The sequence below is a fragment of the Flavobacterium sp. genome (genome assembly GCF_025352425.1).
GTDB lineage: Bacteria > Bacteroidota > Bacteroidia > Flavobacteriales > Flavobacteriaceae > Flavobacterium.
In genome coordinates this window covers 1-40,450 of sequence record NZ_JANXTI010000027.1, presented here as the reverse complement: position 1 = coordinate 40,450, position 40,450 = coordinate 1, and the positions used below count along the sequence as shown (strand labels likewise).

Genomic DNA, 40,450 nt, shown 5'->3' with positions numbered 1-40,450 from the left:
TTCTAAAACTCTTAAATAATTTTTAACTATATTTGACATGAATATTGGTTTGTTTTGCGACTTCAAGATACTGAATTTCAGTATCTTGACCAATATTTAATCAATTTATTTTTACTTTAAATAATTACACCCAACGGGTTAGAAAATTATATTTTTCATACACTTTATGGCCATTTGAGTTTAGAAAGTTTGAAAGACAAAAAAGTAGGCGATGTTATAAAGCAAGGACAACAAATTGCCAACTTAGGATTACCGCCTGTAAATGGTGATTATGCACCACATTTGCATTTCCAAATTATCATTGATATTGAAAATAATTTCGGAGACTATGCAGGGGTTTGTAGCCCCACTAAACTAGATTTTTATACTAAAAATTGTCCTGATCCAAATTTATTATTGAAAATATATTAGAACTCAATAATACTATAAAAAAATCCATTAAAGGTTTTTTTAATTACATTTGATTGATATTTAAATATATAGACTATGAAAAGTATCTCCAAAATTTTCAATATAGTAGGTTTTAATTTTTTGCTTTTGGCATCAACCCTACTTCATGCACAAAACAACACTACAGAATTTAAAGTTGACAGAGGTAATTTTACATTTGACGGAAATGACAGGCAAAATCCATGCATAACAACACAAGAATGTGCTGTCTTAAACAAAGAAGTGGACGATAATTTGAAAAGATTGACACTGGACAAAAAGACTAACAGAAACGTGCTTACTACCTCATTACTTTGGCCATTGAGACGGGCGACTGGTTTTACTCAATGTGAATATCATTTTATTGGTGCATATGTAGATCAAAATACGGCTACTACCACGATACAGGATTATGATTGTGGCAATAATACTTATGATGGTCATCACGGAACTGACATTGCCATATGGCCTTATAGTTTGTATAAAATGGACAGCAATCAAATTGAAGTCATAGCCGCTGCTGCAGGAACAATTATTCAAAAAGCGGATGGCAATTTCGATAGAAACTGTGGTTCAAATACATTGACAGCCAATTCAATTATCATTCAACACGCCGATGGCACTTATGCTTTGTATTGGCATATGAAAAATGGTTCTGTTACCACAAAAGCTGTTGGACAAACTGTCGTGGCAGGAGAAAAATTAGGAGTTGTTGGAAGTTCAGGCAGTTCTACTGGGCCGCACCTTCATTTTGAAGTTTGGTCAGGAAGCACAAATACAACTTATAAAGACCCGTTTTCTGGCGCTTGTAACGTTTTAAACGCCAATTCATGGTGGGCTTCTCAACGTCCACATACCGATCCGGCTATCATGAAAACTTCTGTTCATCCGACAGATATAACTTTAGCAACTTGTCCCAACAGTGATGTTCCAAACGAAAGCGATACTTTTGTTGTACCGTTTCAAGGTCCGGGATTGTCTCCGGGTTATGCAAAATTTTATGTTTTTTGGAGAGAACTACCAGTCAGTTCAGTTATAGCATCGCGAATTTTAAATCCTAATGGAACCACATTTAATAGCTGGAATTACACGGTTCCGACCTACAACAAAATAAGCTATTATGGTTTTTCAAAATTACTACCAACTATTGATGGTACATATACATTTGAAGCCAGTTATAATGGTGTTGCTTGTTCTAAAACTTTTACCATTACACATTCTTTGGGGATTTCAGATGTTTCTACTTCGGATTATTTCAGCGTGTTTCCCAATCCGACTAGCGAAAACCTTTTTATAACGGCTGATGTGATTGAGAATGGAAGTTATTCATTTACTTTGACAAATAGTATTGGTCAAATTATTAAAACTGAAAAAACCGATATTGAAAATAACAAATTTGAAAAAATCATCTCTATTGCGGATTTGTCCGATGGAATATATTTTTTAATAGTGGATAGTGCCAAATCAAAATTGGCTAAAAAGATTGTTAAACAGCATTAATTTTAAATAACAAAAATGAAGAAAATAATTTTAACCACTGCTTTTGCAGCTATGGTAACCCTATCCTGTCAAGACAAAACCAAAGAAAAATTGGATGAAGCCACAGATGCTGTTACAGAAGAAGTAACCACAACGATTGATTCAGCCAAAATGAAAATGGAAGCAAAACTGGATACAATGAAAGATAGGGCCAATTCAAGAATTGACAGTGTGAAACTAAAAAGCGCCGATAGATTGGAACAAGCTGCAAAAAAACTAAAACAAACTGTAAAAAAATAACAAAAAAGCCCTGAATAATCAGGGCTTTTTTTATAATTAATTTCTAATTTTCTGTTCCCATTTCCAGGCGGAAGCCAATCCTTCTTCTAAAGAAAGTTGTGCCTTCCAGCCTAAAACTTTATTCGCTTTATCTGTATTGGCATACGCGGAAACTACATCTCCGTCTCTTCTCTTAACAATTTTATATGGCAATTTTTTTCCTGATACTTTTTCAAAAGCATTGATTACTTCCAAAACAGAACTTCCTTTTCCTGTGCCCAAATTGAATGTTTCAACTTTGTCGCTATTTTGCTTATTCAATAATCGCTGTAATGCTATCACATGTGCTTTCGCCAAATCGACCACATGAATATAATCGCGAATACAAGTTCCGTCCGGCGTTGGATAATCGTTACCATTAACCGATAATTCTTTTCGCAAACCAAAAGCAGTTTGGGTAATATACGGCACTAAATTTTGTGGAACTCCAATGGGTAACTCCCCTATTTCTGCACTTGAATGAGCCCCAATTGGGTTAAAATAACGCAATAGAACCGAATTTAAATTGGTGACTTTAGCAACATCAATTATGATTTCCTCGCCTATTTGCTTGGTATTTCCGTAAGGGGAATTTGCCGGCTGCACGGAAGCATCTTCGGTAATCGGCATTACTTCGGCTTGACCGTAAACCGTACACGATGAACTAAAAATGAAATTAGACTTTGACAAATTTGCCATTTCCTGTAGAATATAAACTAACGAATTAATGTTATTTTCATAATACAGCAGAGGATTTTCAACACTTTCGCCAACTGCTTTTGAGGCAGCAAAATGAATTACGCCGACAACATCACCATACTTTTTAAAGAAATTTTGAACTGCGCATTTTTCTCTTAAATCAATGTTTTCAAAAATTGGTTTTTTGCCTGTGATTTTCTCAATTCCGTCAAGAACTTCAATTGAAGAATTGGAAAGATTATCAATCGCTATGACTTCAAAACCTTCATTTTGCAATTCAACAACCGTATGCGAACCAATAAATCCTAAACCACCAGTTACAAGTATTTTCATATTATTTCAAAAACTCTAAAACGCTATCCGTAATAAATTTTATTTGTTCGTTATCTAATTCGGTGTGCATTGGCAACGAAATTACTTCTTTAACCAATTGATTAGTCACCGGGAAATCTTCTTCCTTATATCTTGAGTCTAAATATGCTTTTTGTAAATGCAGCGGAATCGGGTAATAAATTGCACACGGAATTCCTTTAGCTAATAAATGCTCCATCAATGCATTTCTATCAGCATCGATAATTCTAAGTGTATATTGATGAAAAACGTGACAATCACAATTATCACATATCATAGGCGCTATGATGTTTTTGTGTCCTTCAAATGCAGCTGAATATTTTCTTGCAGCATTTTGTCTTGCTTGGTTATAACTATCCAACAATGGTAATTTTGCATTCAAAACAGCGGCCTGTACACTATCTAAACGCGAGTTTACGCCAACAACATCATGATGATAACGAACGTACATTCCGTGGTTTACGATTCCGCGGATCGTATGCGCTAAAGCATCATCATTAGTAAAAATTGCGCCACCATCACCATAACATCCTAAGTTTTTAGATGGGAAAAATGAGGTTGAAGCTACGTGTCCGATAGTTCCCGCTTTCTTTTTTGTTCCGTCAGTGAATTTACAATTTGCTCCAATAGCCTGGGCATTATCTTCAATTACATACAAATTATGTTCGTTGGCAATTTGCATAATCGCTTCCATGTTGGCAGCTCTTCCGAACAAATGAACCGGTACAATCGCTTTCGTTTTTGGGGTGATAGCTTTCTTTATTGCTTCAATGGAAATGTTCATGTTTACCGCATCAACATCAACCAAAACCGGCGTTAGTTGCAATAACGCAATTACTTCAACTGTTGCGGCAAATGTAAAATCGGCCGTAATAACCTCATCGCCGGGTTTTAAACCCAATGCCATCATTGCTATCTGCAAGGCATCCGTTCCATTTGCGCAAGGAATTACATGTTTTACATCCAAATATTCCTCAAGATTTTTTTGAAATTCGTGGACTTTGGGTCCGTTAATATACGTTGTTGTGTCTAAAACTTCCTGAATAGAAGCGTCAACAGTAGTTTTTATTTTTTCATATTGACTTTTTAAGTCAACCATTTGAATTTTCTTCATAATTCTCAAATTTGAGTTGCAAAAGTAAGAAATTCTGAAGTAGAATTTCATGTTCCGTAAAAGAAACGTACTTTAGCCCAACAAAATTTTGAAGATGCTTTTTCTATACAATATATTGATGCTTTTGGCTTCACAGGTCGTGAAATTGTTGGCACTTTTCAATCCAAAAATAAAGCTCTTCGTTGATGGAAGAAAGACTGTTTTTCAAACTTTATCCGGCAAAATAAGTCCTGAGGATAAAACGATTTGGTTTCACGCTGCATCTTTAGGCGAATTTGAGCAGGGCATACCTGTGATGGAAAAAATCAAGATTCAGTTTCCCAATAACAAAATTGTGGTAACGTTCTTTTCACCTTCGGGTTATGAAGTCCGCAAAAATAATTCTATAGCTGATGTTACTGTTTATTTACCTTTGGACACCAAAAATAATGCGAAGCAATTTTTAAAATTGATTCATCCTGATTTGGTTTTCTTTATTAAATATGAATATTGGCCAAACTATTTGAATGAATTGAAAAAAGAGAAAATTAAAACCTATTTGATTTCGGGAATTTTTAGGGAAAACCAGGCTTTTTTCAAATGGTATGGCAACTTTTACCGGAATGCTTTGAAAACATTTGATTATTTTTTTGTTCAGAATGAAAGTTCGAAATTGTTGTTGCAAAAGTTAGGTTTCAATAATGTAAAAATTTCCGGAGACACTCGTTTTGATCGCGTAGTTTCAATTTTGGAGCGCGATAATTCATTGGATTTCATCAAACAATTTAAAAACAATACGACCACTATCGTCGTTGGTAGTTCGTGGCCAAAAGACGAAAATTTGTTAGTGAATTACATCAACCAAACCAATGAGAATGTGAAATTCATCATTGCACCACACAATATCAAAGCCCAACAGATTCAGGAATTGAAAAATTCAATATCGAAGAAAACCATTTTGTTTTCCGAAAAAGAAAACGCTGATTTATCAGATTATGATATTTTAATTGTTGACACAATTGGCATTTTAACCAAAATTTACAGTTATGCGGATATTGCTTATGTTGGCGGCGGTTTTGGGAATCCCGGTGTTCATAATATCCTGGAACCGGCAACTTTTGGAATTCCGATAGTTGTAGGCCCAAATTTTTCTCATTTTGCCGAAGCTGTGGCTTTGGTTCATCAGGAAGGATGCATTTCTATTTCTAATCAAAGTGATTTGAATGACACTTTTTCCAATTTGATCTCCAACAAAGATATCCGTCACGAAAAAGGCCATATTTGCTCCACTTTTGTGCAAATGAATAAAGGAGCAACTGATGTTATTATGAAACAAATCAGTAACAATTAGCATAAAACAAACTTATCCCTCAAATTAGTATCATGAAAATTTTAAAATTTTTATTATTATTTGTTTTCGTTCAGGTTTCTGCCCAACAAGGTGGTATGTGGATTCCATCGCTGCTCAAAGGAATGAACGAAGACGAGATGAAAAGCCTTGGCATGAAAATCACCGCCGAGCAAATTTATTCCATCAATAAATCAAGTATAAAGGACGGCGTTCCGCAGTTTGATAAAAAATGTACTGCCGCTGTTATTTCTGACAAGGGTTTGATTTTAACCAATCACCATTGCGGATATGATGCGGTGCAGAATCATTCAACTGTTGAACACGACTATCTAGCGGATGGATTTTGGGCATACAAAATGGAGGACGAATTATTGAACAAAGGAATGGTTGTTTCTTTTGTGGTGCGAATTGAAGATGTCACAACAAAAGTGCTGGAGGGTGTTGATTCAATTGTTTCAGAATTTGATAAACAGAAAAAAATTAAAGAAAATATTGAAACGCTTACCAAAACATTACCAAAGGAAAACTGGGAAGAAAATGTGATTAAAACTTTTTACAACGGAAATCAGTACCTGCTTTTCGTAACGGAAACTTTTAAAGACATTCGATTGGTTGGCACACCTCCAAGTTCGATTGGAAAATTTGCTGATGTTACCGATAACTGGGTTTGGCCTAGACATACCGGCGATTTCTCGTTATTCAGAATTTATGCTGATAAAAATAATCGCCCGGCGGAATATTCGGCAGAAAATGTTCCGTACAAACCAAAATATTTTTTCCCAATTTCTATTAAAGGTCTAAAAGAAAATGACTTTACGATGGTTTTGGGCTATCCTGGATCAACTCAAGAATATTTGCCTTCCTACGCGGTGGAGCAGATTATGAATACTTCAGATCCTATCAAAATTGAACTCCGTGATATTACGTTGAAGGTCCAAAATGACTTTATGCGAAAAGATAATGCTATTAAAATCCAATATGCTGCAAAAAATGCCACCATAGCAAATGCATGGAAAAAATGGCAAGGTGAAATCAAAGGCTTGAAAAAAGCGAAAGCTCTCGGTGTCAAACAAAAATTTGAAAGACAATTTCAGGAAAAGGTTATAGCGACAGGTAAGCAATCGGAATATGGAAATTTGCTTTCTGGTTTCGAGAAAAATTATACTGAAATAAAAGACTATGCGTTAGCAAAAGACATGTTTGACGAAATTGTGATCCGTAATACAGAAATTCTTTCTGTTGGTTATAAATTATATCAATTAGAACAGATATATAATACTAAGGGAGAGCAAGCTTTTGACGATAGAAAAACAACCTTAATTAATAATTGGGGAGAATTTTATAGTGAGTTTAATCCAACAGTTGATCAAAAAGTTTTTAGCGAATTAATAAGTATCTATAGTAAAAAATACCCCAAACAGTTTTTACCAAGTTATTTTGAAAATATCAATGCGGAAAATTTAGCTAACAAAGTTTTTACAAAATCACAACTGGTAAGTTTCGATAAGGTCAAAGACCTATTAACAGGTGATACAAAAATTGTTTTGGAAAAATTAAATAATGACGAAGGATATAAAGTAGTAAAGGCAATTGCTGATGCACATTTAAAAAGTGTAATGCCAAAATATGACGAAATAAATTTAAAAAATACCGCTGCGCAAAGAACCTACATGAAAGCGATATTAGAATTATTTCCAAAAAATAGAAATTTCCCGGACGCGAACAGTACGCTTCGGGTGGCTTATGGGAAAATAAAAGGGTATAAACCTAATGATGCCGTTTATTATGAGCCTTTCTCTTATTTAGACGGCGTAATTGAAAAATATATTCCCGGCGATTATGAGTTTGACGCTCCGAAAAAACTTATTGATTTATACAATGCAAAAGAGTATGGTATTTATGGCGTAAACGGCAAAATGCCTTTAGATTTTATAGCAACAAACCACACCACTGGAGGAAATTCAGGAAGTCCTGCATTAGACTCTAAAGGAAACTTGATAGGTTTGAATTTTGACAGAGTTTGGGAGGGGACTATGAGTGATATTTATTATTCTCCAGAAATTTGTAGAAATATTATGGTAGACATTCGGTATGTTTTGTTCATCATTGATAAATTTGCCGGAGCTGATAATCTGATTAAAGAGTTAAAAATCCTCGATACAAATAATAAAAAGTAGTTATTTAACATTAATTTAAGTTTTTGGCACAATTATTGTTAAACAAAAACCGAAGTAAAATACAGGTTTTTTAAAAAAAATTAAAAATTTATTTTAACCTATTAAAAAATTTATATCTTTGCCTCGAATTAATAATTAACCTTTTATATTAAGTAAGATGAAAAAAGTATTTTTAAGTTTAGCTGTTATCGCTGCATTAACTGTAGTATCTTGTAAACAAGCTGATGCTAACGCTGAAGTTGCTGTTGACTCAACTACTGTTGAAACTGTTGACACTGCTGCTGCTGCTGCCATCGATACTGCTGCTGCTGCCCTTGATACTGCTGCTGCAAAAGTTGAAGAAGCTAAAGAAGCTGTAAAAAAATAATTAGAACCTAATTATTTTTAAAAACTTAAAGCCACGCAATAGCGTGGCTTTCTTATTTTATGTAGTTTCAAATTTATTTAGTAAACTATATAAACAAAAAAGCTTCAAACATAGTTTGAAGCTTTTTGTACTCAGAGCGGGACTTGAACCCGCACGAACATTGCTGTTCACTGGATTTTAAGTCCAGCGTGTCTACCAATTTCACCATCCGAGCAGAATAGTTTTTTGATGGTTTAATTTTTAGAAAAAATTAATTAAATAACTCACCATCCGAGCATTATACTTTATAACGATTTCGGTTTTTAAAAAACGACTCCATTGAAAGTTTGTTTTTTTGAGCGAAAAACGGGGCTCGAACCCGCGACCTCGACCTTGGCAAGGTCGCGCTCTACCAACTGAGCTATTTTCGCATTCACATTATTTATCAGAACGGCAATACTTATGCTGTATTGCGGATGCAAATGTAATATTTAAATTGAATATTACAAACGTTTTTTTTGAAAAAAATATTGTAAAACCCTAACCATTTGAAAGACCACAATATTAGCGTGTTTATTTTTTCTGCAACATTCTTTTTAGTTCATTTAACTTCATCAAAGCTTCGATTGGAGTAAAAGTATTGATGTCTAAATTGATTATATCCTCTCTTATTTCTTCCAATAGCGGATCGTCAAGATTAAAGATATTTAATTGCATTTCGTCTTTTGTTGATTTTATCCCGCTGAGAGATTCACTTGAATGGTTTTTTTCTAATTTCTTTAAAAGTTTCTGTGCTTTTTGAATCACTGTTTGAGGCATTCCGGCCATTTTCGCCACATGAATACCAAAACTGTGCGCGCTACCACCAGCTACTAGCTTTCTTATGAAAAGCACGGTATCCTTTAATTCTTTTACTGAAACATTATAATTCTTTATACGTGGTAATAATTCAGTCATTTCGTTCAATTCGTGATAATGTGTTGCAAACAAAGTTTTTGCTCTTGAAGGATTTTCATGTAGAAACTCTGCAATGGCCCAGGCTATGGAAATTCCGTCATAGGTGCTTGTACCGCGGCCTATTTCATCTAAGAGCACCAAACTTCTTTCCGAAATATTGTTCAAAATCGAGGCGGTTTCATTCATCTCTACCATAAAAGTAGATTCCCCCATCGAAATGTTATCGCTTGCTCCTACCCGTGTGAAAATTTTATCTACAATCCCCATTCTGACTTTTTCGGCCGGAACAAAACTTCCCATTTGTGCCAAAAGAACAATCAGTGCAGTCTGCCGCAAAATTGCGGACTTACCCGACATGTTTGGACCAGTAATCATTATGATTTGCTGCATTTCTCTATCCAGGAAAACATCATTGGGGACATAGGGAACTCCGACGGGTAATTGTTTTTCTATAACCGGATGACGACCGTTTGTAATTTCTAATTCAAATGTTTCATCAAGTATAGGGCACACATAATCATTTTCTATGGCCAGTTGAGCAAAAGAAATAAGGCAGTCCAACTGTCCAATTAAATTAGCATTCAACTGGACTTGCTTAATATAAGTTGCGATCCAACTCACTAATTGTTCGAAAAGTTGACTTTCTATTTGATGTATTTTTTCTTCCGCGCCAAGAATCTTGATTTCGTATTCTTTTAATTCTTCTGTAATATATCGTTCGGCATTAACCAAGGTTTGTTTCCTAATCCATTCAGTCGGGACTTTATCTTTATGCGTATTTCGAACTTCGATATAATAGCCAAAAACATTATTAAAGGAAATCTTCAATGAAGAAATTCCAGTTAGCTCAGATTCTCGCCTTTCAATTCCTTCTAAAAATTCTTTACCCGAAAAAGCAATGTTCCGTAATTCATCTAATTCGGTATGAACACCACTTGCAATAGCATTTCCTTTAGCAATTGCAACTGGCGCCTCCTGATTTAATGTCGATTTTATTTTTTCACGAAGCAAATCACACGCATGCAGACTATCACCAATAACACGAACTGCTTCTTGTTTACTTTCTAAAGCAATTTCTTTTATTGGAATAATCGCATCTAACGATTCCTTGAGATAAATAACTTCGCGTGGTGAAATTTTTCCTGTTGCCACCTTCGAAATCAAACGTTCTAAATCAGAGATCTGTTTGATTTGATACTGCATTTTTTGAAGAATTTCAAAATTAACCTTTAAATACGAAACTACTTCGTGGCGGCCTCTAATCTTATGAATATCCTTTAAAGGTAATGCCAGCCAACGTTTCAATAACCTTGAACCCATTGGCGAAAGCGTTTTGTCAATGACATCCAGAAGTGTAACGGCATTTTGAGAGTGACTATGATACAATTCTAAATTCCGAATGGTAAATCGATCCATCCAAACATAGGCATCTTCGGCAATTCTTTGAATATTGGTAATGTGTTGAACTTTATTGTGCTGTGTTTCTGATAAATAAAATAGAATCGCACCTGATGCAATAATTCCATCCTGAAGTTCTTCGATTCCATAGCCTTTTAAAGAATTCGTTTGAAAATGATTATTTAAGGTTTCTAAAGCGTAATCTTCTTTATAAACCCAATCTTCCAGATAAAAGACATTGAATCTTTCCCCAAATATTTCCTTGAATTGGTTTCGATTATTTTTTTGAATTAAAATTTCACTTGGACTAAAATTTTGCAACAGCTTATCAATATATTCTTCATTGCCCTGTGCTGTTAAAAATTCACCTGTAGAAACATCTAGAAACGAAATTCCTAACTGCCTTTTGCCAAAATAAACCGAAGCAAGGAAATTATTTGATTTTGATTGCAAAACCTCATCGTTCATCGAAACTCCGGGCGTAATTAATTCGGTTACGCCACGTTTGACAATGGTTTTAGTCAGTTTTGGATCTTCGAGTTGATCACAAATTGCCACTCTAAGTCCGGCTTTTACCAATTTAGGCAAATAAGTATTCAGAGAATGATGCGGAAAACCCGCTAAAGCGGTTTCAGTTTCTGAACCCGCCCCACGTTTGGTTAAAACAATTCCAAGTATTTTCGACGCCCGAATGGCATCTTCTCCAAAGGTTTCATAAAAATCCCCAACTCTAAACAACAAACACGCATCGGGATATTTTCTCTTTATCTCGTTGTATTGTTTCATTAAAGGAGTCTCCTTGGGCGAAGTTTCTTTGGTTGCCAATGGTTTTGGTTTAATTTTAGTGAAAGCGAATTTAAATATTTTAGAATGATTTATCCTTCCTAACAAAAATTAATTTAACCTTAAGACAAAAAAAAACGTAATAACTAAAATTTTAAATAGATTTGTCCCAAGAAACTTAAATACTATAAAAATGAAACGAATTATCTTATTAGCTGCAATTACTGTTTTTGGTGTTGCAACTAGCAACGCACAAACTGCTAAAAAACCTGCTAAAAAAGCTGATACTCCAGTTAAAGTTGAAACTCCAAAAGTTGACGGACCTGGAATGTTGTTCGAAAACGAAATTATTGATTACGGAACAATCCCTAAAAACGCTGATGGAAAAAGAGAATTTGTTTTTGTTAATAACGGAAACAAACCTTTAATCATTGAAAGCACACAAGGTTCTTGTGGTTGTACGGTACCGTCTAAACCAGAAGGAGCAATTGCCCCCGGCGCAAAAGGAGTTATTGGTGTAAAATACGCGACTGACAGAGAGGGTGCGTTTACAAAAACCGTAACTATCAAATCAAATGCTGCCGGTCAGGAAACTAAAGTAGTTACAATCAAAGGAACTGTTTTACCAGCTGCTCCGGCTGATGCTGCTGCTCCAACAAAAAGCTAAATTTTACTTAATTATAATTTAAGAAAGTCTCGTCTCGTTGTAAAAAACAAGACGGGATTTTTTTTATTTATCTTTACCAAAAAAATAATTGTTTGTTATTTTTGTGTTTAACTAATCTTTTAAAAATTTAAAAAATCATATTATGAAAAAAACATTATTAATTCTTTTGATTTTTTTTTCTCTTTATTCTAATTCTCAAACTACTATTTACAATACTGCTTTAAGTAAAGATAAGCTAGTTGTGAAATACAAATATTTGCAAAACACAAATAAGTTAATTATTAAAGAATCCAGCGAGAAAAAAATGAATTATGCCATTTTTAATAAAGCAACAATTTATGATAGTAATTCAAAGTCAAATGAATTAATAAACAAAGAAAATTTTCTTTATGTTTTCAATTCATTAAATGAAGAAAATTTTGGAACATTAATGCAAGACGGTATGTTCTCAACTCTGTCTCTTAATTTTTTTATTAAAAATAATAAAACTTCATTTCAAATGAAATCTAAGGATTTTGAAAGATATTCTTTCGATTATGAAAAGACCCCTTTAGAAATGAAACCAATAATTTATTTTGATCAAAATTATATTTATACCGTTAGCAATCAAAATGGAAGAACGTATGGTATTGAAATTACAAAAGATGAATTACAATTAGATAAATTTAACATTGGAAAACAAACTTCAAGTTCCATTTCTTTAAAAAAAATAGATACCGATAGATTAAAAAGTAAAGATCTAGCTGTGCCAAAAAAAATCGCTTTTCAATCTAGATACTATGACAATAATACCCTTGAAATTGTAACCAAAAGTATAAATAAAGATTATAAATCTTCCACATTATATAGAGACATTTATGATTTAGATGGTAAATTCATTAAAGAAATTAGCTATAATTATAATTCAATAAAAGGGTTTTTAGTGCCTACTTATAATAATTCTACATTTGAAAATATGGTAAATTCATATAGTCAAAGCCCAGGTTCTTATCGTGCCGCGATTGAATTAGATATAAATGATTACTATATAGACCCAAAAACAAATGAATTTTATATCTATGGAATTACAGCCGCAAAAGATTCAAATGGATTGTCCTATAAATCAGCTTTAGGGTTCTACATAAACAAGTATTCTGAAAAAGGAGAGAAAATATGGGAAAATTTTTATGATGTTTCTGATGAAAAAGGTTTTAATCAGAAGAATGACCAAAGACCACTAGAAACAAAAATAAATTTAAAACAATTTACTAATGAAAATCAACTTGTGCTCTCTATTATAGGACTAAAATCATATACAAATCATTATAATGATTTTTTTGTTGTTAATAAAGGTTCAGGGAAAATAGAAGATTCAAAATATGCAAACTCTGACTCCCAAACGTCTAAAGGAACTTTTTCTTATGGTGGAAAATATTCTCTTTTTGAAATTATTAAACTTGATAAAAATAAATTTTGCGATGAAAACACCATATTAACTACTACATTTAATTTAGATTTAAAAAATTATATAAATAAAATTGCGGCTAAAGATGATGTGTTTTTTAATTCAATACTTTCGTCAGAAGGAATTTGGTTAATGGAAACAGATAACAAAACTTATTATAAAGTTTCTTTTTTCAAATAAAATTTAATCAAATTAATGAGAAAATTAGAAAATAACGAACTCGAACGAAAAAGCATTTCAGATTTTAAAAATGCCGAAAAAACACCATTAATAATTGTCCTTGACGACACCCGAAGTCTTCATAATATTGGTTCCGTATTTCGAACTGCCGATGCATTCTTAATCGAGAAAATATATTTGTGTGGCATAACAGCAATTCCTCCTAACAAAGAGATTCATAAAACCGCGCTTGGTGCAACCGAAACCGTTACCTGGGAATATCAAAAAGATATTTTAGATGTAATTGATACGTTAAAAAAGGAAACTGTTTCCGTTTTTGCCATTGAACAAGTTGAAAATGCGATTTTTCTTCAGGATTTTAAAGTTGAAAAGAATAAAAAATACGCTTTAGTTTTTGGCAACGAAGTATATGGCGTGGCCCAAAAAGCAATCGAGCTTTGTGATGGGACAATTGAAATTCCGCAATTAGGAACAAAACATTCTTTAAACATTTCGGTAAGTGTCGGAATCGTTGTGTGGGATTTGTTTCAGAAAATGAACTATTAACCTGAAATCTTATTCTGAATTTCGTTTAAAATAAAAACGTAATCTTCCTGATTATTCTGGAAATCCCTATTGGTCACATCAATAATCAAAACATTTAAATCTGTTTGGGATTTGATATAATCCAAATAACCATTGTTGATTTTTTCAAGATATTCAGCCGGAATTTCCTGCTCATAACTTCTTCCTCTTTCTTTAATATTTTCCAAAAGCCGCTTGGTGCTTTGATACAGATAAATATACAAATCGGGCTTTGGCATTTCTTTGTAAATAATATCAAACATGGTTTTATACAAACGAAACTCGTCTTCGGCAAGCGTAACTTTGGCGAAAATCAGCGATTTGAAAATATGATAATCGGCAACGATGAAATCCTTAAACAAGTCAAATTGCGCCAAATCATCAGAAATCTGTTGGTATCTATCAGCTAAAAAAGACATCTCCAGCGGAAAAGCATAGCGGTTTTGGTCTTCGTAGAACTTTGGCAAAAACGGATTGTCTGCAAAACGTTCCAGGACGGATTTAGCATTAAAATCTTCGGCTAATTTGTTTGTCAACGTAGTTTTTCCGGCACCAATATTTCCCTCAATCGCGATGTAATTGAAATGATCGAGCTTTAAGTTAGCAATTGGAATTTCCAGATTTTGAACGATTTTGCAATTACTTTTATCCTCTGAAAGCACTAATAGTTCATGCAAATATTTCTGCAAAATAGGATGACGCCAGTCTAAATGTAAATCCTTCATCGGCAGCAACACAAACAAGCGGTTTTGCATTTCCGGATGTGGCACCTGCAGTTTTTCGGAAGCAATTATTTCTTCATCAAAAGTAATGACATCGATATCGATTATACGGGCTTGATAACCTTCAACATCTTCGCGAACTCTTCCTAAAGCTTCTTCGAGCAAAATACATTCTTCCAAAATTTGGTGTGCCGATTTATGCGTATTCATAATCACCGCACAATTGTAGAATTTTTCACTTTCAAAACCCCAGGACGGCGTTTCATAAAGCTTGGAAACTCTAATAATTGTTCCGATTTCTTTGTGTAAATTATCAATGCAGCGCTCTATGTTTTCGAGACGATTGCCCTGATTGCTTCCTAAAGATAAAATGACCTGATGCTGCTTTTTCATGGAAGCACAAATTAACTAAAACTATTTTAGAATTACCCGACTGTTAATAACAATTTCTCAACAATCACAGCGAATTGATATCTTAAAACTTCCATAAAGTATAACCGCTTTATGAGGAAAATGCTCTATTTTTGTTAAGTAAAGCGTTAACTAAATCTATCTTATCATGTTAAAGAATATCCTAAAAATAGTTGGAATTGTTTTGTTGCTGTTAGTGATTTCGGCATTTGCAATTCCTTATTTCTTTAAAGATCAAATCAAAGCCAGAATTTTGACTTCAATCAATGAAAAAGTCGATGCTAAAGTAGCTTTCGCTGATGCCGATTTGAGTTTGTTTAGAAATTTTCCCAACGCAAATGTTTCGATAGAAAAATTATCCATCATAAACAAAGCGCCATTTGAAGGCGATACTTTAGTGGCTTTTGACGAATTAAACCTGGAAATGTCTATCAAAGAATTATTTAATGATGACACTGAACCTATGAATATTGATGGGATTTCATCTAAAAATGGGTTGATAAATATCATCTTTAACAAAGACGGAATTGGCAATTATGACATTGCCTTGAAAGATGAAAACAAAGCGGACGATAAAAAAAGCAAACCGCTTTCGCTAAAAATAAAAGAATATTCTGTTACCAATTTCAAGTTCAAATATTATGATGAAAAATCAAAAATAAAAATGATTTTAGACAGCATCAATCATGAAGGAACTGGTGATTTTGCCGCTCAAAAATTGGATTTGGTAACCAAAACAACTGCGAAGATTTCACTCGATATGGACAAAGTGAATTACATGAAAAATGTTGCTGTTTCTCTCGATGCCATACTCGGAATTGATTTGGATAAAAGCAAATATACTTTTAAAGAAAACAAAGCCAAAATCAACGAATTACCTATAGAATTTGATGGTTTTATCCAATTAGTTGAAGCCGGACAACAATATGATTTGAAATTTAAAACACCAACTTCTTCTTTCAAAAACTTCCTGGGATTGATTCCTGCTCAGTATTCGAGCAATTTGAAAGATGTCAAAACCAGTGGCGACTTTACTGTTGCCGGTTTTGCTAAAGGTTTGTATTCGGATAAAACTGTTCCAAAATTCAATGTCGAAATTGCATCTGACAATGCGTCTTTTCAATATCCGAATTTACCTAAATCAGTTCGCAATATTATTATCGATACCAAAATAATTAACGAAACCGGTGTTATGAACGACACCTATGTAAATCTGGATAAATTATCCTTCCAAATAGATCAGGATGTTTTCAATGCAAAAGCCAATATTAAAAACGTTGCTACAAATCCGTTGGTAAATGCCGCGTTGAAAGGAACAATTAATTTGAGCAATCTTTCAAAAGCTTATCCAATTAAACTCGACAAACCTTTGACCGGAATTTTAAACGCAGATGTTACTACAGCATTTGATATGCAAGCTGTTGAAAAAAGCGATTATGCACGAATCAGAAACGCCGGAACAATGGATTTAACTGGTTTTAATTATACGGATGAAGATGGCAAAACCATGAAAATCAGCAAGGCTTTAGTGTCTTTTGATCCGAGCCGTGTGAATTTAAAACAATTTAATGCCACCACAGGCAATACGGATTTAGCAGTAACCGGCGTTTTGGAAAATTTCTATGGTTTTGTATTTAAGAATCAGGAACTAAAGGGAAATTTTAATTTGAATTCAAATCAATTAGCGGTAAGCGATTTTATGACTTCGGAAGCGGATGCCAAAAAGCAAACAAAAGCTAAGGAAGCGATGAAAATACCGGCATTTTTGAATTGTTCTTTGACCGCAAAAGCCAATACAGTTTTATATGATAATTTGGTTTTGAAAAACGTATCCGGAAAAATAATCATCAAAGACCAAAAAGTGACTTTGGAGAATGGGAAAACAGATATTTTCGGAGGTTCAATTGCTTTCAATGGTGACATTTCCACCAAAGAGAAAGTCTCTAAGTTCAATATGGATTTAGGTTTGAATGGAGTTGACATTGCACAAACGTTTACGCAATTGGAAATGATGAAAAAAATCGCACCTCTTGCCGGCGTCATTAACGGAAAACTAAATTCAAAAATAAAGCTTTTCGGAAACTTAAAGGACAAAGAAATGACCCCAAACCTGAGTAGCATCACGGGAGATTTACTAGGCCAATTACTTTCAACAACTGTAAATTCAAATAATTCCGCTTTGCTGACAAGGTTAAATGACAAATTAGGTTTTATTGATTTTAAAAAAATAGATTTAAATGACTTAAAAACCGCATTAACATTCAAAGACGGAAAAGTAAATGTGAGACCCTTTGACATTAAATATCAAGATATTAAAATAAGAGTCGCTGGTGCCCACGGTTTTGATCAAAACATGAGTTATAATTTAAAATTTGATGTTCCGGCAAAATATTTGGGAAAAGAAATCAATAATTTAATTGGAAAATTAACTCCGGCCGATGCTAAAAAATTTGAAACTATACCAATAAATGCAATAATTGCCGGCAATTTTAAAAATCCTAATATTACTACTGATGTCAAACAAGCTACCTCTAATTTGGTGAATAACTTGGTAAAACAACAAAAAGACAAGCTAATCCAACAGGGAACGTCGGCACTTGGCAATATAATCAATAACAACACAAAACCAAAGGATACTGCAAAAACGGCAACGCCAAAACCTGATATAAAAACACAAGCCACGGATTTACTTAACGGTTTGTTCAATAAAAAGAAGAAAGAAGAACCAAAGAAAACAGAAACGTCACCGGCAACAACTACCCCAACAAAATAGAACATTAGACCCTTTCCAACTGAAAGGGTTTTTGGTTAAATAGAGATTTTCACAACATAACCTTCAAAGGTGCGGACATTAAAAACCGTTCCGTCTTCAAAGATTAAATATTGCCCTTTTATTCCCATTAATTTCCCGATATAATTAGGCGTTTTGTCCAAATTTAAACCGGTTACTTTTGCGGGATATTGCAACACAGGATAAACCAATTCGTGGAAATCTTCTTTTTCAGGATAATAAAATTCATGCACTTCTGTAGGCAACAAATCCCTGACGCGTCTTTTTTCGTGAAGTATATCTATCTGTGAAATTTCATTCTTCAACATTTTCTGCCAATTGGTTTTATCTACAAAATGATTCTTTAATGCAACCTCTGTAATTCCGGCCAGAAAACGATTTGGAACTTCAACAATAGCAATGGCATGGGTAGCACCTTGATCTATCCAGCGTGTCGGAACTTGAGTTCCTCTGGTGACACCAACTTTTACTTCGCTCGACAATGCCAAATAAACAATGTGCGGTTGAAGCTGCACTTTTTTTTCATATTCCAAATCGCGGTCTTCAATATCCAGATGCGCTTTGCTCAATTCGGGTCTCATAATCCAATCTCCCGCAGTAGCCGAACTCATAAAACAGTCGTAGCAAAATCCCTGGCGGAAAATCTTTTTCTTTTTGCCACAATTCAGACATTGATAACCAACGAAATTTATTTCCATCGATTTTCCCAATAACTGATTTACACTCAAAAAACTACTTTCAAAAACCAGATAATACTGAATCGGATTCGAGTATTCGGTTTGCATTTTGGTTAGTACGCCTTCGTAAGTCATCTATTATTATTAAGATTATTTCCTATATTTGGTAAAGTTATACATCATAAATCAAATATGCCAATACCATTAATAAATTCTATCGCTTCCTGGGTTTTGAAACAGCGCATCCATCAGATTGAGTTGTTTCTTAAATATCCACATGAAGTGCAGGAAGAGTTAATGATGAATCTTATTCGGTCTTCTGAAGAAACGGTTATTGGTCAGAAATATGATTTCGGAAGTATCAAATCCTATCAAACTTTTGCAGAAAGGGTTCCGGTTTCTTCGTATGAAGAGTTGGAGCCAATGATAGAGCTTACGCGAAAAGGCGCTCAAAATGTTTTTTGGAACACCCCCATAAAATGGTTCGCCAAATCAAGCGGAACCACGAATGCCAAAAGCAAGTTTATTCCTGTGAGCAATGAGGCTTTGGAAAATTGTCATTATAAAGGCAGTAAAGATTTGCTTTGCATGTACCTCAACAACAATGAGAATTCCGAAATGTTTTTGGGCAAAAGCCTACGCCTTGGCGGAAGTTCCCAGATTTACGAAAACAACAATACCTATTTTGGTGATTTATCCGCAATCTTGATTGAGAACATGCCAATTTGGGCAGAGTTCAGCAGCACACCGAGCAATAAGATTTCGTTGATGCACGAATGGGAAACCAAACTCGCCCATATTATCAACGAAACTAAAAACGAAAATGTGACAAGTTTTGCAGGAGTTCCATCGTGGATGCTAGTGTTAATCAACAAAATCATGACCGAAACCGGAATAGAAACGCTGTCCGAATTATGGCCAAACCTTGAAGTATATTTTCATGGCGGCGTGAGTTTTGAGCCTTACAGAGAACAGTATAAAAAGATTTTACCTCAAAATAATTTTAAATATTACGAAATCTATAACGCTTCGGAAGGATTTTTTGCAATACAGGATTTGAATTATTCAAACGATTTGCTGCTGATGCTTGATTACGGTATATTTTACGAATTCATTCCAATGGATACTTTCGGTACGGAAAATCAAAAAGTAATTCGGCTTTCGGAAGTGGAATTATTCAAGAATTATGCAATGGTAATTACCACCAATGCGGGGCTTTGGCGCTATTTAATTGGCGATACCGTTCGGTTTACCTCTTTATCTCCGTATCGAATCCGCGTTTCGGGAAGAACCAAGCATTATATCAATGTTTTTGGCGAAGAATTAATGGTTGAAAATACCGATATGGCTTTGTCCAAAACCTGTTCGGCTTTACATTGTGAAGTTAAGGATTATACGGTTGCCCCAATTTTTATGCACGACAAAGAAAAAGGCGCACACGAATGGATGATTGAATTCAAGAAAAAACCCGAAGACATTCCCCTTTTCCAAAAGACATTGGATGAGAATCTGCAATCCCTAAACTCCGATTACGAAGCCAAGCGCTACAATAATATGACGCTAAACCCTTTAACAATCAATGTAGCCAGGGAAAATTTGTTTTACGACTGGCTCAAGGAAAATGACAAATTGGGTGGTCAACACAAAATCCCAAGGCTTTCTAACGAACGGGATTATTTGGAGCAATTGAAACAAATGCAGGTTCAGTTCCAGGGAAACAGTTAATCTTTTAATAAATAACATTTAATCTCAAAAAACTGATTTAATTTCGTGCCTTAAAAGAGAATTAAATGAAAAAGATAATTTATGCATTTCTATTGGTAGCTTTCCTCACCTCATGCGCATCGCATCCGGGAAGAGTTTGCGGTGGTTCCGGCGGAGGTCGTGTTGTAGAGAATACTCAAATGCAAAAACCAATTTATAACCTGTCTGTTGTTTGAAAACAAAACTATATCTCGCCTTATTTTGTGTGGCATTTTTTTGGGGAACGACTTTCTTAGCGATACGAGTAGGCGTTGAAACGATTCCGCCATTTCTATTAGCGGGTATCCGAAATCTGATTTCGGGTTCTATTATATTCATTTATTTATTGTGGCAAAAGAAATTAGAACGTGTCAATGCGCGACAGTTGCTGCAGGCTTTTATATTATCCTTACTGATGATTGTTTTGGCAAATGGTTTGACAACCTACTCCGAAAAGTATATTACAAGTGGCTTAGCATCTTTAATTTCTACACTTTCACCCTTTTGTGTTTTGGTTTTGAATTTGGCTTTAGGATACGAGAAGCTATCCGTCAAAACAGTCATTGGAATACTGCTAGGCATGCTAGGTATCTTCCTGATTTACCAAAGCAGCCTGACTGATTTATTGATTCCGGAATACCGGCAAGGAATTTTTGCCATTCTATTGGCCATTTTAGCTTGGGCAACCGGAACCATAATTATGAAAAAAGGAAGTGATAAATCACTCACCATGATGATGAATATCTGTGTTCAAATGATGATTGCCGGTGTTGTCCTTACTTCCATTCAGTTTTATATCACGCCCAATATTTCCACAGAAAACTGGAGCTCTCGAAGTATTTGCGCCATGATCTATCTGGCAATCTTTGGTTCGGTTGTAGGTTATGTTGCGTTTAGTTATTTGATTTCCCAAATGCCTTCAACAAAAGTTACCGTACTGTCTTATGTTAATGTTGTAGTAGCTTTATTTTTAGGCTGGTTGATTCTGGGCGAAATAATTACAGCGCGAATAATTACCGCAACTATTCTGATTATTAGCGGTGTAGTCATTGTAAATTATAAAAAAATAAAATAAAATCATTTGTATTGTAACAATTGAGGGTTGAAAATGTCTTATTGGGCAATCATCACCTGAGGCGAAACCGAATGGTTCGGAGCACAGCGGAGAAAATCATCAATCAATCAATCACAAATGAAATCACTAAGCATTACTTTATGCTTACTTGCGACGAGTTTTATCTTCGCGCAGGAAGCACCCACGAAAAGTCAGGAAACCCCAAAGACCAAAACCGCAGAAAAAACCAACGAACTTTCGGAAGTTACTGTGTATGGCAACAAAAAACAATACATAAAAGTAGAATCAGACAAAACCACGATTAACGTGAGGGACAATGCCATGCTTAATAGCGGCAGTAGTTTGGAAGCGGTTAAAAAAATCCCGGGTGTTATTACATCGCCAGCCGGAAGCATCACGCTGAACAGTAAAGGTGTAAGTATTTATATTGATGGTACGCCGACTACTCTCAGCGGCACCGATTTACAAAATTATCTGGCAACATTGCCCGCCAACGCCATTGAAAAAATCGAATTAATTTATAATCCAGGAGCTTCTTTTGATGCTAGTGCCAGTGGGTCTATCATTAACATAATCACAAGCACTAAAAGAAAAAAAGGTATCAACGCCAGTTTTAATATCAATTATAATTTTAATAAATATCAAAAGCCAAGTCCGCAGATTTTGTTGAACGGCAAAACAAAAGATTTGAGCTGGCAAACTATGATTGGCTACAATTATATCGACAGTGAAAGTTTAAATATAACAGATCAAACCTTCACTTCTTTTACGCCAACGGAACAGCTGCATCAAAGAAATTTGTCCAAGTTTACCAATAGAAATTTCTATTTCAGAACGGGAACGAATTATAAATTGAACGAAAAATCAAATTTATTGTTCAACTATAATTTAAATAGCGCGAATGACAGAATTACCAACGAAGCCACAACGACAGGAACCGGAATTGATTATTCCAATTATGGCTATTCCGAAAACAAAAACAACAATCACGAACTGAGTCTACAATACAAAACCAAGTTGGATACCATCGGAAGAACGCTTGATGTTACCACTTTTGCCAACTTCTTTGACAAAAACCCAACAACTACATCTCATGGTCAAAGCAATGGTGACGCGACTTATTATAATGGTGACGTCAACTTTAAACTGACTAATTATTATTTGAAATATGATTTTGCGATTCCTTTTAATAAAATTAACTTTTCGTTGAACACCGGTGGTAAATACAATACAATAAAAGTAACCGATAAAGGAACTTACAACCTGAATTCGAATTCCAATTCGGTTACCGATTTTGATTACACCGAAAATAATCTGGCGTTTTATGTCGAAGCAAGACAGAAAATCAAGAAGTTCAACTTCACAGCCGGTCTTCGTTTTGAAGATTTTAAAGTTGACAGAGCGGCTGTGCAAAACAGTGCTGAAACCAAAATTAATTTCAAGAACACTAACTTTTTTCCAAATGTAAGTGCACTTTATCAAATGAATGAAAACGTAAATTTTTCGGCTTCCTATTCTAAAAAGATACAACAGGCTGATTACAATACTTTAGACCCAAATAATTTTTCCAACTTTGATCAATACAATACTTCAGAAGGAAATCCGTTTTTAAAGCCAACCTTTTTTGACAATTTTGAACTGAAAATGACTGCCTTTCAGTTTTTGAGTTTGGGTGGAAACTATACCATTGCCAAAGACAAAAACTTTTTCATATTCAATGCTGAACCGGGAGAATTGGTAAGCACGTCGACTTTCCAGCAATTTGATAAAGTAAAAACCATGAGTTTGTTTGCTTCGATTCCATTGCCTTTGGACTATTTCCTTAAAGGAAAAGAAGAATTTCAAAAGAGAATGAATAATATGGAGAAAATGAATTATATCTTTTTCAATTTCAATTACATTAAGGTGCAGACAGAAGGTTACGATTTTTCGTTTAAAAACAAACCCATCTTGAATTATTCTGCGGAAGCTCAATTCATTCTGCCTTGGGAAATTAAAAACTCAATGTCTTATTTTATTTTGCCAAAAGGAACTTGGGAAATCTATAATATTACCAAACCAATTCAGGAGTTTGACATTTCATTCAGCAAAGATTTTATGAATAAAAATTTAAAAATAGGGTTACATTGTTTTGATGTTTTTAATACAAATGAAGTGAATGCTACTGTTTCGTCTACAAATCTTGAGACCAAGTTTTATCAAAAACAAGATTCGAGAACCTTCCGACTTTCGTTGGTTTACAACTTCGGTAACTTAAGCCTGAAAAAAGAAGATACTAATATTGACGTCGAGAAAACCAGCTCGGGTGGTGGTTTCCTAAAATAAATTGGTTATAATTAGTAATTAAAATCCCCGCTACAAACGGGGATTTTTTATGATAGTAATGAACGTTTCAAAATTATTTGAAGCTTTTCTCAAATGTTGAGCGTGTTGCTAAGAAGCGATTTCCAATCGTTTTAACAAATTTTTCGTCAAGGCATCCCGCGTATAATCAACATCGATGTGCAGTTCCTTTTCATCCGAACTCGGCAATTCATACATTGCGTCCGTCAGGATTGCTTCACAAAGCGAGCGCAAACCTCTTGCTCCTAATTTATATTCCAAAGCTTTGTCAACAATATAATCCAAGGCGTTGTTATCAATGGTGAATTTTACATCATCCATAGCAAAAAGTTTTTCATATTGCTTGATTAACGCGTTTTTTGGTTCGGTTAGAATTGCGCGAAGCGTTTCTCTATCCAAAGGATCCATATGCGTTAGTACCGGAAGTCGGCCAATGATTTCGGGAATCAATCCAAAATCCTTGATATCTTTCGGAATAATATATTGAAGCAAATTATCTTTGTCGATGTTGTCAACATTCCTGGAAGTGCTGTAACCAACAGCCGTTCGGTTCAATCGTTTGGAAATGATCCTTTCGATTCCATCAAAAGCACCTCCGGCAATAAACAAAATATCTTTGGTGTTGACTTCAATAAACTTTTGGTCAGGATGTTTTCTTCCGCCTTTTGGCGGAACGTTTACAACGGTGCCCTCCAATAATTTCAGCAACGCCTGTTGCACTCCTTCACCCGAAACATCCCGGGTTATTGAAGGATTATCGCTCTTGCGGGCAATTTTGTCAATTTCGTCAATGAAAACGATTCCTCTTTCGGCTTTCGCCAAATCATAATCGGCAGCCTGTAATAATCGGGTTAAGATGCTTTCTACATCTTCTCCAACATAACCTGCTTCTGTTAAAACTGTTGCATCAACAATTGCTAAAGGAACTTCGAGCATTCGCGCAATGGTTTTTGCCACTAATGTTTTACCGGTTCCGGTCTGGCCAACCATGATGATATTGCTTTTCTCGATTTCAACATCTTCTGCGTGCTCCAGCTGCATCAACCTTTTGTAGTGATTGTATACTGCAACCGACATTACTTTCTTAGTTTGGTCTTGTCCAATAACGTATTGATCCAAAAAGCCACGGATTTCTTTTGGTTTTTTCAAAATTAAATCAGTCGCCGACTTTAAAGCAGCGGTTCCCCCTGATTTTAATTCTTCTAAAACTATTCCGTGAGCCTGCTCAATACATCGGTCGCAAACGTGCGCATTTATGCCGGCAATCAGTAAATTGGTTTCCGGTTTTTTTCTTCCACAAAAAGAACATTCTAAAACTTGTTTTGCCATCTTTCTCAGTTAGCAGAAGGCAGATTTAAGAAGGCAGACTGACTGCGTTCTGAATTCTGCGTTCTGAATTATCTTCTTAAAACTTCATCAATCATTCCGTATTCTTTGGCTTCATCGGCAATCATCCAATAATCGCGTTCAGAATCCTTGTGTACTTTATCATAAGACTGCCCGGAATGCTGTGCTATAATTTGGTATAATTCCTCTTTTAGTTTCAACATCTCTCTTAAGTTGATTTCCATATCGGTTGCAACACCTTGTGCGCCACCCGAAGGCTGGTGAATCATAACTCTTGAATGTGGTAAAGCGGAACGTTTTCCCGCTGCACCTGCGCACAATAACACTGCACCCATTGAGGCTGCCATTCCGGTACAAATTGTAGCCACGTCTGGTTTGATGTATTGCATGGTGTCGTAAATTCCTAAGCCTGCATACACACTTCCTCCCGGTGAGTTGATGTAGATTTGGATATCTTTTGAAGCATCAACACTTTCTAAAAACAACAATTGGGCTTGGATAATGTTGGCCATATAATCATCAACTCCGGTTCCCATGAAGATAATTCTATCCATCATCAAACGGGAAAAAACGTCAAGTTGGGACACATTAAGCTGTCTTTCTTCGATGATATATGGCGTCATGCTACCTACGATTTTATCGTAATATAAACTGTTTACGCCATGTTTTTTGGTAGCAAATTTTTTGAATTGCTTCGCCAGTTCGAGCGTAGCTTTTGGGTCTTTTCCGTAGTCCATTATTAGTTATGAATTATGAGTTATAAGTTATGAATTGTGTTTTAGTCAAAGTTCGTGCCTTGTTATTTAAAGTGACATTGTGTCGGTGAGCCGAAACCCTATCCCGGATTATCTCACCTAGCGCCTATTTTCATAGGAGTTCGATGAACACTACGTGTTTGCAGTGGAAATCCTGTTATTGCGAAACGAATAGTCCTTTTTTAGATTGCTTCGTTCCTCGCAATGACAGATTGCAATGTATAGCCGGATTAGCTTCAAATAAAAAAAGCGCCAAATCACTCTGACGCCCAAATATAGTGAAATATATTATTAGTGTTTTAATTCACCATACATTGCTTTGATGAATTCATCGTAGCTTACTTCTTTTGTTTTGGCTTTTACGTTGTCTTTGAACAAGTTTAGCATTTTTTCATTCATTACCTGCTCTGACAACCGTTTAACCTCCTCCTGGTTTGACATCACGCGTGCTACAATTCCTTGTACCTCTTCATCAGTTGGGTTGGTTTGTCCAAACTGTGCCATTTGTTTTTTGATAACTTCAGAAGTATACGCTTTCAAGTCTTCGAAGGTAATTTGCATATTATTTTCTGCCATGATTTTGCCTTCAATTAATTGGTAACGCAAACCGTTTTCCGATTTTGTGTATTCTGTTTCTGCTTCTTCTACCGAAAGTGGATTTTCACCAGCGGATTGTATCCATTTTTTCAAAAATGAAGATGGCAAATCGAATTTAGTAGTTGCAATTAAAGACTCGGTAACATCGTTAAGGAATTTTTGATCTGCCTGTTGTTTGAACTGTTGTTCAGCATCTTCTTTGATTTTGGCTTTCAATTCGGCTACAGAAGTAATTATTTTTGGTCCAAATAATTTATCGAATAATTCCTGGTCTAAGTTTGCGGGTTCGTGACCTACGACTTCATCAATGGTAAAAGTTACCTCGACATCTAAACCATGAACATCGTCATGGCTAATTGCCAATATGTCCATTAGTTTGTGGTCATCATCAAATAAACCTTTAGTTTTTAGAACTACAGCATCACCAACTTTTTTACCAATGAAACTTTTTGCCGTTTTCTTATCAGCGAAAACATTCAATGACACAGTCGTTCTATTGTTGATTCCTTTTTCTTCGTTAGTAAAAAATCCGGAAACGTCATCGTTTTCTTCAACGGTATCTTTAGCGATTAATTTTCCGTATTGTTTTTGGATACGCGCTATCTGGTCGTTCAACATTTTGTCATCGGCAACGATTTTGTATTGCACTAAATCATTTTTACCTGCTAAATCAACGTTGAATTCAGGAGCCAAACCTAATTCAAATTCGAATTTATAATCTTCGACATCCCAGTTGAAATCTTCGGTTACCTTTGGCAATGGATTTCCAAGTATGTCTAATTTTTCCTGGACTAAATATTTGTTCAGGTTGTCCTGTAACAATTTGTTTACCTCTTCCAATAATACTGCTTTTCCATACTGCTTTTGTATTAAACTCATTGGAACAGTTCCTTTTCTGAAACCAGAAATTGAAGCATTTTTACGGTAATCAGCTAATATTTTATTTACTTTTTCAGCATAATCATTTTTTGCTACTTCTACCGTAACAACTGCATTCAATGCGTCTATGTTATTTCTTGTAATATTCATTTTTATACATACTAAAATTGGGTTGCAAAATTAAAACATTTCTGCAACCCAACCAAGTTTTTACTTTATTGATTTATAAGCTATTTTTTGGCATCGCCTGTGATTTGATAAACCAATGACTGCGAAAGTGATAAAATTATGCTGAACAACATGGCTGTCCAAAATGAACTAATCCTGAAACCATCTATAAAATAATCACAAAGCAATATCATAACTGCATTTATTACCAATAAAAACAATCCTAAAGTAAAAATTGTTACCGGTAAAGTAAGCAAGACCAAAAGAGGTTTTACAAAAAAGTTGAGTAACCCTAAAACGATGGCAACAGTTAGCGCAGTCGTAAATTCGTCAATGATTACGCCTTTCATAACTTTGGCTATGATTAATACTAAAACGGCCGTGATAAGTATTCTAATTAGTAATTTCATAAGTGTGTATTTATTTTAAAATTTTTAATTTGTCAGGAACTTTGCCGTTTCCTCAAAAAACAATTTGGGGTTTTCGGCGTGAAGCCAATGACCAACATTTGGAATTGTAGCTATTTCAAAAATAGCAAAATGTTTTTTTATTTCGGGCAAATCAGTGTCTAAAATGTAGCCGGAGTTTCCGCCACGGATAAACAGTGTTGGCTTGTCGAAATGATTTTCCTTTGGCAAAGTTTCACCAATTGTTTCGATTTTGGCATTAAAGACCGGTAAATTAAATCGGAAAGCCAATTGTTGGGGTTCAACCCAATATAAATTCTTCATCAAAAACTGGCGTGTTCCAAAATCGGTAATAAATGGATATAGTATTTCTTCAACCTTTGCTCTATCAGGTTTTATAGAGAAATCAACGGCGTTCAATCCCGCTAAAATCTCATCGTGATGCGGTGCGTAATATTTCGGGCCAATATCGGCAACGATTAGTTTCTCTACCTTTTCGGGATAAGTAGTTGCAAAAAGCATTGCAACTTTCCCGCCCATCGAATGGCCTATAATAGAAACTTTTGATAAATTATAATGTTGACAATACTCAAGAATATCATTAGACATTACGTTATAATTGAACTCATCGGAATGAAAACTTTTCCCGTGATTTCTTAAATCGAGCATATGGACCTGAAAACCTGCGGCAGCATAAAGTGAGCCCAACGATTTCCAATTGTCAGACATTCCGAGAAAGCCGTGAATAATTAAGAGTGGCTTGCCTTCGCCTTCAATTCTGGAGTGTAAAATCATTTTAATTTTTGCAAATACATATTAACAACATTGTCCAAACCAAGATATAACGCTTCTGAAATCAAGGCGTGGCCAATCGATACTTCCAACAAACCCGGAATATTCTCTTTGAAGAATTTAATATTATCCAAACTCAAATCATGCCCCGCATTAATGCCCAAACTTAACTCATTGGCTATAATTGCTGATTTTACATAAGGTTCTATACCACTTTTATTTCCTAAACCGTATTGATGCGCGAAAGCTTCAGTGTATAACTCGATGCGGTCGGTTCCTGTTTTTTTGGCGCCTTCAATCATCTCTGAAATTGGGTCCACAAAAATAGATGTCCTGATTCCGTTGCGTTGAAACTCCTGAATTACTTCCTTTAAATACGAATGATTTTTAACAGTATCCCAACCAGCAGAAGATGTTATTGCACCAATTGCATCGGGAACTAAAGTAACTTGTTCGGGTTTACATTCCAAAACCAAATCGATAAAATTATGCTGCGGATTGCCTTCAATGTTAAATTCGGTGTAGACAATGGGTTTTAAATCACGAGCATCCTGATAGCGAATATGTCTTTCATCCGGTCGTGGATGTATCGTTATCCCTTGTGCACCAAATCTTTGAATATCTTTTGCAACCTGCAATAAATCAGGAGCATTTCCGCCACGGGCATTTCGCAAAGTCGCTATTTTATTGATGTTTACGCTTAATTTTGTCATGAAAAAAAGGTGTGATAAAAATATGACTACAAAAATACAAAGTAAAACTAAGTCATCATGTCCCAAATTTTGATTATTTTGCAGTCGCTAAAAGAAAAGAAAAGATGAGACAACTTTCGGAGTATATCAATAACGATTTTAAACCGTTTTCGAGTACGGAATCGGTAGCGCAGATTCAGGATTTCTTTGCTGAAAACACGTATTCTCATTTTCCGGTTATGGATAGTGACGTTTATATAGGTTCGATTTCGGCGGTTGATGCGGAAACTTTTGAAACTCAAAAGCCTATTATGGAGTATCGATATGCGTTTGAGGGCTTTTTTGTTAGAGAATCTATGACTTGGTTGGATGTACTGGAGATTTTTGCCCGGAATAATTCGAATATCGTTCCCATCTTGGAGGAAACTAACAAATATGTTGGCTATTACGAAATTACGGATGTCATTAAATTTTTAAACGAAACGCCTTTCCTTAAGGAAACTGGAGGTATTATTGTGGTTGAAAAACCAACAGCGGATTATTCGATGAGCCAGATTACACAAATTGTAGAAAGCAATAATGGAAAACTGCTGGGTGTTTTTGTTTCACAGGCTGATGCCGAAAAAGTGCAGGTAACTGTGAAAACTACACTTGGCGCAATGAATGAAATTATCCAGTCGTTTCGTAGGTATAATTATGAAATTGTATCTGAACATCACGAAGACAACTATTTGAACACCTTAAAAGAACGTTCTGAATATTTGGATAAATATTTAAATATGTAACTCAAGTCAGAAGTTGGAAGAACAAAGTTAGAAGTATAAAAATTTAAAAATCTGAACCTAAAATATAATCCTACATGAAAGTTGCCATCTTCGGACAATATTATCAAAACGATACACGGCCAATCATCAAAGATATTTTTGTTTTTTTTAATAAAAACAATGTAGAGTTAGTTATTGAGGAAAAGTTTCTGGAAATATTATACAAAGAAGAAATCGTTGGTAAAAAATATAACACTTTCGCTTCCCATAAAGATTTAGACAGCAGTTTTGATATTCTGATTAGTATTGGTGGCGATGGAACTATCTTAAAAGCCGCTACATTTGTTCGTGATTCTGGAATTCCAATCCTTGGTGTGAATGCCGGACGACTTGGTTTTTTGGCCAAAGTTCAAAAAGAAAAAATTGAAGTTTTTCTTCAAATTGTTTTAGAAAGAAAATATACTATTTCAGAAAGAACAATGTTAAGTATGCAATGTCCTGATATTGACATAAATTTTGCCATGAACGAAATTGCAGTTAGTCGAAAAGCAACCACTTCGATGATTACAATTGAAACCTTTTTAAACGGAGAATATTTAAATTCATATTGGGCAGACGGCCTGATTATTTCAACACCTACTGGTTCTACTGGCTATTCCCTAAGTTGTGGCGGACCGATTCTGACACCTGATGTTAAAGGTTTGGTTATAACACCAATCGCCCCGCATAATTTAAACGCAAGACCGCTAGTAATTCCGGATGATACCGAAATAAAACTCAAAGTTTCGGGAAGAGAAGAGGAATATTTGGTCTCGCTCGACTCCAGAATTACCTCTATCAGTAATAATTCTGAATTGATAATTAAGAAAACACCATTCACAATTAAAATGGTTGAAATTCCTGAAGAAACTTTTCTGAAAACACTTCGAACCAAATTACTTTGGGGACAAGATAAGAGAAACTAGAAAAAACATCTCTCTCTTTATACTACAATTCTAAAATTCTCGTTTTAGAATAGAACCATTGCAAGACAATAATAATCATCCCTTTATTTTATTTAACAGAAATATAAAATTCATGTTAGATGCGTAAGGAGAATTACTATATTTGCACGCTATTTTCAATTTGATGAAAAGGATTTTAGTATTATTTTTTTGTTTGATTTTTCAGAATGTTTTGACAGCACAAATTCATGAAATTGGTGTTTTCCTGGGCGGAAGTAATTATATTGGGGATGTGGGGAAAACCAACTATGTTTCTCCAAATAAATTGGCATTCGGAATTTTGTACAAATGGAATAAAAGCCCTAGACACTCCTATCGGTTTTCCTATACACAGTCAACTATTACAGGAAATGATTTAGATTCTGAAGTACGCGGAAGAGTAGAAAGGGGTTATAACTTTAAAAATGAGATAAAAGAAATTTCAGCAGGATTAGAATTTAATTTTTTTGATTTTAATCTCCATGACGAGCTAACAAAGAAGGTAACTCCCTACGTGTATTCAGGCATTACCTATTTTGCTTACGACGAATTGTATGTTGTTAATGGCGAAACACACAAGGATTATACCTCAAGTACATTTGCCATACCTATGATTGTTGGCGTTAAAAGTAATGTGTTTGAAAACATAATTCTTGGATTTGAAGTTGGGGCACGATATACTTTTACTGATAATTTAGATGGAAGTTTGCCAAAAAATAAAAATTTAGAACCATTGAAATTTGGTAATTTAAATAGCAAGGATTGGTATGTATTCAGCGGTTTTACTATTACGTACACCTTTGGAGAAAAACCATGTTATTGCAAAGAATAAAAAATGAGCTTATTAGAAACCATTAATAAAGACAACTTACCAAAACATCTGGCCATAATTATGGATGGAAATGGCCGTTGGGCGAAACAGAAGGGTTTGCTAAGGGCATTTGGACACGAAAAAGGAACAAAATCTGTTAGGATTACGGTTGAAACATGTGCCGAAATTGGAATCGAAAATTTAACATTATATGCTTTTTCTACCGAAAATTGGAATAGGCCAAAGTTAGAAGTTGATACATTGATGAAGTTATTGGTCAATTCCTTAAAAAAAGAACTGGCAACTTTAGAAAAAAACAATATTCGATTAAACAGTATTGGCAACATCGAATTGCTTCCGACAAAAGCCAAAAATGAGCTTTTATCAGTTATCGAAAAAACAAAAAACAACACAAGAATGACGCTGACACTGGCATTGAGCTATGGTTCGCGGGAAGAATTGTTAAATGTTGTCAAAATTATTAGTGAGAAAGTTAAAAATAATATAATTTCTATAGACACTATTGATGAATCAATTATAAATGAGCATCTTTACACGCGAAATTTACCCGATGTAGATTTAGTGATTAGAACCAGTGGCGAGCACCGAATTAGTAATTTTTTGTTATGGCAAATAGCGTATGCGGAATTTTATTTTACAGAAGTTTTATGGCCCGATTTTAAAGAAGACGATTTATATGCAGCCATCATTAGTTATCAAAAAAGAGAAAGAAGATTCGGAAAAACAAGTGAACAAATTAAATAAAATTTCAGTGCAGATTAACTCTTCAAAAATATTCCTATTTATTTTATTATTCGGAACTATTTTTCAATTACAAGCCCAAGAAAGAATTCCCTTCAACCAAGGCAAAAAATATATTTTAGCAAATGTAAAAGTTAACGGTAAAATTAGTTACAACGAACAAACCGTTGTCACATTTGCCGGTTTAGAAAAAGGCCAGCAAATTACCGTTCCCGGAGAAGAATTAAGCAATGCTATAAAAAAGCTGGGGAAACTTGGTCTTTTTAGTGATATTGATTTTTATGTAAATAAAGTTGAAGCGGATAGTATCTGGTTAGACCTTGATATAGTGGAACTTCCAAAACTTAGCGATGTAAAGATTCAAGGTGTAAAAAAATCGAAAGTCGAAGCGCTTATTAAAGACAATTCATTGACCAAAGGCAAAATTGTAAATGAAAACCTGATTACTACAACCAAAAATTATATCGAAAACAAATATAAAAAAGACGGTTACTTTAATACCAAAGTTTTTATAAAAACGACACCCGATACAATTGAAGGTAACAATGTTAAGATGCTTGTAAATATTGACAAAGGCGATAAATTGAAAATATCGAGAATAACCTTTGAAGGCAATGAGAAATTTACGGATGCCAAATTGAGAAAAGCTATGAAAAATACGAAGCAAATCAATCCGATTCGTATTTTAAAAGCATCAAAATATATAAAGGATAAATACAAGGAAGACTTAAATTCCATCACTGATAAGTATAAAGAAAAAGGTTATAGAGATGCCCGAATAATAACTGACTCTGTATTTTTAAATGCCAAAAAAACTAAGTTAGCAATCAATATAAAAGTTGAAGAAGGCAGAAAGTATCATTTTGGCAACATTAAATTCCTTGGAAATTCTGTTTATTCAGATCAAACATTAGGAAGGGTCTTGGGCATAAAAAAAGGCGATACGTATAATGGAGTTTTGCTTGAAAAAAGAATTGCAGATAAATCCAAACCCGATGGAGATGATTTAACCAATTTATATCAAAACAATGGTTATTTATTTTCAAATATTAATGCTGTTGAAGTAAAAACAGCAAACGACACTATAGATTTTGAGATTAGGGTTACCGAAGGTCCGGTTGCTTATTTTAATAATATTACAGTTGTAGGGAATGATAAAACCCATGATAGGGTAATTTACAGAGAATTACGAACTCAGCCAGGTCAAAAATACAGCAAAGAAGATCTAGTAAGAACTATTAGGGAAATTGGACAATTAGGTTTCTTTGATCCGGAAGCTATTGACCCAAAATTCAAAAATGTTGACCCAGCAGCAGGAACAGTAGATATTGAATACAATGTTGTTGAAAAAGGGTCAAGCCAAATTGAGCTTCAAGGTGGTTATGGCGGTGGCGGATTTATTGGAACCCTGGGTTTATCCTTTAACAATTTCTCTGCAAGAAACATGTTTAAAAAGGAAGCTTACAAGCCACTTCCAATGGGTGATGGTCAAAAAGTTGCCTTGCGTTTACAGGCAAGTTCTTTTTTTCAAACCTATAGTTTGTCATTTTCAGAGCCATGGCTTGGAGGGAAAAAACCAATTCAGTTTTCGAGTTCGTTGTCCCACAGCAAACAATTCCTTTACTCCGGGAGATCAACTAATGTAGATAAGGATAAGAGTTTTAACATCACATCATTGTCTGTTGGTATTGCAAAAAGATTGACTATTCCGGATGATTTTTTTGTGTTTTCTAGCTCCGTGAGTTTTCAATATTACGATTTGCACAACTATAACACCGGATTGTTCACCTTCGGAGACGGTTCATCAAGAAATTTAGCTTACACCCTTGGTTTGAGTAGAAATAACAAAGGTGTAAATCCAATTTACCCAACTTCTGGTTCTGAATTTAGCGTTTCGGCAAAATTTACCTTGCCTTATTCATTATTTAATGGAATAAATTATGGCGATCTGAAAAATCAAAAGGAATACAAACAAACCTATACGGCTTCTGATAATACCAACGAAAATTTTGGTATAGACGGCGTCTATATTAACAACGGCGATTTAGTAAGAACAACAACTATCAACAACGTTACGGGACTTGTTAGAGTTGATGATGCCAATTTTGCTGACGCAGATGTTAATACAGCAAAGGTTGATCAGCAAAAATTTAACTGGTTAGAATATTATAAAATAAAGTTTAAAGCTGATTGGTATACTAGGTTGGCGGGAACGCAATCAAAAGCATTAGTATTAAGAGCGCTCGGCGAATTTGGTTATTTGGGCGCTTACGACAGTGGTCGGGGTTTAGTACCATTCGAGCGGTTTTTCCTTGGCGGTGACGGATTAGCAAACTTTTCATTAGACGGAAGAGAGGTTATTCAATTAAGAGGTTATCCAAACCAATCATTATCGTCACAGGATGGCGCAACAGTTTACAATAAATTCTCGTTGGAGCTAAGATACCCATTAACATTGAAAGCCGCTGCATCAATTTACGCACTGACTTTTGTTGAAGCAGGATCATCTTTTAACACGTTCAAAGATTACAATCCATTTGTGCTGCAGCGTTCCGCCGGATTTGGATTGCGAGTATTTATGCCTGCCTTTGGACTATTAGGAATAGATTTTGCTCATGGCTTTGATGGCATTCCTAGTTTTGATGGTGTTTCTTCGGGTTCAACAAAACCTAATGGTTGGGAAACACATTTTATAATTGGTCAACAATTTTAATTATATTTGGTATAATATTTCTAAATCAAATGAAAGAATGAAAAAATATATTTTAATATCGATTCTGGTTTTATCCGTTACATTTCAGTCAAATGCGCAATCTAGGGGTGTGAAAATTGGCTACATAGACATGGAATATATTTTGCAAAATGTTCCTGACTATAGTGAGGCCAAAAGTCAATTAGAGCAAAAAGCGCAAAAGTGGAAACAAGATATTGAAACCAAAAAGATTGAAATCGCAAAAATAAAAGACGCTTTAAAAACAGAAAGAGCCTTGTTGACCAAAGAATTAATTGACGAACGCGAGGAAGAGATAAAATTTCAGGAAAATGAACTTTTAGACTTTCAACAAAAAAAATTCGGTCCAAATGGAGATTTAATTACGCAAAAAGCAGTTTTGGTAAAACCAATTCAGGATCAGGTTTTTACTGCCGTTCAGGATATTGCCGAAGCTAAAAAATATGACTTTGTTTTTGATAAAGCTTCCGATTTAACCATGCTTTTCTCTGCTAAGAGATATGACATAAGTGACCAGGTTATCAGAGTTATCAACAGATCTGAGAAAAGAGAACAAATGAGCACAAAACAAGTTAAAGCGCAAGAAGCTAAAGACGCTTTAGAAGACGCCGCTAGTGACGCCAATCCTACTTTGGAAGCTCGTAAAAAAGCCCTTGAAGATAAAAAGAAAGCAAGAGAACAACTAGTAGCTGATAGAAAAGCTGCTGCCGAAACTAAGAAAGCTGAACAAGCAGCCAAGAGAGCTGAATTGTTAGATGCTAAGAACGCCAAAAAAACTGGCACGGTTCCTGCTAAGGAGAAAACCGGTGATGATAAAACAACACCTTCAACTGAAACTGATTCAACAACAGTAGATCCCAAGGCAGCTAAAGCTGCTGCAAGAGCAAAACTGATAGAAGACAGAAAAAAAGCTTTAGAAGACAAAAAGAAAAAAATATTAGAAGATAGAGAAGCTGCAAAAAAAGCAAAAGAAGACGCAAAAAATAAACCAAAAACAGAATAAATAAATTAAATAACAATAATTAATACTTTTTAAAATGAAACGATTGAAATCATTACTACTAGCTACTGTGTTGTGTTTAGGAACTAGTTATACCATTAATGCACAGGCTAAAACTGCACATGTAGATGTAAATGAATTAATTTCTAAAATGCCCGCGATGCTTGATGCTCAAAAACAATTAGAAAAATTGAGCGGAACTTATGATGCTGAATACAAAACAATGGCTGAGGAATATCAAAACAAAATCAAAAAATACGATCAAGAATCTGCTACCGTTGGAGACGCTGTTAATGCAACACGTCAAACTGAAGTTCAAGACTTGGTAAAACGTATTACTGATTACAGAGACAATGCTCAAAAAGAATTACAAAAGAAAGAAGCTGATATGGTAAAGCCTTTAATGGATAGAATCAAAGCTTCAATTGCAAAAATTGGTAAAGCAAAAGGATACCAATACGTTTTAAACGTTGCTGATTTACTTTTGGCTGATGGTCCGGATTTAACAGCTGATGTTAAAAAAGATTTAGGATTTTAAAATAAATCAAGAATACTATCAAAAACTGCTCTCCTGAAGCTTCGGGACTGAGCAGTTTTTTTTACTTTTGTTTCTATGGAAAACAATAATCCCATAGGCCTTTTTGATTCGGGAATTGGAGGAACATCCATTTGGGCAGCAATTCATGATTTACTGCCAAATGAGGATACCATTTATCTTGCTGATAGCAAAAATGCACCTTATGGTCAAAAATCAAAAGAAGAAATTCTTCAGCTAAGTATTAAAAATACAGAGTTTCTTTTGAATCTAAATGCCAAAATAATTGTGGTTGCCTGTAATACGGCAACGACGAATGCAATTAAAGAATTACGCGCAAAATACGATGTCCCGTTCATTGGTATTGAGCCAGCGATAAAACCGGCAGCCATAAATTCCCAAAAACATGTAATCGGAATCCTTGCCACACAAGGAACATTAAATAGTGAATTGTTCCATCAAACTGCTGAAAAATTCCATGATACTAAAATCATTGAACAAATTGGCCATGGACTGGTTCCGTTAATTGAAAATGGCGAGATGAATTCCAAAGAAATGAATTTGCTTCTTCATAAGTATTTAGCGCCAATGATTGCCGCCAATATAGATTATCTGGTATTAGGTTGCAGTCATTATCCTTATTTGATTCCGCAGATAAAAAAAATACTTCCAAAAGAAATTAAAATAATTGATTCCGGTGAAGCTGTGGCACGGCAAACAAAAAGTGTTTTATCGGAAAGAAGTGGATTAAATGTTGGAAAGAATAACACAGAATCTATTTTCTATTCTAATTCGGACCCGAAAGTATTGAAAACGATTTTAAATAATAAATACGATGTGATTAGAAAGGATTTTTAGAGCCAAACTTTTGGGGTTTCTAAGAACAGAACTTTGCTTTCTTCAGGATATTAGTTCCCGCTATCCGCGCTACACGGTAGCTTGCTACTATCGGGGTTACTATTCACGTTTTCTTTGTCCAGGTCATTTAAAAAAATACCTGACAGCCACTCTGTGCTCCTCTTAATATTAAATCATTGGGGCTAAACACAAACTAAAGAGTTTCTTTAATCCTCGTTTTTAAACCACTCGGAATACATCACATAATTATTCGAAATGCGCCCAATTTCTCCGGCAAAATCAGATTGGTCAATATCCTTTATTTTTTTGGCAGGTACTCCCGCATATATCGTCCCCGATTCAACTACAGTATTTTGAGTAACCACTGCTCCGGCAGCAATAATAGAATTGCTTTCTACAACGCAATTATCCATAACAATGGCGCCCATTCCTATTAAAACATTATCATGGATTTTGCACCCATGAACAATAGCATTATGACCAATGGAAACATTATTTCCAATTTCGGTTGGATATTTTTGATACGTGCAGTGAATAATTGCTCCGTCCTGAATGTTAACCTTATCACCTATTTTGATATAATGAACATCGCCACGAATAACCGCATTAAACCAAACACTACAAGATTTTCCCAATACAACGTCACCAACAATTGTTGCGTTTTCTGCAACGAAACAATCTTCTGGAATTTGTGGGTTTTTACCGTTAACAGCTTTTATTACCATGGTTAAAAAAATTGTCCCGATAAATCGGGACAGTCATTTAAATTAATTAATGGCGGGACAATTACAGTGATATTTTTCGGGTTTACAGAATAAATTAACCCCCAAAGTTACTTGGTGAAATCCTGCGGAGTCAAATTTAACATTACCTAATATATGTGAGTAAGTATATGAAAACACATAATTTTTAAAATTAACTCCTACTATTGGTGTTACATATTGCAACTTTTGGTCGGCAACACCATTACCTTGGACATATTGTGCCCCATCAAGACTCCTTCGGTATGAGATTCCACCCCACAATCTTCCAAAATCTAAGTCTTTGTATAATTTTATATTAAAATCAACTGTTTTCTCTTGTGTTAAGGTAACAAGTTGAAACATAAAAGAGGGTTCCCAAAGAATTTGTTCAGCATCGCCAAAAGTGTATCCCGCATTTAAAATAAATCTTCTCAAATTTACCGGTTCCCTATCTGTATATAATTTTCTGTCACTAGCCAAAGCGTTTTTAACTGTTGCGTGAACATAGAAATCAAGAAAATTATAGGAAGCTCCAATATCAATATTAAAATAGGTTGACTTTTGAATTGAACCAAACACTACGGGATCAAATCCGGGATTATTGTCATAAAATGTACTTTCATCCAAATTGCTTTGAATAAAGCCCGCACTCATACCAAATGAGAGTTGGTTTAAATCCACATCATCACGTGAAAACCTTATATGGTGAGCATATGTCAATTTCATACCCGTTTGTGAATGATACCCATTTTTATCATTAAAGACAATAATTCCCCCACCAGATTTCTCTCCTAAAGCACCATTAAAACTCAATGTTTGCAATGCGGGAGCATCTTTTTGTCCAAACCACTGTTGTCTTCCTGTCAGTCTTAGTTTTGCGCAGTTTGCAGCTCCTGCCATTGAAGGATGAAGCAAATAGTAGTTATCAGACAAATAATCTGAATAAACCGGCAAACCTTCTTGTGAATGAGAAAATTGTGCAACTAATAGTAGTGCTAATAAATAAATCTTCCTAAAATTCATTTTAACTATCTTTTTAATGAGAAATGGGCTTTAAATTTCTTGACTGCGGCTCCTTCTAAAAAATCAACATTGAACCAGTAATCATCTGATGGTAAAAGATGTCCGTTATACGTTCCATCCCAACCCTGGCCTGTCGAACTGATTTGTTTTAATAGTTTACCATAGCGGTCAAATATATAAATTTTTGCGTTATGTTGTCCACCTAATCCAACAATATTCCATGTGTCATTCATTCCGTCTCCATTCGGAGTGAAGTAATGTGGATAATCAATGATTTCAACCTCTTGTATGATAAGCTCCTCACAACTGTAAGCAACTCCACCTTTGGTATCCCATACATGAATAATGTGGGTACCTAAACTAACATCTTCAAACACATTGCTCACCTGTCTTGGTCCATCGTCTAAACTGTACTGGTAATCAGGAGCGCCATAACCTTCGATGATAACCGTAATAATCTGTGATGCCGAAAAGGCGCTGGTTACGGTATATCCTGTGGTTCCTGCCGGTACCGATGCCTGACCTGATTGTATCACCGGGAAACCCGCCGAGGTGGTTTGACATGCCAGTGAACTGCTACTGGTTACCCTTACGGTATAATCCCT

The 40,450-nt window shown here is 34.9% G+C and carries 36 protein-coding genes and 2 tRNA genes; 22 read left to right on the top strand and 16 right to left on the bottom strand.

Features of this window, described 5'->3' with window-relative positions:
- The first annotated feature begins 120 nt into the window (after positions 1 to 120).
- The 3 genes from Q0Q99_RS03725 to Q0Q99_RS03715 all read left to right on the top strand — a co-directional run bounded on the left by Q0Q99_RS03725 (position 121) and on the right by Q0Q99_RS03715 (position 2,208).
- On the top strand, positions 121 to 411 hold the full coding sequence (locus tag Q0Q99_RS03725; protein ID WP_367174971.1) for a peptidoglycan DD-metalloendopeptidase family protein: 291 nt from the start codon (positions 121 to 123) through the stop codon (positions 409 to 411).
- A gap of 75 nt (positions 412 to 486) precedes the next feature.
- Positions 487 to 1,929: a peptidoglycan DD-metalloendopeptidase family protein gene (locus Q0Q99_RS03720; protein WP_293891634.1), complete on the top strand. Its 1,443-nt coding sequence runs from the start codon at positions 487 to 489 to the stop codon at positions 1,927 to 1,929.
- A gap of 15 nt (positions 1,930 to 1,944) precedes the next feature.
- Positions 1,945 to 2,208, top strand: a complete 264-nt coding sequence (locus Q0Q99_RS03715; RefSeq protein WP_293891630.1) for a hypothetical protein — start codon at positions 1,945 to 1,947, stop codon at positions 2,206 to 2,208.
- 36 nt (positions 2,209 to 2,244) lie between these two features.
- Here Q0Q99_RS03715 and galE read toward each other — a convergent pair whose 3' ends face one another.
- Both galE and Q0Q99_RS03705 read right to left on the bottom strand, forming a co-directional pair.
- On the bottom strand, positions 2,245 to 3,258 hold the full coding sequence (galE, locus tag Q0Q99_RS03710) for a UDP-glucose 4-epimerase GalE (RefSeq protein WP_293891627.1): 1,014 nt from the start codon (positions 3,256 to 3,258) through the stop codon (positions 2,245 to 2,247).
- Position 3,259: 1 nt separating this feature from the next.
- Positions 3,260 to 4,390, bottom strand: coding sequence for a DegT/DnrJ/EryC1/StrS aminotransferase family protein (locus Q0Q99_RS03705; RefSeq protein WP_293891624.1), 1,131 nt, complete (start codon positions 4,388 to 4,390; stop codon positions 3,260 to 3,262).
- A 94-nt stretch (positions 4,391 to 4,484) separates the two neighbouring features.
- Here Q0Q99_RS03705 and Q0Q99_RS03700 point away from each other — a divergent pair, with 94 nt between their 5' ends.
- The 3 genes from Q0Q99_RS03700 (at position 4,485) to Q0Q99_RS03690 (ending at position 8,264) form a co-directional block, all read left to right on the top strand.
- Positions 4,485 to 5,720 carry a glycosyltransferase N-terminal domain-containing protein gene (locus Q0Q99_RS03700; protein ID WP_293891621.1) on the top strand — a complete coding sequence of 412 codons (1,236 nt, stop codon included), beginning with the start codon at positions 4,485 to 4,487 and terminating at the stop codon, positions 5,718 to 5,720.
- A 32-nt stretch (positions 5,721 to 5,752) separates the two neighbouring features.
- Entirely contained in the window at positions 5,753 to 7,897 is a 2,145-nt protein-coding gene (locus Q0Q99_RS03695; RefSeq protein WP_293891618.1) for a S46 family peptidase, read from the top strand.
- A gap of 157 nt (positions 7,898 to 8,054) precedes the next feature.
- Positions 8,055 to 8,264 carry a hypothetical protein gene (locus Q0Q99_RS03690; protein WP_293891615.1) on the top strand — a complete coding sequence of 70 codons (210 nt, stop codon included), beginning with the start codon at positions 8,055 to 8,057 and terminating at the stop codon, positions 8,262 to 8,264.
- A 128-nt stretch (positions 8,265 to 8,392) separates the two neighbouring features.
- On the opposite strand, the gene Q0Q99_RS03685 is transcribed toward Q0Q99_RS03690, so the two are convergent.
- The 3 genes from Q0Q99_RS03685 to mutS form a co-directional block, all read right to left on the bottom strand.
- Positions 8,393 to 8,478 (bottom strand) — tRNA-Leu (locus Q0Q99_RS03685).
- 123 nt (positions 8,479 to 8,601) lie between these two features.
- Positions 8,602 to 8,674, bottom strand: a tRNA-Gly gene (locus Q0Q99_RS03680).
- A 142-nt stretch (positions 8,675 to 8,816) separates the two neighbouring features.
- Positions 8,817 to 11,423: a DNA mismatch repair protein MutS gene (gene mutS / locus Q0Q99_RS03675; protein ID WP_293891612.1), complete on the bottom strand. Its 2,607-nt coding sequence runs from the start codon at positions 11,421 to 11,423 to the stop codon at positions 8,817 to 8,819.
- A 151-nt stretch (positions 11,424 to 11,574) separates the two neighbouring features.
- Here mutS and Q0Q99_RS03670 point away from each other — a divergent pair, with 151 nt between their 5' ends.
- The 3 genes from Q0Q99_RS03670 (at position 11,575) to Q0Q99_RS03660 (ending at position 14,218) form a co-directional block, all read left to right on the top strand.
- Positions 11,575 to 12,048, top strand: a complete 474-nt coding sequence (locus Q0Q99_RS03670; protein WP_293891609.1) for a DUF1573 domain-containing protein — start codon at positions 11,575 to 11,577, stop codon at positions 12,046 to 12,048.
- Positions 12,049 to 12,190: 142 nt separating this feature from the next.
- Entirely contained in the window at positions 12,191 to 13,672 is a 1,482-nt protein-coding gene (locus Q0Q99_RS03665; protein ID WP_293891606.1) for a hypothetical protein, read from the top strand.
- A gap of 15 nt (positions 13,673 to 13,687) precedes the next feature.
- Entirely contained in the window at positions 13,688 to 14,218 is a 531-nt protein-coding gene (locus tag Q0Q99_RS03660) for an RNA methyltransferase (protein WP_293891603.1), read from the top strand.
- Here Q0Q99_RS03660 and folK read toward each other — a convergent pair.
- Positions 14,215 to 15,351, bottom strand: a complete 1,137-nt coding sequence (folK, locus tag Q0Q99_RS03655) for a 2-amino-4-hydroxy-6-hydroxymethyldihydropteridine diphosphokinase (protein ID WP_293891601.1) — start codon at positions 15,349 to 15,351, stop codon at positions 14,215 to 14,217. The two genes, Q0Q99_RS03660 and folK, sit on opposite strands and share 4 nt — an antisense overlap.
- A 166-nt stretch (positions 15,352 to 15,517) precedes the next feature.
- Here folK and Q0Q99_RS03650 point away from each other — a divergent pair, with 166 nt between their 5' ends.
- Complete coding sequence (locus Q0Q99_RS03650; protein ID WP_293891599.1) at positions 15,518 to 18,142, top strand: AsmA family protein; 2,625 nt, start codon at positions 15,518 to 15,520, stop codon at positions 18,140 to 18,142.
- A gap of 35 nt (positions 18,143 to 18,177) precedes the next feature.
- On the opposite strand, the gene Q0Q99_RS03645 is transcribed toward Q0Q99_RS03650, so the two are convergent.
- Positions 18,178 to 18,972, bottom strand: coding sequence for a DUF2797 domain-containing protein (locus Q0Q99_RS03645; protein WP_293891597.1), 795 nt, complete (start codon positions 18,970 to 18,972; stop codon positions 18,178 to 18,180).
- A 57-nt stretch (positions 18,973 to 19,029) separates the two neighbouring features.
- Between Q0Q99_RS03645 and Q0Q99_RS03640 the strand changes: the two genes are divergently transcribed.
- From Q0Q99_RS03640 to Q0Q99_RS03625, 4 genes are all read left to right on the top strand, one after another.
- Positions 19,030 to 20,562 (top strand): GH3 auxin-responsive promoter family protein, encoded by a 1,533-nt coding sequence (locus Q0Q99_RS03640; protein ID WP_293891594.1) that lies wholly within the window; start codon positions 19,030 to 19,032, stop codon positions 20,560 to 20,562.
- A 65-nt stretch (positions 20,563 to 20,627) separates the two neighbouring features.
- Positions 20,628 to 20,777: a lipoprotein gene (locus Q0Q99_RS03635; RefSeq protein WP_293891591.1), complete on the top strand. Its 150-nt coding sequence runs from the start codon at positions 20,628 to 20,630 to the stop codon at positions 20,775 to 20,777.
- A complete protein-coding gene (locus Q0Q99_RS03630) occupies positions 20,774 to 21,655 on the top strand; it encodes an EamA family transporter (RefSeq protein WP_293891588.1) in 882 nt (293 codons plus the stop codon). Before Q0Q99_RS03635 ends, Q0Q99_RS03630 begins: the two co-directional genes overlap by 4 nt.
- Positions 21,656 to 21,772: 117 nt before the next feature.
- The gene (locus tag Q0Q99_RS03625) at positions 21,773 to 23,980 is read left to right on the top strand and encodes a TonB-dependent receptor (protein WP_293891585.1); all 2,208 of its coding nucleotides are present in this window, start codon (positions 21,773 to 21,775) and stop codon (positions 23,978 to 23,980) included.
- Between the two features lie 108 nt (positions 23,981 to 24,088).
- On the opposite strand, the gene clpX is transcribed toward Q0Q99_RS03625, so the two are convergent.
- From clpX to Q0Q99_RS03595, 6 genes are all read right to left on the bottom strand, one after another.
- Positions 24,089 to 25,327, bottom strand: coding sequence for an ATP-dependent Clp protease ATP-binding subunit ClpX (gene clpX, locus Q0Q99_RS03620; RefSeq protein WP_293891582.1), 1,239 nt, complete (start codon positions 25,325 to 25,327; stop codon positions 24,089 to 24,091).
- 68 nt (positions 25,328 to 25,395) lie between these two features.
- Positions 25,396 to 26,082: an ATP-dependent Clp endopeptidase proteolytic subunit ClpP gene (gene clpP, locus Q0Q99_RS03615; protein WP_293891579.1), complete on the bottom strand. Its 687-nt coding sequence runs from the start codon at positions 26,080 to 26,082 to the stop codon at positions 25,396 to 25,398.
- 309 nt (positions 26,083 to 26,391) lie between these two features.
- Complete coding sequence (tig, locus tag Q0Q99_RS03610; protein WP_293891576.1) at positions 26,392 to 27,726, bottom strand: trigger factor; 1,335 nt, start codon at positions 27,724 to 27,726, stop codon at positions 26,392 to 26,394.
- A gap of 80 nt (positions 27,727 to 27,806) precedes the next feature.
- A complete protein-coding gene (locus Q0Q99_RS03605) occupies positions 27,807 to 28,154 on the bottom strand; it encodes a phage holin family protein (RefSeq protein ID WP_293891573.1) in 348 nt (115 codons plus the stop codon).
- 24 nt (positions 28,155 to 28,178) lie between these two features.
- Complete coding sequence (locus tag Q0Q99_RS03600) at positions 28,179 to 28,943, bottom strand: alpha/beta fold hydrolase (protein WP_293891637.1); 765 nt, start codon at positions 28,941 to 28,943, stop codon at positions 28,179 to 28,181.
- Entirely contained in the window at positions 28,943 to 29,656 is a 714-nt protein-coding gene (locus Q0Q99_RS03595) for a pyridoxine 5'-phosphate synthase (protein WP_293891570.1), read from the bottom strand. Before Q0Q99_RS03595 ends, Q0Q99_RS03600 begins: the two co-directional genes overlap by 1 nt.
- A 104-nt stretch (positions 29,657 to 29,760) precedes the next feature.
- Between Q0Q99_RS03595 and Q0Q99_RS03590 the strand changes: the two genes are divergently transcribed.
- The 8 genes from Q0Q99_RS03590 (at position 29,761) to murI (ending at position 38,079) form a co-directional block, all read left to right on the top strand.
- The gene (locus Q0Q99_RS03590) at positions 29,761 to 30,420 is read left to right on the top strand and encodes a CBS domain-containing protein (protein WP_293891567.1); all 660 of its coding nucleotides are present in this window, start codon (positions 29,761 to 29,763) and stop codon (positions 30,418 to 30,420) included.
- 74 nt (positions 30,421 to 30,494) lie between these two features.
- Positions 30,495 to 31,364 carry an NAD kinase gene (locus Q0Q99_RS03585; RefSeq protein ID WP_293891564.1) on the top strand — a complete coding sequence of 290 codons (870 nt, stop codon included), beginning with the start codon at positions 30,495 to 30,497 and terminating at the stop codon, positions 31,362 to 31,364.
- 163 nt (positions 31,365 to 31,527) lie between these two features.
- Entirely contained in the window at positions 31,528 to 32,214 is a 687-nt protein-coding gene (locus Q0Q99_RS03580; RefSeq protein WP_293891561.1) for a DUF6089 family protein, read from the top strand.
- A 3-nt stretch (positions 32,215 to 32,217) separates the two neighbouring features.
- Complete coding sequence (locus tag Q0Q99_RS03575; protein ID WP_293891558.1) at positions 32,218 to 32,958, top strand: isoprenyl transferase; 741 nt, start codon at positions 32,218 to 32,220, stop codon at positions 32,956 to 32,958.
- Positions 32,891 to 35,668 carry a POTRA domain-containing protein gene (locus Q0Q99_RS03570; RefSeq protein ID WP_293891556.1) on the top strand — a complete coding sequence of 926 codons (2,778 nt, stop codon included), beginning with the start codon at positions 32,891 to 32,893 and terminating at the stop codon, positions 35,666 to 35,668. Before Q0Q99_RS03575 ends, Q0Q99_RS03570 begins: the two co-directional genes overlap by 68 nt.
- A gap of 37 nt (positions 35,669 to 35,705) precedes the next feature.
- Positions 35,706 to 36,689, top strand: coding sequence for an OmpH family outer membrane protein (locus tag Q0Q99_RS03565; protein WP_293891553.1), 984 nt, complete (start codon positions 35,706 to 35,708; stop codon positions 36,687 to 36,689).
- Positions 36,690 to 36,723: 34 nt separating this feature from the next.
- The gene (locus Q0Q99_RS03560; protein WP_293891550.1) at positions 36,724 to 37,224 is read left to right on the top strand and encodes an OmpH family outer membrane protein; all 501 of its coding nucleotides are present in this window, start codon (positions 36,724 to 36,726) and stop codon (positions 37,222 to 37,224) included.
- A 75-nt stretch (positions 37,225 to 37,299) separates the two neighbouring features.
- Positions 37,300 to 38,079 (top strand): glutamate racemase, encoded by a 780-nt coding sequence (gene murI, locus Q0Q99_RS03555; protein WP_293891548.1) that lies wholly within the window; start codon positions 37,300 to 37,302, stop codon positions 38,077 to 38,079.
- Positions 38,080 to 38,285: 206 nt separating this feature from the next.
- On the opposite strand, the gene Q0Q99_RS03550 is transcribed toward murI, so the two are convergent.
- The 3 genes from Q0Q99_RS03550 to Q0Q99_RS03540 all read right to left on the bottom strand — a co-directional run.
- Positions 38,286 to 38,804, bottom strand: a complete 519-nt coding sequence (locus Q0Q99_RS03550; protein ID WP_293891545.1) for a gamma carbonic anhydrase family protein — start codon at positions 38,802 to 38,804, stop codon at positions 38,286 to 38,288.
- A gap of 42 nt (positions 38,805 to 38,846) precedes the next feature.
- A complete protein-coding gene (locus tag Q0Q99_RS03545; RefSeq protein WP_293891542.1) occupies positions 38,847 to 39,845 on the bottom strand; it encodes a type IX secretion system membrane protein PorP/SprF in 999 nt (332 codons plus the stop codon).
- A 5-nt stretch (positions 39,846 to 39,850) separates the two neighbouring features.
- A partial coding sequence (locus tag Q0Q99_RS03540; RefSeq protein ID WP_293891540.1) for a T9SS type B sorting domain-containing protein occupies positions 39,851 to 40,450 on the bottom strand: 600 nt, incomplete at its 5' end.

What these genes read in the sequence shown, in the direction of transcription:
- Q0Q99_RS03720 (WP_293891634.1), top strand. Translation starts at nt 487, where the DNA reads ATGAAAAGTATCTCCAAAATTTTCAATATAGTAGGTTTTAATTTTTTG.
- Q0Q99_RS03715 (WP_293891630.1), top strand. Translation starts at nt 1,945, where the DNA reads ATGAAGAAAATAATTTTAACCACTGCTTTTGCAGCTATGGTAACCCTA.
- galE (WP_293891627.1), bottom strand. Translation starts at nt 3,258, where the DNA reads ATGAAAATACTTGTAACTGGTGGTTTAGGATTTATTGGTTCGCATACG.
- Q0Q99_RS03705 (WP_293891624.1), bottom strand. Translation starts at nt 4,390, where the DNA reads ATGAAGAAAATTCAAATGGTTGACTTAAAAAGTCAATATGAAAAAATA.
- Q0Q99_RS03700 (WP_293891621.1), top strand. Translation starts at nt 4,485, where the DNA reads ATGCTTTTTCTATACAATATATTGATGCTTTTGGCTTCACAGGTCGTG.
- Q0Q99_RS03695 (WP_293891618.1), top strand. Translation starts at nt 5,753, where the DNA reads ATGAAAATTTTAAAATTTTTATTATTATTTGTTTTCGTTCAGGTTTCT.
- Q0Q99_RS03690 (WP_293891615.1), top strand. Translation starts at nt 8,055, where the DNA reads ATGAAAAAAGTATTTTTAAGTTTAGCTGTTATCGCTGCATTAACTGTA.
- Q0Q99_RS03670 (WP_293891609.1), top strand. Translation starts at nt 11,575, where the DNA reads ATGAAACGAATTATCTTATTAGCTGCAATTACTGTTTTTGGTGTTGCA.
- Q0Q99_RS03665 (WP_293891606.1), top strand. Translation starts at nt 12,191, where the DNA reads ATGAAAAAAACATTATTAATTCTTTTGATTTTTTTTTCTCTTTATTCT.
- Q0Q99_RS03660 (WP_293891603.1), top strand. Translation starts at nt 13,688, where the DNA reads ATGAGAAAATTAGAAAATAACGAACTCGAACGAAAAAGCATTTCAGAT.
- folK (WP_293891601.1), bottom strand. Translation starts at nt 15,351, where the DNA reads ATGAAAAAGCAGCATCAGGTCATTTTATCTTTAGGAAGCAATCAGGGC.
- Q0Q99_RS03650 (WP_293891599.1), top strand. Translation starts at nt 15,518, where the DNA reads ATGTTAAAGAATATCCTAAAAATAGTTGGAATTGTTTTGTTGCTGTTA.
- Q0Q99_RS03645 (WP_293891597.1), bottom strand. Translation starts at nt 18,972, where the DNA reads ATGACTTACGAAGGCGTACTAACCAAAATGCAAACCGAATACTCGAAT.
- Q0Q99_RS03640 (WP_293891594.1), top strand. Translation starts at nt 19,030, where the DNA reads ATGCCAATACCATTAATAAATTCTATCGCTTCCTGGGTTTTGAAACAG.
- Q0Q99_RS03635 (WP_293891591.1), top strand. Translation starts at nt 20,628, where the DNA reads ATGAAAAAGATAATTTATGCATTTCTATTGGTAGCTTTCCTCACCTCA.
- Q0Q99_RS03625 (WP_293891585.1), top strand. Translation starts at nt 21,773, where the DNA reads ATGAAATCACTAAGCATTACTTTATGCTTACTTGCGACGAGTTTTATC.
- clpX (WP_293891582.1), bottom strand. Translation starts at nt 25,327, where the DNA reads ATGGCAAAACAAGTTTTAGAATGTTCTTTTTGTGGAAGAAAAAAACCG.
- clpP (WP_293891579.1), bottom strand. Translation starts at nt 26,082, where the DNA reads ATGGACTACGGAAAAGACCCAAAAGCTACGCTCGAACTGGCGAAGCAA.
- tig (WP_293891576.1), bottom strand. Translation starts at nt 27,726, where the DNA reads ATGAATATTACAAGAAATAACATAGACGCATTGAATGCAGTTGTTACG.
- Q0Q99_RS03605 (WP_293891573.1), bottom strand. Translation starts at nt 28,154, where the DNA reads ATGAAATTACTAATTAGAATACTTATCACGGCCGTTTTAGTATTAATC.
- Q0Q99_RS03595 (WP_293891570.1), bottom strand. Translation starts at nt 29,656, where the DNA reads ATGACAAAATTAAGCGTAAACATCAATAAAATAGCGACTTTGCGAAAT.
- Q0Q99_RS03590 (WP_293891567.1), top strand. Translation starts at nt 29,761, where the DNA reads ATGAGACAACTTTCGGAGTATATCAATAACGATTTTAAACCGTTTTCG.
- Q0Q99_RS03585 (WP_293891564.1), top strand. Translation starts at nt 30,495, where the DNA reads ATGAAAGTTGCCATCTTCGGACAATATTATCAAAACGATACACGGCCA.
- Q0Q99_RS03580 (WP_293891561.1), top strand. Translation starts at nt 31,528, where the DNA reads ATGAAAAGGATTTTAGTATTATTTTTTTGTTTGATTTTTCAGAATGTT.
- Q0Q99_RS03575 (WP_293891558.1), top strand. Translation starts at nt 32,218, where the DNA reads ATGAGCTTATTAGAAACCATTAATAAAGACAACTTACCAAAACATCTG.
- Q0Q99_RS03570 (WP_293891556.1), top strand. Translation starts at nt 32,891, where the DNA reads ATGCAGCCATCATTAGTTATCAAAAAAGAGAAAGAAGATTCGGAAAAA.
- Q0Q99_RS03565 (WP_293891553.1), top strand. Translation starts at nt 35,706, where the DNA reads ATGAAAAAATATATTTTAATATCGATTCTGGTTTTATCCGTTACATTT.
- Q0Q99_RS03560 (WP_293891550.1), top strand. Translation starts at nt 36,724, where the DNA reads ATGAAACGATTGAAATCATTACTACTAGCTACTGTGTTGTGTTTAGGA.
- murI (WP_293891548.1), top strand. Translation starts at nt 37,300, where the DNA reads ATGGAAAACAATAATCCCATAGGCCTTTTTGATTCGGGAATTGGAGGA.
- Q0Q99_RS03550 (WP_293891545.1), bottom strand. Translation starts at nt 38,804, where the DNA reads ATGGTAATAAAAGCTGTTAACGGTAAAAACCCACAAATTCCAGAAGAT.
- Q0Q99_RS03545 (WP_293891542.1), bottom strand. Translation starts at nt 39,845, where the DNA reads ATGAATTTTAGGAAGATTTATTTATTAGCACTACTATTAGTTGCACAA.